We start from the raw sequence: 52,524 nt of genomic DNA on the forward strand, positions 1-52,524 counted from the left end.
GCCCACGTCCAGCACCTTCTTGCCGGCCAGGCTGACGCGCTCGTCGATCCAGTTGACGCGCAGCGGGTTGATATCGTGCAGCGGCTTGAACTCGCTCTCGCGATCCCACCAGCGGTGCGCCAAGGCTTCAAACTTGGCGATTTCGGCGTGGTCGACGTTGCTCATTGAACAGTCCTCTGAAACTTGTACGAATTGCGCCGGAGTATACCCGAGCGCCCGAGGCTGATGGTCGCTATAATCGCGGGCTTTTGATATCCGAACCACGGGGAGAGGCGATGCGCGAGCAACTTTTGGCGGCGGAGAAGGTGACCGGCATTCGCTGGCACGACGGCGCGCTGCACCTGCTCGACCAACGTCTGCTGCCGTCGGAAGAGCGCTGGCTGACCTGCGACAATGTTGCGCAGGTGGTGGCGGCTATCCGCGACATGGCTGTGCGCGGCGCGGCGGCCATCGGTATTGCCGCCGGCTATGGCCTGGTGCTGGCGCTCGAAGAGCGCCTGGCCGAGGGTGGCGATTGGGAAATGGACCTGGAGGAGGACTTCCTCAGCCTGGCCGAGGCGCGCCCCACGGCGGCCAACCTGTTCTGGGCGCTCAACCGCATGCGTGAGCGCCTGCAGCGTGTGCGCCCCGATGAGGACGTGCTGGCAGCCTTGCAGGCTGAAGCGGTCTCCATTCATGAAAGCGACCGTGAAGCCAACCTGACCATGGCCCAGTACGGCATCGAGCTGATCCGCCGCCACCAGGGCAATGCGCAAACCTTGCTGACCTACGGTAACGCCGGCGCATTGGCCAGCGGCGGCTTCGGTACTGCGCTGGGGGTGATCCGCGCGGGGTACCTGGAGGGTATGGTCGAGCGGGTCTATGCCGGCGAAACCCGCCCCTGGCTGCAGGGCTCGCGCCTGACAACCTGGGAGCTTGCCAATGAAGGCATCCCGGTGACCCTGTGCGCCGACTCGGCGCTGGCCCACCTGATGAAGAGCAAGGGCATCACCTGGGTGGTGGTAGGGGCCGACTGCATTGCTGCCAACGGCGACGTGGCCAGCAAGATCGGCACCTATCAGCTGGCGGTGAGCGCCATGCACCACGGGGTGCGCTTCATGGTGGTGGCGCCGAGCACCAGCATCGACCTGAACCTTGCGACGGGCGACGACATTCCGCTTGAAGAGCGCGATGCGGATGAATTGCTCGATTACGCCGGCACCCGTGTGGCGGCAGATGTCGAGGTGTTCAATCCGGTGTTCGATGTGACCCCGGCCGACCTGATTGACGTGATCGTGACCGAGAAGGGGGTCGTTGAACGGCCCGATACCGCCAAATTGGCGCAGTTGATGTGTCGCAAGCGGTTGCATTGATGTTTGCCTGCGCCGGCCCTTTCGCGGGGCAAGCCCGCTCCCACAGGTTATCGGATGGCCTGGAGGGCTGCGGGGTACTTGTGGGAGCGGGCTTGCCCCGCGAAAGGGCCGGCACAGGCGTCGAAAATCTTTAGCGTGATGCTGCTAAGGCAACCTGCCATATCTCCCCACCGCTACTGCCTTTGTGATAACATCCGGCAGTTTCCAAGACCGCCCATCACGGCGGCTAATTTTGCGCAGATCCATGGCACAACTCATTGATTTGTCGTAAGTCGTCGCACCCCTATGCGCTGCGGCGGCGAGCTTCGTTCGGCCCTTGATGGAGCTGCGAAGTTTCACCAGAAAAAGGAATCAGGCTTCTCATGGGCGAACTGGCCAAAGAAATCCTCCCGGTCAATATCGAAGACGAACTGAGACAGTCTTACCTCGACTACGCGATGAGCGTGATTGTCGGGCGAGCGCTGCCCGATGCGCGTGACGGCTTGAAGCCCGTGCATCGTCGCGTTCTCTATGCGATGAGCGAACTGGGCAACGACTGGAACAAACCGTACAAGAAGTCCGCCCGTGTGGTCGGTGACGTGATCGGTAAGTACCACCCGCACGGCGACACTGCGGTCTACGACACCATCGTGCGTATGGCCCAGCCGTTCTCGCTGCGCTACCTGCTGGTCGACGGCCAGGGCAACTTCGGTTCGGTGGACGGCGACAACGCCGCGGCCATGCGATACACCGAAGTGCGCATGTCCAAGCTGGCCCACGAGCTGCTGGCCGACCTGCACAAGGAGACCGTCGACTGGGTACCCAACTACGACGGTACCGAGCAGATCCCGGCGGTCATGCCAACCCGCATCCCCAACCTGCTGGTCAACGGTTCCAGCGGTATCGCCGTGGGCATGGCGACCAACATTCCGCCGCACAACCTCGGTGAAGTCATCGACGGCTGCCTGGCGCTGATCGACAACCCGGACGTCACCATCGATGAGCTGATGCAGTTCATCCCTGGCCCGGACTTCCCGACTGCCGGCATCATCAACGGCCGCCAGGGCATCATCGAGGCGTACCGCACCGGCCGTGGCCGCATCTACATGCGTGCGCGCTCCGAGATCGAAGACATCGACAAAGTCGGTGGTCGCCAGCAGATCGTGGTCACCGAGCTGCCGTACCAGCTGAACAAGGCCCGCCTGATCGAGAAGATCGCCGAGCTGGTCAAAGAGAAGAAGATCGAAGGCATCACCGAGCTGCGCGACGAGTCCGACAAGGACGGCATGCGCATCGTCATCGAGCTGCGCCGCGGCGAGGTGCCGGAGGTGGTGCTCAACAACCTCTACCAGCAAACCCAGCTGCAGAGCGTCTTCGGTATCAACGTCGTGGCGCTGATCGACGGTCGCCCGCGCCTGCTCAACCTCAAGGACCTGCTCGAAGCGTTCGTCCGTCACCGCCGTGAAGTGGTGACCCGCCGTACCGTATTCGAGCTGCGCAAGGCCCGCGAACGCGGCCACATCCTTGAAGGCCAGGCCGTTGCGCTGTCCAACATCGACCCGGTCATCGCCCTGATCAAGGCCTCGCCGACGCCGTCGGAAGCCAAGGAAGCGTTGATTTCCACTGCCTGGGAATCCAGCGCCGTGCAGGTCATGGTCGAGCGCGCCGGCGCCGACTCCTGCCGCCCGGAGGACCTCCCTGAGCAGTTCGGCCTGCGCGACGGCAAGTATTACCTGTCGCCGGAACAGGCCCAGGCGATCCTCGACCTGCGTCTGCACCGCCTGACCGGTTTGGAGCACGAGAAGCTGCTGGCCGAGTATCAGGAGATTCTCGAGCAGATCGGTGAGCTGATCCGCATCCTCAGCAGCGCCCAGCGCCTGATGGAAGTGATCCGCGAAGAACTCGAAGCGATCCGCGCCGAATACGGCGATGCCCGCCGCACCGAAATCCTCAACGCCAGCCACGACCTCAACTACGGAGACATGATCCCCGAAGAAGAGCGCGTGGTGACCATCTCCCACGGTGGCTATGCCAAGACCCAGCCGTTGTCCGCTTACCAGGCCCAGCGCCGTGGCGGCAAAGGCAAGTCGGCAACCGGCGTGAAGGACGAGGACTACATCGAACACCTGCTGGTCGCCAACAGCCACGCCACCCTGTTGCTGTTCTCCAGCAAGGGCAAGGTGTACTGGAAGAAGACCTACGAAATTCCTGAAGCCTCCCGCGCTGCGCGTGGTCGTCCGCTGGTCAACCTGCTGCCGCTGGAAGAAGGTGAACGCATCACCGCCATGCTGCAGATCGACCTCGAGGCCCTGCAGCAGAGCGCCGACCCGGATGAAGAGCTGGAGGACGGCGACGAGGGCGTGATCGAAGGCGAAGTGGTCGAAGTCGAAGAAGTTGACGAAGAAGACGGTGACACCCTTGAGTGGGTGGCTGAACCGACTGGCGCGTACATCTTCATGGCCACGGCATCCGGTACCGTCAAGAAAACCCCGCTGGTGCAGTTCGCGCGTCCGCGCTCCAACGGTCTGATCGCCCTGAAGCTGAAAGAAGGCGACACCCTGATTGCCGCGGCCATCACCGATGGTGCCAAGGAAGTCATGATGTTCTCCGACGCCGGCAAGGTGATCCGCTTCGCCGAGAGCGTGGTGCGCGAAATGGGCCGTACCGCCCGTGGCGTACGCGGCATGAAGCTGGGCAAAGGGCAGCAGATCATCTCGATGCTGATTCCGGAGTCCGGCGCGCAGATCCTCACCGCCTCCGAGCGTGGTTTCGGCAAGCGTACCCCGCTGTCCAAGTTCCCACGTCGCGGTCGCGGCGGCCAGGGCGTGATCGCCATGGGTACCAAGGGGCGCAACGGTCTGCTGATCGGCGCCATCCAGGTGCAGGAAGGCGAAGAGATCATGCTGATCTCCGACCAGGGCACCCTGGTGCGCACGCGGGTAGGTGAAGTGTCCAGCCTGAGCCGTAACACGCAGGGCGTGACGCTCATCAAGTTGGCCGCAGACGAAACCCTGGTAGGCCTGGAGCGCATACAGGAGCCGTCCGAGGAAGAGCTCGACGAATTGATCGAGACGGGCGAGGAGGGCGTCGAGGCCGATGCCCCGGAAGCGGCGGACGATGACAGTGCCGGCGCCGAAGAGGCACCTCACGAGTAAGCAATTGCAACAACCCGAACGGGGCGACGAAGGTCGCCCCGTTTGACTGATTACAGCAGGCAACGCCTGGCCCGCCTCTGTAGGTGGGGTTTAGGTGGGTGGCATTTGTGGGAGCCGCCCTGCACGGCCGCTCCCACAAAGGTGGTGCGCGGCCTGCAACAAATGATTTTGTTCTATTTGGCAGAGCGAGAGTGGATGTGAGCAAACGAGCCTTTAACTTCTGCGCAGGCCCTGCCGCGCTTCCGGAAGCTGTCCTGCAGCGTGCCCAGGCCGAAATGCTGGACTGGCGTGGCAAGGGCTTGTCGGTGATGGAAATGAGCCATCGCAGCGACGATTACGTGGCCATCGCCGAAAAGGCCGAGCAGGACCTGCGTGACCTGCTGTCCGTCCCCTCCAACTACAAAGTCCTGTTCCTGCAGGGCGGCGCCAGCCAGCAGTTCGCCGAGATCCCGCTGAACCTGCTGCCGGAAAACGGCACCGCCGACTACATCGAAACCGGCATCTGGTCGAAAAAGGCCATCGAAGAAGCGCGCCGGTTCGGCAATGTCAACGTTGCCGCCAGTGCCAAGCCCTACGATTACCTGGCCATCCCGGGCCAGAACGAGTGGAGCCTGACCAAAAACGCCGCATACGTTCACTACGCGTCCAACGAGACGATTGGTGGCCTGCAGTTCGACTGGGTGCCAGAAACCGGTGACGTTCCGTTGGTGGTCGACATGTCGTCCGACATTCTCTCCCGCCCGATCGATGTGTCGCAGTACGGCCTGATCTACGCCGGCGCGCAGAAGAACATCGGCCCGAGCGGCCTGGTGGTGGTGATCGTGCGTGAAGACCTGCTCGGCCGCGCGCGCAGCAGCTGCCCGACCATGCTCGACTACAAGGTCTCGGCCGACAACGGCTCCATGTACAACACCCCGGCGACCTATTCCTGGTACCTCTCGGGCCTGGTCTTCGAGTGGCTCAAGGAGCAAGGTGGCGTCGAGGCCATGGAGCAGCGCAACCGCGCCAAGAAAGAGCGCCTGTACGGCTTCATCGATGCCAGCGACTTCTACACCAACCCGATCAGCGTCAACGCACGTTCCTGGATGAACGTGCCGTTCCGCCTGGCGGACGAGCGCCTGGACAAGGCCTTCCTCGCCGGTGCCGATGCCCGCGGCCTGCTCAACCTCAAGGGCCACCGCTCGGTAGGCGGCATGCGCGCCTCGATCTACAACGCCCTGGGCCTGGATTCGGTTGAAGCCCTGGTTGCCTACATGGCCGAATTCGAGAAGGAGCACGGCTGATGTCCGAACACGAGCTCAAGGCGCTGCGCGTACGCATCGACAGCCTCGACGAGAAAATCCTCGAGCTGATCAGCGATCGCGCCCGTTGCGCCCAGGAAGTGGCCAGGGTCAAAACCGCCTCGCTGGCTGAAGGCGAAAAGCCGGTGTTCTACCGCCCCGAGCGGGAAGCCGCCGTGCTCAAGCGCGTCATGGAGCGCAACAAGGGGCCGCTGGGCAACGAAGAGATGGCGCGGTTGTTCCGCGAGATCATGTCGTCCTGCCTGGCCCTGGAAGAGCCGCTGAAGGTCGCCTATCTCGGGCCGGAAGGTACCTTTACCCAGGCCGCGGCGATGAAGCACTTCGGCCACGCGGTGATCAGCCGTCCGATGGCCGCCATCGACGAAGTGTTCCGCGAAGTGGCGGCCGGTGCCGTCAACTTCGGCGTGGTGCCGGTGGAAAACTCCACCGAGGGCGCCGTCAGCCACACCCTGGACAGCTTCCTCGAGCACGACATGGTGATCTGCGGCGAAGTCGAGCTGCGCATCCACCATCACCTGCTGGTGGGCGAAAGCACCAAGACCGACAGCATCACCCGCATCTACTCCCACGCACAGTCCCTGGCCCAGTGCCGCAAGTGGCTGGACGCGCACTACCCGAACGTCGAGCGCGTAGCGGTGTCGAGCAATGCCGAAGCCGCCAAACGGGTCAAGGGTGAGTGGAATTCGGCAGCGATCGCCGGCGATATGGCAGCCAACCTGTATGGCCTGACTCGCCTGGCCGAAAAGATCGAGGACCGCCCGGACAACTCCACGCGCTTCCTGATGATCGGTAGCCAGGAAGTGCCGCCAACCGGCGACGACAAGACTTCGATCATCGTTTCGATGAGCAACAAGCCGGGTGCCTTGCACGAGCTGCTGGTGCCCTTCCACGAGAACGGCATCGACCTGACCCGCATCGAGACCCGCCCGTCGCGCAGCGGCAAGTGGACCTACGTATTCTTCATCGACTTCGTTGGCCACCACCGCGACCCGCTGATCAAGGCGGTGTTGGAACAGATCAGCCAGGAGGCTGTGGGGCTCAAGGTGTTGGGCTCGTATCCCAAGGCGGTGCTTTGATCGAGTTTGCCGGGTCCCCCGCGGGCCGCGCAACGCCGATCGGTGTGGGAGCCGGCTTGCCGGCGATGGGCTGCAAAGCAGCCCCCTGCGGTCTCACAGACTGTCTTGATTTCTGAACAGGGTTCGCACCAGTGGTAAATGCCGTAACAACCAAACCCGCGCCAATCATCGGTCGCCTTGTGGTCGTAGGCCTCGGCCTGATCGGCGGTTCCTTCGCCAAAGGCCTGCGTGAAAGCGGCCTCTGTCGCGAAGTGGTGGGTGTCGATCTGGACGCGCCCTCACGCAAGCTCGCCGTAGACCTGGGCGTAGTCGACCGTTGCGAAGAAGACCTCGCTGCCGCCTGCATTGGCGCCGATGTCATCCAGCTCGCCGTGCCCATCCTGGCCATGGAAAAGGTGCTGGCCCGCCTGGCTCGGCTTGATCTCGGCGACGCGGTGATCACCGACGTCGGCAGTGCCAAGGGCAACGTCGTGCGCGAGGCGCGCGCCGTCTTCGGTCAGCGTCTGCCGCGCTTCGTGCCCGGCCACCCGATCGCCGGCTCCGAGCAGAGCGGGGTAGAGGCCTCCAATGCCACCCTGTTCCGCCGCCACAAAGTCATCCTCACGCCGCTGCCTGAAACCGATCCCGCCGCGCTGGCGCTGGTTGATCGCCTGTGGCGCGCGCTGGATGCCGATGTCGAGCACATGTCGGTGGAGCGCCACGACGAGGTCCTGGCCGCCACCAGCCATCTGCCGCACCTGCTGGCCTTCGGCCTGGTCGATTCGCTGGCCAAGCGCAATGAAAACCTCGAGATCTTCCGGTACGCTGCAGGTGGTTTCCGCGATTTCACGAGAATCGCCGGCAGTGATCCGACCATGTGGCACGACATCTTCCTCGCCAACCGCGAGGCCGTCCTGCGCACCCTGGACACATTTCGCAGCGATCTCGACGCCTTGCGCGACGCGGTCGATGCTGGGGACGGGCACCAGTTGCTGGGTGTATTCACCCGCGCACGCGTTGCCCGCGAGCATTTCAGTAAAATCCTGGCCCGCCGGGCCTATGTGGACGCTATGAACGCCAACGATCTGATTTTCCTGGCCCAACCGGGTGGCCGCCTGACCGGGCGAATCCGTGTACCGGGCGACAAGTCGATTTCCCACCGTTCGATCATGCTCGGCTCGCTGGCCGAAGGCACGACCGAAGTCGAAGGCTTCCTGGAAGGCGAGGACGCCCTGGCGACCCTGCAGGCTTTCCGCGACATGGGTGTGGTTATCGAAGGGCCGAACCATGGCCGCGTGACCATTCACGGTGTCGGCCTGCACGGCCTCAAGCCGCCGCCCGGGCCGATTTACGTGGGCAATTCGGGTACCTCGATGCGCCTGCTGTCGGGCCTGCTGGCCGGCCAGTCGTTCGATGTCACCATGACCGGCGACGCGTCGCTGTCCAAACGCCCGATGAACCGTGTGGCCAACCCGCTGCGCGAAATGGGCGCGGTGGTCGAGACCGGCCCGGAAGGCCGTCCGCCCCTGACCATTCGTGGTGGCCACAAGCTCAAGGCGCTGACCTATACGCTGCCGATGGCCAGTGCCCAGGTCAAATCCTGCCTGCTGTTGGCCGGCCTGTACGCTGAAGGCAAGACCACCGTTACCGAGCCTGCGCCAACCCGTGACCACACCGAGCGCATGCTGCGCGGCTTCGGCTATTCGGTCGAGTCGAATGGCCCAGTAGCCTCGCTGCAGTCCGGTGGCAAGCTCACCGCTACCCGCATCGAAGTGCCGGCAGACATCTCCTCGGCCGCGTTTTTCCTGGTTGCCGCGTCGATTGCCGAAGGCTCCGAGCTGGTGCTCGAGCATGTCGGCATCAACCCGACCCGCACCGGTGTCATCGATATCCTGCGCCTGATGGGCGGCGACATCACCTTGGAGAACCAGCGTGAAGTCGGCGGTGAGCCCGTGGCCGACCTGCGCGTGCGTGGCGCCAAGCTCAAGGGGATCGAGATCCCTGAGCACCTGGTGCCGCTGGCCATCGACGAGTTCCCGGTGCTGTTCGTTGCCGCCGCCTGCGCCGAAGGGCGTACGGTGCTGCGTGGCGCCGAAGAGCTGCGGGTCAAGGAGTCCGACCGCATCCAGGTCATGGCCGACGGGCTGATTGCCCTGGGCGTGAAGTGCGAGCCGACCCCTGACGGCATCATCATCGATGGCGGCCAGATCGGCGGCGGCGAAGTGCATGGCCACGGCGACCACCGTATCGCCATGGCCTTCAGTGTCGCCTCGTTGCGTGCCAGTGCGCCGATCCGCATCCATGACTGCGCCAACGTCGCTACCTCCTTCCCGAACTTCCTCAAGCTCTGCGCTGAAGTCGGTATTCGCGTTGCAGAAGAGGGCAAGCCGTGACTTCGCAACCACCCGTCATCACCATCGACGGCCCAAGCGGTTCCGGCAAGGGCACTGTTGCCGGCCTGATGGCGCGCGAGCTGGGCTGGCGGCTGCTGGATTCTGGCGCGCTGTACCGGTTGCTGGCGTTCAACGCCAGCAACCACGGCGTCGACCTCACCAACGAAGAGCTGCTCACCAAGCTTGCCGCCCATCTGGATGTGCAGTTCATTGCAGCTGAGCCCGGTAAGCTTCAACAGATCATTCTCGAGGGTGAGGATGTCAGCAATGTCATCCGTACCGAAACCGTCGGCGCCGGTGCCTCCATGGTCGCCTCGCTGCCCGCGGTACGTGACGCATTGCTGGTGCGTCAGCGCGAGTTCCGTGAGGCGCCAGGGCTGATTGCTGACGGCCGCGACATGGGTACCGTGGTGTTCCCGGATGCACCGCTGAAGGTGTTCCTCACCGCCAGTGCCGAGGAACGTGCCCGTCGCCGTTACCTGCAGTTGAAGGGCAAGGGCGAAGATGTTAGTCTGTCGAGTCTGCTGGATGAGATTCGTGCGCGCGATGAGCGTGACACCCAACGTGCAGTGGCCCCGCTGAAACCAGCGGCAGACGCCATTCAGTTGGACTCCACCGAGTTGTCCATCGAGCAGGTGTTGCAACGTATCAGGAGCGAGATCGCCCAGCGCGACCTTCTCTGATCACCAGGAGAGCAGGCAGGTTCACCAGTCAACGTCCTGCCGGCCCTCCTTTACTTAAAACAGACCCACATTGTCTGGAATGTGGCGAGGGGCGTTTGTTTCGCCCGAATCTACAGGAATTAAAATGAGCGAAAGCTTTGCAGAACTCTTTGAAGAAAGCCTGAAAACCCTCAATCTTCAGCCGGGCGCGATCATCTCCGGTATCGTTGTCGACATCGACGGCGACTGGGTTACCGTACACGCTGGCCTGAAGTCCGAGGGCGTCATCCCGCTCGAGCAGTTCTACAACGAAGCTGGCGAGCTGACCATCAAGGTCGGTGACGAAGTTCACGTTGCGCTGGACGCGGTCGAAGACGGCTTTGGCGAAACCAAACTGTCCCGTGAAAAAGCCAAGCGCGCCGAGTGCTGGATTGTTCTGGAAGCAGCTTTCGCCGCCGAAGAAGTGGTCAAGGGCGTTATCAACGGTAAGGTTAAAGGCGGCTTCACTGTCGACGTTAACGGCATCCGTGCGTTCCTGCCGGGCTCCCTGGTTGATGTCCGCCCTGTGCGCGACACCACCCACCTGGAAGGCAAAGAGCTGGAATTCAAGGTCATCAAGCTGGACCAGAAGCGCAACAACGTTGTCGTTTCCCGTCGCAGCGTGCTGGAAGCCGAGAACTCCGCCGAGCGCGAAGCCCTGCTGGAAACCCTGCAGGAAGGCCAACAAGTCAAAGGTATCGTCAAGAACCTCACCGACTACGGCGCATTCGTGGACCTGGGCGGCATCGACGGCCTGCTGCACATCACCGACATGGCCTGGAAGCGCATCAAGCATCCTTCCGAAATCGTTAACGTTGGCGACGAAGTCGACGTACGCGTTCTGAAGTTCGACCGTGAGCGCAACCGCGTTTCGCTGGGTCTGAAGCAGATGGGCGAAGATCCGTGGGTTGCTATCACTGCCCGCTACCCAGAAGGTACTCGCGTACAAGCTCGCGTTACCAACCTGACCGACTACGGCTGCTTCGCTGAGCTGGAAGAAGGCGTTGAAGGTCTGGTACACGTTTCTGAAATGGACTGGACCAACAAGAACATCCACCCGTCGAAAGTCGTTCAGGTTGGCGACGAAGTGGAAGTCATGGTTCTGGACATCGACGAAGAGCGTCGTCGTATCTCCCTGGGCATCAAGCAGTGCAAGTCCAACCCATGGGAAGACTTCTCCGGCCAGTTCAACAAGGGTGACAAGATCACCGGTACCATCAAGTCGATCACCGACTTCGGTATCTTCATCGGTCTGGACGGCGGCATCGACGGCCTGGTTCACCTGTCCGACATCTCCTGGAACGAAACCGGCGAAGAAGCCGTACGTCGTTTCAAGAAGGGCGACGAGCTGGAAACCGTCATCCTGTCGGTTGACCCAGAGCGCGAGCGCATCTCCCTGGGCATCAAACAGCTGGAAGACGATCCGTTCTCCAACTTCGTTGCTGTCAACGACAAGGGCGCTATCGTCAAGGGCATCGTGAAAGAAGTTGACGCCAAAGGCGCCATCGTCACTCTGGCCGACGACATCGAAGCGACTCTGAAAGCTTCCGAAATCAGCCGTGACCGCGTTGAAGACGCGCGTAACGTCCTGAAGGAAGGCGAAGAGATCGAAGCCAAGATCATCAGCGTTGACCGCAAATCGCGCGTCATCAGCCTGTCGATCAAGTCGAAAGACGACGCTGAAGAGCGTGAAGCCATCCAGAGCCTGAAAAACGCTCCGGAAGCGGCTGCCGACACCACCATGGCTGCGCTGCTGCGCGAAGCAATGGCCAAGCAGAACTAAGTTCTGTTTGATCGGTACAAAAAAGGGGTGGCCTTCGGGCCACCCCTTTTTTTGTGCCAAGAATTTACCCATGCCCCCGCAATCCCTGTCGGAGCCGGCTTGCCGGCGATGGGCTGCAGCACAGCTCCCGCTTGTTTCCTCTACCCACCAATCTTGAATTTTTTTATCAAGTCAAGAACCGGCCTGTTCAAAACCTTCCGAGCGTGCTACAAACTGATTAAGCAATGATCTAGCTGCTTGATAACGAAGGGAAAAATATGACGAAGTCGGAGCTGATCGAACGTATTGTCACCCATCAAGGGCTGCTCTCGTCCAAGGACGTCGAGTTGGCCATCAAGACCATGCTTGAACAGATGTCCCAATGCCTGGCCACTGGCGATCGCATCGAGATCCGTGGTTTTGGCAGCTTTTCCTTGCACTATCGGGCCCCGCGCGTAGGGCGCAACCCCAAGACAGGTCAGTCTGTGGAGCTCGAAGGCAAGTTCGTGCCGCACTTCAAACCAGGTAAAGAGCTGCGTGACCGGGTCAACGAAGACGAGCACGAGCACCCCTGAGCCATGAAGGAGCAGTCTGATGCGTAACCTCAAGCGCGCCCTGGCGGCGCTGTTCGTGCTGCTGCTGGCGGCTGTGGTGCTGTTCTTCGTGCTGGAGAATCAGCAAGCCGTGGCGCTCGTCCTGTTCGGCTGGTCTGCCCCTGAAGTCCCCGTCGCTGTGCCGGTGTTGGCGGCCCTGGTGGTTGGGCTCGCAGTGGGGCCACTGTTGGGGGCTTATGGCGTGCAGCGCAGCAAGCGGAAGATCCGCGCTTCGGTCCGCCAGTCACTCATTAACGGCAATTGAGGAAAATTCCTACGCCCTCGTAGGAAAGTCTCACCTGTGCACGCGGCTCCGAAAATGAAGTAATAGGCACTTCATTTTTTTGGCCCAGGCGAGCGCGCAGCAGTATGGAATTTCCTGCCCTTTCCCATCATGGTGGCACTCGAGGCGTAACCGGCTCCTGTCACCAGCTGCACCTCGACGCCACCATCAGCCTGTTGATCGATTGTGGGCTGGAGCAGGGTGCCGATGCGGCTCCCGGATCAGAATTTGCCCCCATCGGCTTTGATATAGCCGGTATCAAGGCGTTGATCATCACCCATGTTCACCTCGATCATGTCGGTCGCATTCCGGCATTGCTGGCTGCCGGCTACCGCGGCCCCATCCTGTGTAGTGAGCCGTCGGCCAAGCTACTGCCACTGGTGCTTGAGGATGCCTACAAGCTCGGTATCAGCGCAGATCCCATTCAGGTCGATCGTTACCTTGCGCTGGTGCAGCGGTTGATGGTGGCAATACCCTTCGAGCAATGGCACCTGGTGGCCGAGCAGGAGGGCGTGGCATGTTCCATCCGCTTGCAGCGCGCGGGCCACCTGTTGGGTTCTGCCTACGTAGAATGCGACGTGCGCTATCCCGGCGTCGAACCCAGCTCGCGCGTCGTTTTCTCCGGCGACCTCGGTGCGCCGGGCAATCCCCTGCTACGCGCCGTGAAGCCCCCTGAGCGCGCCGATATCCTCATTCTCGAAAGCACCTATGGCGATCGCCTGCACGCCGACCGCAGCGATCGCCAGCAGCGCCTGGAGGCCGTTATCGACCGTGCCTTGGTAGATGGCGGCACCATTCTCATTCCAGCCTTCAGCCTGGGCCGAACCCAGGAGTTGCTGTACGAGATCGAAGACATCCTCCACCGCAAATCGCTACAGGCCGAACAAAGGCAGGGGCCTGCCGATGATCCGCTCGCTGCGCTCGACTGGTCGCGCTTGCCGGTCATTCTTGACTCGCCGTTGGCCCAGCGCATCACCCGCGCTTACGCGGAGCTGCACGAATACTGGAACTGCGAGGCTCGGCAACGGTTGGGGGAAGGGCGTGACCCGCTCGGGTTCGGGCAGTTGGTTTGCGTGGATACACATGGCAAGCATCAGCAGGTGGTCAACTATCTGAAGAGTACCGGGCGGCCGGCTATCGTGATTGCTGGGAATGGTATGTGCTCGGGTGGGCGGATCGTTAACTACCTCAAAGCGATGCTGGGGGATCCACGGCATGAGGTGGTGTTTGTGGGGTATCAGGCGAAGGGGACGCCGGGGGCGGTGATTCAGGCTAGTGAGGGGGCTGAAGGGGTTGTGAAGGTTGAACTGGATGGACGGATGTATGAATTGAGGGCAAAAGTCGTAACTTTGCGGGGCTATTCGGGGCATGCGGACCAATTGGGGCTGGTTCAGTTTGCCATCGGGCGGAGAGATGTAGTCAGGCGGGTGATCCTGGTTCATGGCGAGTATCAGGCAAAACGCCTGTTGGAGGCTGCGTTGCGCCGTTATGCCACGACAAAGGGGGGTGATCTGCAGGTGTCCATTGCCGAGGCGGAGCGGCGCTAGCAAGCTTGGCGCATTCAGGCGTCGATGGAGGATTTTTCAGGTTGCCCCTACTTTGCTGCCAGCTTTCGCTGTAGTGTAGGCGTCGCAATGCTTGCCGCCTTTCATCAACCGATGGCGGGCGCAGAAAGGCATCAGCGGCCTCACTGCAGGGTAGACGCCGCGCGTGCTTGTTCTCGATTTCAAAAATAATGATTCAAGGAACAGTAGAGCCAATGCGCAATGTAGCCGAGCGCCAGAACGGTAATGACGATATCGATCTCTTCCAGTTGGTCCGCCTGATAGGAGGGCAGAAAGCCTTGGTGGTTATTGTGACGATTACCGTCACTTTGTGCGCGTTGGCTTATGCGATGTTATCGACGCCTATCTATGAGGCGCGGGTTGTGGTGCGGACGCCGACGCAGGACGACATTTCTCAGATCAATATCGGTCGCGGCGAAGGTACCGGACTTGGACTTCTTAGTGTCAAGGATGTATATGGTGTCTATCTGAGCAATTTGCAGTCCCAGGCATTGCGGCGTAAGTTCTTCCAGGAAGTTTATCTGCCCAGCTTGGTTGAGGGGGCCCGTCAAGGCTCGCAAGATCAGCTGTACGCAGAGTTCAATAAAATCTTGGCGGTTTCGGTTGTAGGGCCAACGGCGCCTGATCGCTACAGTGTGGTCGTTACGTTGCCGAACCCTAAAGTGGCCGCAGATTGGGTGGCGCAATATTTGCAAATGACTAGCGACTGGAGCAAACAGGAACTGGCCAAGGATCTGCGTGCGGATGCCCTGGGGAAGGCTGAAAGGCTGGGTCGCCAGATTGACGCCGGCAGGAATGCGGCTCGCAAAGTGCGCGATGATCAGATTGCTCGTTTGACAGAAGCCTTGAACATTGCCCGATCGATAGGTCTTGAAAAACCCCCATTGATTGCCAACACGCTTTCGACCGAGGTTTCTGCCGGCATGGAAGGCACCCTCACTTACATGCGCGGAACCAAAGCGCTTGAGGCTGATATCGACAACTTGCGCAAGCGGACATCTGATGATCCATTTGTGCAGGGGCTGCGAGAAAATCAGGGGACAATGCAATTTTATCGTGACCTGCATGTTAATACGGACGCTGTGCGCCTGTACCGTCAGGACGGCGCTATTGAGGTGCCGGATCGTCCAGTCAAACCGAAGAAAACGTTAATCGTTTTGTTGGGGGTTGTGGCGGGTCTTTTGCTCGGTATCTGTCTTGCGCTCTACCGGGGTGCCCGTAATCGCACCACATGAAGTATTAGGTTGGATACTCGCCGGATTTGAGTATAACGGGTTCGACGTGCTGGATCTGTGCAGGTTACATATTGCAGGGAGCAATGAATGAGGCGTCAAATTTGTCAAGAATAAAAGCGGGCTTTTACTTTGGCTCCACCGTCCTCGTCAAGACACTTGCCGGTTTACTGGTTATCAAGATGCTTGCCTCGAAGTTGGGGCCGGAGGGCTTTGGGCTGCTGGGCCAGTTAATGACAGTAGTTGCTATCGTAGGGATGCTCGCGGGTGGCGGCATCACCAACGGCCTGATCAGAGTGCTGGCCAAAGCGCCGCTGGGTACAGCCGAGGGCAGAGCCTGGTATGCTTCGGCCTATACGCTGACAACCTTTGTCTGCTGCGTCTCAGCGGTCTTGATCGCAGCGGTGTCCCCGGTACTGGCCGATTATCTAGTTCCAGGCGTTGGCCTGATGCTTTTCATCGTGCTCGCGTTCAGTCAGGCCTTGATAGGCTACGGTAACCTCCCTTTGGCAGAGGCTAGCAGCCGGGGGGGCAGCGCTACTTTCTCGCTGATTAATGTGAGTGGCACGCTGGCAGGTGCGGCACTGGTAATTGCTGCGGTCTACTACGGCTCCTTCAAAGGAGCTGCCTACTCGGTGGTATTGATGCCAGCGATGGTGGGCGTGTTTGCGTTGTTGTATGCCGCGTTTCGGAGGCGTGAACTGATCTCCTCCTGCTCCTGGTCTGTGGCGCCGGAGCGTATAAAACTTTTGCTATCGTTCTCCATGGTTACGCTGATAGGAGCCATATCCGTTCCGCTGGCCCAGCTGTTCATTCGGGATGTACTGGCGCGCGCTATGGGTTGGGAGCAGGTGGGGCAGTGGCAGGGTGTCATCAAGCTTTCAGACGTGTACATGCAATTCATGGGCGTGGTGTTGATCAATTTCGTTTTACCCCGCATTGCTGCTGCAAGTGATGTGCGTCATGTATTCAAGGAATGGTCGGTTAGCGTCTGCGCGCTTGTCGGCGTGCTGCTTGCAGGGTTTGCCGTGTTCTACTTGCTGCGCGACTTTCTCATTACGCTGGTGTTCTCCAGTGATTTTCTGCCTATGAAAGCACTACTGGCGCCGCAGATGGCGGGTGATGTCTTTCGTACCATAGCGGCATCCATATCCTATTTGTTCATGGCGCGGGGCCTTGTGCGTGTGTCCTTTGCCTTCGAGCTCGCCCAGGGAGTAGTTCTGGTCTGTGCATTCAGCCTGTTCTTCAATAGTCAGGGCGCCCTGGCTCCTGTCTACGCGCACCTGCTCACTTACTTTACGCTGTGTGCGGTGATGGCCGTTGGTTTGTTGTTCTGGATGAAAAGGAGAGTCCAGTGAACATCGTGATGCTTTGCACGAAATTTTCCTTGCGGGAGAACGATCCGTGGCTGACCAATGAAATGGCTGAAGCATTGCAGGGGCAAGGGCATACCGTCACGGTGATCAACCTCGATTGGGCCGCAGCGGCGGGAGAGCCCGACCATAAGCTGCGCACCTCAGGCGGAGTGCAGGTGGTATCGGTTGCACCTCTGCTTGTGCGTTCCCAGCTTCCGATGTTGCCGAAAATGCTGAAATGGGCGGGTTCCTCGCTCAGGGTTGTGAAATTACTGCGTGAAGTGAGTCGAAGTCGCTCCATCGATCTACTGATCGGCTTTTCGCCGGCAGTAACCATGGCGTTACCGTTGCTCTGGCAGTGTTATAGGGGACAGGCAAAGTCCTATATGGTGCTGTGGGACTTTTTCCCGCACCATCAACAGCAGATTGGCCTGATGCCTTCAGGATTGGTCTTTTCCATTGCCAAATGGTTTGAGAGTGCATTGATCCGTACCTTCGATCATATCGGCTGCATGTCTCTTGCCAATGTTGCTTATCTTAAGAAACACTACCGCTTACGCGCTGCTCAACACGTTCACGCGCTGCCGATATGGGGGCGCAACACGGCTGTCGCTCCCATTGACCGCCAGAAAACAAGGCAAGCGACGGGTCTTCCGCCGGACCGCCCCATTTTGGTTTTTGGTGGCCAGCTGGTGCACGGCCGGGGCGTTGAGGACTTGTTGCAAGTGGCACGGATCGCGGCGCGCGAAGGATCACAAAGTTACTACCTCATCATGGGTAGCGGACCCTTGGAGGGGCAGGTGAAGGCCTACCTGGAAGAAGGCCACGACAACCTTTGCTGGATCGCCAGAGTTCCACGTGAGCGCTACCTGGATATCGCACAAGCCTGCGATGTGGCATTGGTCTGTACTGTGCGGGACGTGGATGTGCCGAGCTTCCCTTCGAAAACTATCGACTATCTACGTGTGGGGTTACCCATAGTCGCTTCGGTCGAGCGAAGCACCGATTATGGCGACTTCGTGGTCGAGCAAGGGGTGGGTGTGAGGGTGGAGGCAGGGGATCCCTTGCGGCTTCATGAATGCATCGAACAATTGCTGACAGACCCGCAGCGCCTGGCCGGAATGGCGAGTCGGGGGCCGAAATGCATGGCAGAGCACTTCGATGTCGAGCAAGTTGCCCGACAGTTGATTAACCAAGTAGGACAATCGGAGTATTAGGATGCCAATGCTCTCGACCACCTTGAGGCTGACTCCGCTTTGGCTAGGTGTCTTGTACCTGAGTGCAACGATTGTTCTGTTCTTCTTTGGCCCCTTCGATTGGCCGGTGAATAATGGTGAAGTAGTCTTGGGTTTCCTCTTGATTACAATTTTGGCCTTGGTGTTGGGCTACACGTTGAGTGGCTACGCTCTCACCCCGGGGCGGCCATTGCTCAAGTGGCGTTTGTACTACCGCGCAGGCGCATTGGCCAGCATCGCCTTGCTGGCCCCTTCGACGTATGTGTATACAGGCAAATGGCCGTGGGAAGTATTGAGTGTCCTGACTGATCAGAGGGCCGCTTATCAGGAAATGCTCACAGCGCTGGAAGCCAATGAGTCTGGGATTCGCAGTTATGTTTCGCTCGCCCGAGCACTCTTGGCACCGTTCGTCTGCTGCGTTGTCCCTTTCGCGATTCTTAACTGGCGGACTTTGACGTTGGTGGATGTGGTGCTGTTGTCCGGCCACATCGGTGCTGTCCTGATATTTTCGCTAATGCGTGGTACCGATCGCGAAACCGGAGAGCTGTTGGTCTTTGTGGGCGGCACTGTCATGGTGCTGGCCGGCCATGCCATGATTCGGCGCGGGCGGTTCCCTTTCAGTGCTGGGAAAGTGGGCGTGGCTTCACTGCTGCTAGCGGTGTTGCTTAGCTCAACATTGTTCCTCTTCATTGAACGCAAGGAAGCGCGGATGGGTGGAAATGGCATATTCTGCATTGCTGAAGGCGTGGTCTGCTCACAGCGCTCGCCCAGTGATGGCCCTCTCGCAGATAAATTGAACTTTACCATGGAGATGCTATCTGCCTACATGGCCCAGGGCTATTACGGGTTATCCCTTGCGCTGCAGGAAGATTTTACCTCGACGATGGGCCTCGGGCATTCATCGTTTCTGATGAGCAATTTTTCCAAAGCGGTTGATGACTCGCTCTATCAGCGCAGCTACCTTAACAAGGTCAACCTGGCAGGCTGGAGTGATACCGCCCAGTGGTCGACAATGTTTACCTGGATTGCTAGCGATGTTGGTTTTCCGTTGGTGCCGTTGGTGATTCTGATAATGGGCTTTCTTTGGGGGGGGGCTTGGAAAAGCGCGTTGTTCAATGGTAGCGAAGCAGGCACCCTAGTGTTCCTGTTCTTGACACTTTCGGTTTTGTACGCTCCCGCTAATAATCAACTCACGCAAACGCTGGATTCCTATTTTGCATTTGTATTCTGGTTGTTTATCTGGTTGAGTCAGCAACGCAGAGAGCCGGCCTTGGTTAATGCCTAATTACAAATTTATGAGGTTGTCATGTTTAAAGGTAAAACACTGTTAATCACCGGTGGAACCGGCTCCTTTGGTAATGCCGTCCTCAAGCGTTTTCTTGACAGTGATATCGCTGAAATTCGGGTGTTCAGTCGTGATGAAAAGAAACAGGATGACATGCGCAAGCGCTACGCCAGTAGCAAGCTGAAGTTCTACATCGGTGATGTCCGTGACTACCAGAGCATCCTGAACGCCAGCCGGGGTGTAGATTTCATCTACCACGCCGCTGCGCTAAAACAAGTACCTTCCTGCGAGTTCCACCCCCTGGAGGCGGTCAAGACCAACGTTCTTGGTACCGAGAACGTGCTTGAGGCGGCCATTCAGAACGGCGTCAAGCGCGTTGTCTGCCTGAGTACCGACAAGGCAGTCTATCCGATCAATGCCATGGGTATCTCCAAGGCCATGATGGAAAAGGTCATGGTGGCCAAGTCGCGCAATGTGGATAGCGAGCGCACTGTCATTTGCGGCACCCGTTACGGCAACGTTATGGCCTCGCGTGGTTCGGTCATCCCGCTGTTCGTCGAGCAGATCCGCGCCGGCAAGGCATTGACCCTGACAGACCCCAACATGACCCGTTTCATGATGACCCTGTCCGATGCGGTTGACTTGGTACTGTTTGCCTTCGAGCATGGTGAAAACGGTGACTTGTTCGTGCAGAAGGCGCCAGCAGCTACCGTACAGACCCTGGCCGAAGCGCTGACCGGGCTGATGGGCAAACCGGAGCATCCGATTCAGGTGATTGGTACCCGCCATGGCGAAAAGCTTTATGAAGCACTGCTCAGCCGCGAAGAAATGGTCTGCGCCCAGGATATGGGCGACTACTACCGCGTGCCGCCAGACCTGCGTGATCTGAACTACGCCAAGTTCGTGGAGCAGGGTGAGGAGAAGATCTCACGCACTGAAGATTACAACTCGCACAACACCGAGCGGTTGGACGTCCAAGGCATGCAGCGCCTCCTGCTCAAGCTCGAGTTCATGCACGCCATCCAGCGTGGCGAGCACGCCGTTCCGGAGGAATGACCGCCATGAATGTCTTGATCACAGGCGCCGACGGTTTCATCGGCAAGAACTTGGTGGTGCATCTGCAGGAGCAGCAGGGTGTGGTGATTGACACCTACACCCGTAACGATGATATCGCCAGCCTGCCGGGCAAGGTGGCGCGCGCCGAGTTCGTATTCCACCTGGCTGGCATCAATCGCCCTCAGGATCCACAGGAGTTCACCACCGGCAACGTTGACCTGACCCGGGCTCTGGCCGATGCCGTGCGGGCCACCGGCAGGACGATCCCGCTGCTCTACACTTCATCGACACAGGCGGCTCTGGATAACGTATACGGGGCAAGCAAGCGGGGTGCCGAAGAAGTTCTCGCGGATCTCGCGCAAGCGACAGGTAGCCCGGTGTATCTGCTGCGCTTGCCGAATGTCTTCGGCAAGTGGGCGCGGCCGAACTACAACTCCGCCGTTGCGACCTTCTGTCACAACATTGCCCGGGATCTCCCCATCCAGATCAATGATCGCGATGCGCACATCAGTCTGGTCTACATAGACGATGTCGTCCGCTGCTTCCTCGATGTAATGCGCGGAGAGCACGCAGGCAAGGACTCGGTCGAGGTCCAGCCGAAATACAGCGTCAGCGTTGGCGAAATTGCCGACCACTTGCAGGCGTTCAAGACCACTCGCGACAGCCTGATCACCGAGCGCGTAGGGACCGGCTTTTTACGTGCGTTGTACTCCACGTACGTCAGCTATTTGCCAGAGGATCGTTTCACCTACGAGGTCCCCAAGCATGGCGATGAGCGCGGCGTTTTCGTCGAAATGCTCAAGACCCATGACAGCGGCCAGTTTTCTTACTTCACCGCGCATCCAGGTATCACCCGCGGGGGCCATTACCACCACACCAAGACCGAGAAATTCCTGGTCATCAAGGGTACTGCCAACTTCCGTTTCCGCCACATGGTAACGGGCGAGTTCTATGAACTGCAGACCTGTGGCGATAAGCCGGTAATCGTCGAGACCGTGCCTGGCTGGACCCACGACATCACCAACATCGGTGATGACGAGATGGTCGTCATGCTCTGGGCCAATGAAATCTTCGACCGAGCCCTCCCAGATACCTACGCCAAGCCACTGACCGCTTGAGCGGCTGCATCAGTAAGGAATAGAAATGAAAAAGTTGAAGGTTGTCACTGTCGTGGGGACGCGCCCGGAGATCATCCGCCTGTCCCGGGTCATTGCTGCGCTGGACCAGCACTGTGAGCATGTTCTGGTGCACACCGGGCAAAATTACGATTACGAGCTAAACGAAATTTTCTTCAATGATCTGGGCATCCGCAAGCCGGACCATTTCCTCAACGCGGCCGGTGCAACGGGCGCTGAGACCATCGGCAATGTCATCATCGCGGTGGACAAGGTGCTCGCCGAAGTCGCGCCCCAAGCGATGCTGGTGCTAGGCGATACTAATAGCTGCATGGCCGTCATCCCGGCCAAGCGCCGCAAGATTCCGACCTTCCACATGGAAGCCGGCAACCGCTGTTTCGACATGCGTGTACCGGAAGAAATTAACCGCCGCATCGTCGACCACACCGCCGACATCAATCTGACCTACAGCACCATCGCCCGTGACTACCTGCTGCGCGAAGGATTGTCTCCGGACATGGTGATCAAGACCGGCAGCCCGATGTTCGAAGTGCTGAATCATTACCGGCCAGCGATCAACGCGTCCGACGTGTTGCAGCGCCTTGGGCTGGAAGAAGGCCGTTTCTTCGTGGTTAGCGCCCACCGTGAAGAGAACATCGACACCGACAAGAATTTCCTCAAACTGGTCGATGTGCTCAACACCGTGGCAGAGCAATATGACCTGCCCGTGATCGTATCCACGCACCCCCGTACCCAGAAGCGTGTCGATGCGCTGGGGGTCAAGTTCCACGCCAACGTGCGCTTGCTCAAACCACTTGGGTTCACTGACTACAACAAGCTCCAGCTGTCGTCCAAGGCAGTTCTGTCTGATAGCGGCACGATCAATGAAGAGTCCTCGATCCTCAATTTCCCCGCGCTGAACCTGCGTGAGGCGCACGAGCGCCCTGAAGGTATGGAGGAGGCGGCAGTAATGATGGCCGGGCTGGAAGTGGAGCGCGTGCTGCAAGGCCTGGCCTTGCTGGAAAGCCAGCCGCGTGGAGAGCTGCGTGGTCTGCGCCTGGTCGAGGACTACAGCATGCCGAATGTTTCGGACAAGGTGGTACGGATCATCCACAGCTACCGTGACTATGTGATGCGTACCGTCTGGAGAAGGTACTGATCGCCCATGGCCACGCGTATCCTGCTGTTGACCCAGTGGTTCGATCCGGAGCCGACTTTCAAGGGACTGGTTTTCGCTCGTGAGCTAGTGGCCCAGGGGTTCGAGGTGGAAGTCGTCACCGGCTTCCCCAATTACCCAGGCGGTCAGTTGTACTCGGGGTACAAGGTCAAGCTTCTACAGCGAGAAGTGATCGATGGCGTTAACGTCACGCGCGTGCCGCTCTATCCCAGCCATGGGCAAAGCGGCATCGGGCGTGTACTCAACTATGTAAGTTTTGCTGCGTCCAGCTTGTTATATGGGTTGTTCGGTGCGCGCAAACCGGATGTCATCTACGCTTACCACCCGCCGTTGACGGTCGGTATGTCTGCGGCACTCATACGGCTGTTTCGTAGAGTTCCGGTGGTGTATGACATCCAGGACATGTGGCCGGATACCTTGAGGGCCACTGGCATGTTCTCCAATGAGAAGGCGCTGCGGCTGGTCAGTCGGGTATGCGACTGGGTTTACCGCCGTGTTGACCAGATCGTGGTGCTTTCGCCTGGGTTCAAGCGCTTGTTAATCGAGCGGGGTGTCCAGGCTGCAAAGATTGATGTGATTTACAACTGGTGCGCAGAAGATATGGTGTGCACAGCAGTTGCAGACAAGCCTGGGAACTTTCCGAGTAGCGACACCTTTCGAGTGTTGTTCGCTGGCAACATGGGCAAGGCGCAAGCACTCGATGCACTGATGGATGCGGCAGCGATTCTCAAGCAAAGAGCGGCTAATGTATCCCTGGTCTTTCTGGGGGGCGGTGTCGAAGTTTCGCGCTTGCAGGCTGTTGCGCAGCAAAAGCTGCTCGACAACGTGATTTTTTTGCCAGGCGTCCCCATGGCAGAGGTCGGCGCGTATCTGGCCAGTGCTGATGCGTTGATGGTACACCTGAAGAAGGACCCGCTTTTCACCATTACCATACCGTCGAAGACTCAAGCTTACATGGCTGCCGGCAAGCCGTTGATCATGGGAGTTGAGGGAGACGCGGCGCAAGTTGTGTGTGATGCGGGCTGCGGATTGATAGCTGAGCCGCAAAACCCCCAAGCGCTGGCGGATGCCTGTATAGAGCTCAGCCTACTAACTGAGCAGATGAGGGCTGAGATGGGTCAGAGAGGGAAGGAGTTTTATCGTCAGAAACTTTCGTTGGAAGTGGGGGTGCAACGCTTTGGCGAACATTTCAGGCGCTTGGGCAAGTAATTGTCCGAACCAGGGTCGGGCCGATGAATTGGTTAGGTATTGAGATGTTGAAACGATTGTTCGATGTGATTGCCGCGACGGCGGGCCTAATAGTGCTGTCGCCAGTCATCGTCATCGTGGCGATGATGATCCGGCACAAGCTTGGCTCCCCGGTATTGTTTCGTCAGGTACGCCCCGGTATGCATGGCAAGCCTTTCGAAATGGTCAAGTTCCGGACGATGCGCGATGCGCTCGATAGTAGGGGCAATCCGCTACCTGACGCCGAGCGGATGACCCGCTTCGGCAGCTTTTTGCGTTCGAGCAGTCTCGATGAGCTGCCCGAGCTGTGGAATGTCGTAAAAGGCGATATGAGCCTGGTCGGCCCCCGCCCGTTGCTGATGGAGTACCTGCCCTTGTACGACACCGAGCAGTTGCGACGTCATGATGCACGCCCAGGTGTTACCGGCTGGGCGCAGATCAACGGTCGCAACGCGTTAAGCTGGGAAGAGAAGTTCAAGCTGGATGTATGGTACGTGGATAACCGCTCGTTCTGGCTGGACCTCAGAATCATCTTCCGTACGGTAAAAAAAGTCGTCGTACGCGACGGTATCAGTGCGCAAGGCGAAGTCACCATGTCCAAATTTACCGGTTCGCGAAAATGAATCGGCTGGCGATTCTGGGTGCCAGCGGCCATGGGAAGGTAGTGGCAGATGCAGCAGCGTTGTGCGGCTGGGAGCACATCGAGTTCTTCGACGATGCCTGGCCTGAGCGTACGGTGTGCGGAGCGTGGTCTATCGTCGGGGATAGTGCACAGCTGGTTGCTGCGGTTGATACTTATGCAGGCGTGGTCGTGGCTATTGGCAACAATGCTATCCGCGCCGCCAAACAGCAGTTGCTCGTACAGGCTGGCGCTGTGATGGCAACCATCGTCCACCCTGCTGCCGTAGTAAGCAAGCACGCGCATCTTGGCGATGGCAGCGTGGTGTTTGCCACTGCCGTGATTAACCCGTTTTGCGAAATCGGTGACGGCGCCATCCTCAATACTGGCTGCAGCGTTGATCACGATTGCAGCCTTGGGGCGTTCGTGCATGTTAGCCCTGGCGCGCGCCTGGCAGGCCAAGTGCAGGTCGGCGACGAAAGCTGGGTCGGCATAGGCGCCAGTGTGCGGCAACTGACCTGCATCGGCGCGCGTGTCACCGTCGGCGCTGGGGCGGTGGTGGTGTCCGCTGTTGCAGACGACCTGACTGTTGTCGGCGTTCCAGCACGAGAATTAGGCAGATGAGCACGATCAGCGTTATTGAACCAAGCATTCATGGCTGGCGCAGCGAGTCGCCAGTATTTTCGAAAATTCTGGATAGCGAGTAGATCACTGTGTTGAATACTTCTTTTGCCCCTTGGCCATCATTCACCGATGAAGAGGCCAATGCGGTTCGCGATGTTTTGCTGTCCAACCGGGTTAATTACTGGACAGGCCAGGAATGCCGCCAGTTTGAGCAGGAGTTCGCTGCCTGGGCCGGTACAGCCCACGCGATAGCGCTTGCAAACGGTACCGTTGCGCTGGACTTGGCGTTGAACGCGTTGGGTATTGGCAAAGGCGACGAGGTGATCGTCACGCCGCGGACTTTCCTTGCTTCGGTGTCAAGTATCGTCAACGCCGGGGCAATACCGGTATTTGCAGAGGTCGACAGGGATACGCAAAACATCACTGCAGAGACCATTCGCGCTGTACTGACGCCGCGTACCCGCGCCGTGATCTGTGTACACCTCGCCGGTTGGCCATGCGACATGGATCCCATCATGGCATTGGCGGCCCAGCATGGTCTGAAAGTGATCGAAGATTGTGCGCAGGCGCACGGTGCAAGCTACAAGGGGCGTTCAGTTGGCTCCATCGGACACATCGGCGCCTGGTCGTTTTGTCAGGACAAGATCATGACTACCGGCGGTGAAGGCGGCATGGTCACGACTAATGACCGAGAGCTTTGGGCAAAGATGTGGGCGTTCAAGGACCATGGCAAAAGCTGGGAAGCGGTCTATCAGCGCGAGCACGCCCCCGGTTTCCGCTGGTTGCACGAGAGCTTCGGCACCAACTGGCGGATGATGGAGATGCAAGGGGTTATCGGCCGTATTCAGCTGCGCCGCATGCCTGATTGGAACAAGGCTCGCACAGCCAATGTCAGCGCTATTTGGGAATGTGCGAAGGGGCTTAAGGGCTTGCGCGTGCCTGTTCCAGAGCAGGGGATAGTCCATGCAGCCTACAAGTGTTACGTTTTCGTCGAACCTGGTGCACTACGTTCAGAATGGTCGCGTGACCGTATACTGGGGGAGATCACGGAGCGCGGTGTACCCTGCTTTTCCGGCTCCTGTTCGGAGGTCTATCTGGAAAAAGCTTTTGATGGCACCAACTGGCGCCCAGAGCCGCACCTGAGCATTGCTAGAGAGCTGGGAGAGACCAGCCTGATGTTCCTGGTGCACCCGACGTTGAGTGCTGCTGAAATCGAGAAAACCTGCCAGGCATTGAAAGACGTGATGGCGTTGGCAGCGGCGTAACGCTCTGCAACTGTACGGAACTTTGTGGAGAATGGCATGGAAGTGCAAGCATGATTGATAGACTGCGCGTCTGGTTGCTGGCCTTGCCCAGGCGTCACAAACGCCTTGTTCAAGTATTGGCAGACCTCCTGCTGGTCTGGGCGGCCCTATGGCTGGCTTTCCTGGTCAGGTTGGGTATCGATGAACTGGCCAACCCGGTTCTGGAGCACGCATGGCTGTTTATCGCTGCTCCTGCCGTTTCCATTCCCCTATTCGTTCGATTCGGCATGTACCGGGCCGTCATGCGGTATTTCGGCAACGAAGCCCTGATCGCAATCATCAAAGCGGTCAGCTTGTCTGCGTTGATACTGGGGCTTGTGGTGTATTGGTACAGCAATCATGAGCACCTGGTGCCGAGGTCGGTCATTTTCAACTACTGGTGGCTTAGCCTGATCATGGTGGGCGGGCTACGGCTCGCGATGCGCCAGTATTTTCTTGGGGACTGGTTCGCTGCAGCGCAACATGTGCCATTCGCCAATCGGCAGGACGGCCTGCCCCGGGTTGCAATCTACGGGGCTGGTGCCGCTGGCAACCAGTTAGTGGCGGCGCTACGGATGGGCAAGGTCATGCGCCCGGTGGCATTTATTGACGATGACGACAGTATTGCTGACCGGGTGATTTCGGGCTTGCAGGTCTACAAGCCTGAGCATATCGAGAAAATGCTTGATGTTACCGGGGCGCAAGAGATTCTGCTGGCTATTCCTTCTGCCAGTAGGGTACGGCGCAGGGAAATCCTTACTTGTCTTGAGCCGTTTCCGCTCCATGTGCGCAGTATCCCAGGGTTCATGGACTTGGCCAGTGGCCGGGTCAAAGTGGATGACATTCAAGAGGTGGATATTGCGGATTTGCTGGGCCGGGATGCAGTGCCTGCACAGGAAGATTTACTGGAACGCTGCATCACAGGGCAGACGGTGTTAGTCACCGGGGCAGGCGGCTCGATAGGGTCAGAGCTGTGCAGGCAGATCCTCAGCCTGTCGCCGACGACCCTGCTGATGTTCGAGCACAGTGAGTTCAACCTTTACAGTATTCAGTCTGAGCTGGAGCAGCGAATAGTTCGTGAAGGATTGACCACGCGGGTATTGCCAATACTCGGTTCGGTGCGCAATCCCAGATTGCTGTTGGATGTGATGCACAGCTGGAAGGTAGATACGGTGTATCACGCCGCTGCCTACAAGCATGTACCGATGGTCGAGCACAATATCGCCGAAGGTGTGCTGAACAATGCCATCGGTACCCTCAATACTGCTCAGGCCGCATTGCAGGCAGGCGTTGCCAATTTTGTGCTTATCTCGACAGATAAGGCCGTACGCCCGACAAACGTGATGGGCAGCACTAAGCGCCTGGCCGAACTCGCTTTGCAAGCCTTGAGCCATGAAGCGGCACCTGTGCTGTTCGGTGAAGAGGGGAATGTGTCTCGGGTAAATCGCACACGTTTCACCATGGTGCGGTTCGGTAACGTGTTGGGTTCGTCTGGTTCAGTGATCCCGCTGTTCCACAAGCAGATTCAGGCCGGTGGCCCGGTTACGGTCACGCACCCAAAGATAACGCGTTACTTCATGACGATTCCCGAGGCTGCGCAACTGGTGATCCAGGCAGGTTCCATGGGGCAGGGCGGCGATGTATTTGTCTTGGACATGGGCGAACCGGTCAAAATTGTCGAGCTCGCCGAGAAGATGATTCATCTGTCGGGCCTAAGTGTGCGGTCCGAACGAAACCCGCATGGCGATATCAACATCGAATTCAGTGGCCTGCGGCCTGGCGAGAAACTATTTGAGGAACTGCTGATTGGTGACAATGTGATCGCCACGCGTCATCCGATGATCATGAGCGCGCAAGAAGATTGTTTGCCTTGGGACATCATGAAGCAGCGGCTGACGGCGTTAATCGCAGCGATCGATACGGACGACTACGTGACGATTCGGCAGATCCTGCGTGAGACCGTGGCCGGCTATGCTCCTCAGGGGGAAATTGTCGACTTCATCCATCTCCAGCGTCGTCTGGAACCTTGAAAGAAAATACTACGAGGTGACCCGCTGAGCGCCTCTTGATGCTGCGCAGGCGCTTTAAGAGCGCCTGTCGGTAGTCTTCAGTTGTTCTGTGGCTTAGCTGCCTCAAACAGGCGATAGTATTCAAGTGTACGTTCACGGCCATCGCCTGGCGCGTTCGTCCACTCCTTGAAAATGTAGGATTGATACGGGACAAACGGCAGGGATGCCGGGGATCGCAGGAACATCCCGATCGCCACCAAACTGATCGTCATTACCAAAACGAAGGCCGGGATTCTGATGGGCATGCGTTGTGTGGCTAGAATATCATAGATAAGAACCGCCTGAACGAAGGCGGCTAGGTAATGTACGCGGTTCCAGATAAGTGCGAAGTCGAAAAGTAGCGCTTGTGCAAAGATCAGGCAGAGCAGAAAGGTCCCCAGCAGCACATAGCGGGGTGATTGGAGGTCGAGTGTATATCGGGAAATCACCAAGAGCGCGCAGTTAAGCAATATGAAACCGTAGCCCGCTATAGACCTGGGCGACCCACCGAAGTCTGCATAGACTGCCAGCTTCGCAGAAATAAACGGGATATCGAGGCTACTACCTAGCGCGAGGGTCGCCTGGCCAATGCCTGCTGGTGCGATGCAGTAAAAAGCGAAACATACCGCTGCAACGGCGCCTGCATGATGCAGAAGCGGACGCAGCGCTTTACGCAAATATACGACTCCGTAGATCAATGCTGAATATTGAAAGCCAACAGCGACCATGAACCAGAGCACGGACCACCTGGATTTACCATCGGCCAACAGAACCAAGCATATGAGCATGGCCGATACGGCAAGAGACTGGCGAATGGTGCCTAACTCGAGTGGCAGAAATACCCAGCAAAATACATACGCCAGTCCAAATGCCACGCGTATATCAAAACGCTGAAGAAAATACGCTGCACATATAATATTAAGGGTGCCGACAACCAGCAAAAATAGTTGGAAGTTTCCAATCTGGGCGATCACGTAGTTGAGGAGGTAATAAAGTGGCTCCATCGGTACCACATCCTGTGGCTGGGCCAGGAACGGGCTTTGCGCGATGGCATTGAAGTAACTTTCGTACACCATCCAGTCAAAGCCTGTCTCAAAACGCAAAGCGCAGATGAACCAGACCAGCGTTACACCCAACACTAAGCTTATTCCGGTACTGCGCATCGACAAAATGCCCGGCGTCGCCATCAGCCACAGCGCGAGGGCTACACAAAGGTAGAACAACATCTTGGCCTCTCAGGTCTGGCTACCAGACAGTCATAGGGAGTAGTTACCAAACAAGGCCGTCGTGGCCATACAGGCGGGTGGACGCGGTAAGTGAAGGAGGCTAGCCACCGGCCGAGTGACTGATGTGGACATTCCGGTGCGTCAGAGGGTTCCATTCACAAAGCGTCAGAAATTCAGGTTCTTGCGGCTGATCACATCCCGTAGTGGCTGAGTCGGGCCAGCACCGCCCAGATGCCTCCTGATAGCGCGATTGATGAAGGAAAGACCTGATAAAGTGGCGTTCAGATAATCGGCATAGATGCGGGTCCGCTTCGATGTAAAAGGTTCGTGCAGTGCTAGCAGGCATGTGATGTGCTTGGTCAGCCCGCATGCAAAGTTATAACAATAAAGTGGTATCTGAGGTTCGTATGGGAAACAGGATCGGCTATAGCATTCGAGAGCGTCTGCAGAGCCTGCCGCGCGGCCACAAGCGCTTGTTGCAGGTGGTGACTGACGTCGGACTGGTTTGGTGCGCTCTGTGGTTGGCCTTCGTGGTCAGGCTAGGGATAGATGATCTGGTCAACCCGTTGATCGAGCATGCGTGGTTGTTCTTGTGCGCCCCAGTGGTGGCTATCCCCTTGTTCATACGTTTTGGGCTCTATCGGGCAGTAATGAGATACTTTGGAAACGACGCCCTGATCGCGATCATCAAGGCGGTTACCCTTTCGGCGTTGATCCTTGGTGTCATCATCTATTGGGTGGGTGACCGCCAGACCATCGTGCCCCGCTCGATTACTTTCAATTACTGGTGGTTAAGCTTGATCATGGTTGGCGGGTTGCGTTTGGCCATGCGTCAATACTTCCTGGGTGACTGGTTCGCTACTGCTGTCCAGCACGTGCCATTCGCCAGCCGTGAAGACGGCCTGCCGAAAGTCGCCATCTACGGCGCTGGTGCTGCGGGTAATCAGCTGGTGGCCGCCCTGCGCATGGACAAAGCCATGCGTCCCGTCGCGTTCATTGATGATGATGCCAGTCTCACCGATCGTGTCATCGCCGGCTTGCAGGTGTATCACCCAGATCAACTGCAACGGCTGATCGAAGTGACCGGTACCCAAGAGATTCTGCTGGCGGTGCCGTCTGCCGCCCGTACGCGTCGAAGGGAGATCCTCACGTTCCTGGAAGGCTTTCCGCTGCACGTGCGCAGTGTGCCTGGCTTCATGGACCTGGCCAGTGGCAAGGTAAAGGTCGACGACATCCAGGAGGTCGACATTGCGGACTTGCTGGGCCGTGACGCCGTGCCGGCACAAAGCGACCTGCTGGAGCGTTGCATTGTCGATCGAGTGGTAGTCGTCACCGGCGCAGGTGGCTCGATAGGTTCCGAGCTCTGTCGTCAGATTATTGGGCAATCGCCTAGAACGTTGCTGCTGTTCGATCATAGCGAATTCAACCTTTACAGCATTTTCTCGGAGTTGGAGCAGCGTATCGCTCGTGAGTCGTTGTCGCTCAGCCTGATCCCGATCCTGGGATCGGTACGCAACCAGGCACAGATGCTCGACATCATGAAAACCTGGCACGTCGACACGGTCTATCACGCTGCCGCCTACAAGCACGTGCCCATGGTCGAGCACAACATCACAGAAGGGTTGTTGAACAACGTCATCGGTACCCTGCACACGGCCCAAGCCGCCCTGCAGGCCGGCGTTGCCAACTTCGTGCTGATATCTACCGACAAGGCCGTGCGGCCGACCAACGTAATGGGCAGTACCAAGCGGCTAGCAGAAATGACCTTGCAGGCCCTCAGCCAGGAACTGGCGCCAGTACTGTTCGGTGACAGTGGCAACGTATCGCAGGTCAACAAGACCCGTTTCACCATGGTGCGCTTCGGTAACGTGCTGGGCTCGTCCGGCTCGGTGATCCCGCTGTTCCACAAGCAGATCAAGGCCGGTGGGCCGCTGACGGTCACCCATCCGAAGATCACGCGGTATTTCATGACCATTCCCGAGGCCGCTCAGCTGGTCATTCAGGCGGGCTCGATGGGCAAGGGCGGGGACGTGTTCGTGCTCGACATGGGCGAACCGGTGCGCATCGTCGAACTCGCCGAGAAGATGATTCACCTGTCCGGTTTCAGTGTGCGCAACGAGCGCAATCCGATGGGTGATATCACCATTGAGTTCACCGGTTTGCGCCCCGGTGAAAAGCTGTACGAAGAGTTGTTGATCGGTGACAACGTACTTGCAACGCGCCACCCCATGATCATGAGCGCCAACGAGGACTACCTGCCATGGGATTCGCTCAAGGACTCTCTGCAGCAGTTGCTTGCGGCAGCGTCCAGCGACGACTTCGTACGGGTACGTCAACTGCTGCGTGAAACGGTGATCGGTTATGCGCCTGAAGGCGAGATCGTCGACTGGATTTACCAGCAACGTCGTCTTGAGCCCTGACTGACGGTTGATGCCTGGCCCGCTTTTCCGCGGGCGCAGGCATGAATATTGTCGATTGCCACACCTTCATAGTCCCACGCACCACCCTCAGCCTTTTCCCACCCCCCCAACCCGCGTATCATCCCGTCACAAAATCTGAACCCACCCCACGCCCCCCTCTCGACCCAGTGTCCAGCCCCCCAGCGTGCAAAGCAGCTTCAGATACCACACGATCATCAGCGACACACAACGACCAGCCAGAATCATGGCAAGGCCAGGCATGCCGGCTGTCCGCAGGATGGGACGGTGCCCGATGAGTTTTAAAGGAATGGGTTTTGATTAAGCGTAGACAGGTTGCAATCGTTGGTTGTTCGTACCGTTTCCCCGGCTCTACTGCTGCCAGCTTCTGGCAGAACCTGATGGAGGGGCGTGACCTGGTCACCCAGGTTGACGCGTCGCGTTGGGAGAAGGCCGAGTTCCTGCACCCGGACAAGGCCAACCCTGCCACCAGCTACACCTTTGCCTCCGGCACGCTGGGCGATGTCAGTGCGTTCGATGCGGGGTTCTTCAATATCTCCCCGCGTGAGGCAGGGATGATGGACCCGCAGCAGCGCATGCTGCTGGAAATGTGCTGGGAAACCTTCGAGAACGCTGGCGTCAAGCCGTCGAGCCTGCGGGGCAGCAACTGTGGTGTGTACCTGGGTATCGCCGCGGTCGAGCAAGCCTACCGACTGGTCGATGACATGGCCTCGATCGATGGCGCCACCGCCACCGGCAACACCATGAGCATCGCTGCCAACCGGCTGTCGTTCTTTTACGACCTGCGTGGGCCGAGCATGGCCATCGACACCGCCTGTTCGTCTTCGTTGGTGGCCTTCCACCAGGCCTGCCAGGCGATCATCAGCGGTGATGTGGACCAGGCGGTAACGGGCGGCATCAGCCTGCACATGCACCCATTCGGCTTCATGATCTTCTCCAAGGCCACCATGCTTTCGCGCACCGGGCGTTGCCAGTCGTTCGACGAGAACGGCGATGGCTACGCGCGCTCCGAAGGGGGTGGCCTGTTCCTGCTCAAGGACTATGACCAGGCCGTGGCCGATGGCAACACCATCCTCGCGGTGGTCGCGGCCAGTGCGGTGAATACCGATGGGCGCAAGTCCAGCCTCACCCTGCCTAACGCCGAAGCCCAGGCGGCGCTGCTCAAGCAGGCCTACGCCAAGGCCGGCATCGCCCCCGAGCAACTGGACTACCTGGAAGCCCACGGCACCGGTACCTCGGTGGGTGACCCAATCGAGACCCGCGCCATCGGCGAGGCACTGGGGCAGGCGCGTGGCGCCGGCAACCCGCTGCCGATCGGCTCGGTCAAGAGCAACCTCGGCCACCTGGAGGCCGCTTCCGGCGTCGCCGGCCTGATGAAGGCCCTGAACTGTCTGGCCGAACGCACCGTGCCGGCGACCATCGGGGTCAAGGCGCTCAACCCGAACATCCCCTTCGGCGACCTCAACCTGCAGGTGGTCACCGAACCGCTGGCGCTCAAGCGCGAAGGCCAGTTGACCGTTGGCGTCAACTCGTTTGGCTTTGGCGGCGCCAACGCCCACGTCATTCTGCAAAGCCCGCAGCCTGTGCAAGCCGCAGCCGAAAAAACCACGGCCGCACGGGTGCCGCTGCTGCTCAGCGCCAAGACCGAGCAGGGCTTGCGCGCCACCGCCGAGCGTTTTGCCGCCTACCTGGCCGAGCATGGCGACGCCGATTACTACGATGTCGCCTACCAGGCGATGTTCCGCCGCGATGCCCATGCCCACCGCCTGCTGTTGGTTTGCGACAACGCCGCTGAGGCTGCCCAGGCACTGGACGATTACGCGCAGGACCCAACCCTCAGCGAGCTCAGCGCCGTGCTCGAAGCCGGCCAGGCGCTGGAGGCGGCCAGTGGCCCGGTGTTCGTCTATTCCGGCAACGGGTCGCAATGGCAGGGCATGGGTCGGGCGATGCTCGACCAGCCAGTGTTTGCCGCTGCCATCGACGAAGTGGACGCGCTGTTCCAGCCGCTGGCCGGCTACTCGCTGCGTGCAGAGCTGCTGGGCGACAACGGCGAAGGCCGCTACGCCCGTACCGAAATCGCCCAGCCGGCGCTGTTCGCCCTGCAAGTGGCCGTTACCCGTGTGCTGGCTGCTGAAGGCATTCGCCCGCTGGCGGTGATCGGCCACAGCGTGGGCGAAGTGGCTGCGGCCTGGGCCAGCGGCGCGCTGAGCCTGGAGGACGCGACCCAGGTCATTTTCCACCGCAGCCGCCTGCAAGGCCTGACCCAGGGCACCGGCCAGATGACCGCCGTCGGCCTCTCGGGCGAAGCCACCGCAGCATTGATTGCCGAGCTGAAGCTGGAAGGCCGCGTGGTGGTCGCCGGCGAAAACAGCGCCCGTGGTGCCACCGTTGCCGGTGAGGTCGATGCGCTGGCCGTGCTGGAACACACCCTGGCCGAGCGCCAGGTGTTCGCCCGCCGCCTGGACCTGGACTACGCCTTCCACTCGCCGGCGATGAACCCCATCGAACAGGCGGTGGTCGCCGACCTGGCGCACATCCGCCCGCGTGCCACGCACACCCCGTTCTATTCCACCGTGGTCGGCGGCGAGCTGGCCGGCGAGCGCCTGAACAGCGAGTACTGGTGGCAGAACATCCGCTTCCCGGTGCTGTTCCAGGGCGCGCTGGACACCCTGGTGCGCAGCGGCCTGAACCTGTTCGTCGAAGTCGGCCCGCACCCGATCCTGCGCAGCTACGTGACCGATGTACTGGCCCAGTGCGAGCAGGCGGGCGAGGTGGTCGCCACCCTCAAGCGCAACGACCCGAGCCCGCAGCTGCTTGAGCGCTGCGTCGCGCGCCTGCTGCTTGCCGGTGTCGAGCCGCAGTGGCCCGCGCGCTTCCCGGTCACTGGTCGCCCGGTCAACCTGCCCACTTACGCCTGGCAGCGTGATCACTTCCAGTTGCCGGTCAGCGCCGAATCCTTTGGCACGCTGAGCCGTGAGCGCGTTCACCCGTTGCTCGGCTACCCGCTGGTGGACCAGGCACTGACCTGGGAAAACCGCCTGGATACCCAACTGTTCCCGACCCTGGGCGACCACAAGGTTGGCGAATCCGTGCTGTTCCCGGGCGCTGGTTTTACCGAGCTGGCGCTGGCCGTGGCGCAATTGCACCAGCCGGGCGAGTTCGTCGACATCGAAGAGCTGGAAATCCACAACCCGTTGCTGCTGAGCAGCGAGGGCAGCAAGAAGGTCCGCGTACAGGTCGAAGAGGCCGACGGCACCCTGCGCATCACCTCGCGTTCCCTGGCCCAGCGTGAAGACTGGGTGCAGCACGTGGTGGCGCGCCTGCCGGGCGAAGCCTGCGGTGTGCTGCTGGGCGGTCGCGCACCGACGCTGCCGCAGCGCCCGGCCGACTTCAGCGCCGAGCAGCACCTGGCCCTGACCTGCGCCGTCGGCCTGAACTACGGCCCGGCCTACCAGACCGTGGCGGCCGCCTGGGTCGAGGGCCAGCGGGTGCTGGCGCAACTCACCGTGCCTGCGGGCATCGAAGCCGAGCTGGCCGGCCTGCATGTACACCCGGCGTTGCTCGACGGGGCCTTCCAGCTGATTACCGAGCTGCTGGCCAGCCGCCCGGGCCGCAACAACGGCCTGGCGTTCATCCCGGTCAAACTGGGCCGTATCGCCTTCACCAAGGCCGGCGGCGTGCCGGTGCTGGCCGAAGTGCGTCAGCTCAAGCGCACCGAGCATTCCTTGCTGGTGGATGTGACCTTGTTCGACGGCAACGGCGACGCCGTGCTGGCCATCAACGAAGCCCGCCTGCGTGCCGTGCGCCTGCAGTACGACCGCAGCGGCGAAATCAAGCGCCTGGGCCATGTCGGCCTGGCGGCACCGGGGGCGGTAGTGCCGCTGGCGCGGCATGCCGTGGCCGCAACACCGTTGGCAGACGCCCTGAGCAGCCTGGCGGATGAGCCGGCGCAGGTGCGCTACCTGAATGAGGTCGAGCCGCTGCTCGACGTGCTGTGCGCAAGTTTTGTGCTCGACCTGGTCGAGCAGGCCGGTGGCCGCCTGAGCGCCGAGCAGGTGGCGCTGTGGTCGCAGGGCCAGGGCGATTTCCTCACCGCCTTGCTGCGCCATGCCGAACACGATGGCAGCCTGCAGCGCAGCGCCGATGGCAGCTGGTTGCTGGCCGACACTGGCGAGCGCCCGTCGTCCGAAGCCATCTGGCAGGAGCTGTTCCAGAGCTACCCGGAATACTTCCAGATCATCCATTCGGTGGGCCGTATCGGCCGCCACCTGGCGGCGCTGCTGGATAGCAGCCAGGCGCTGGAAAACCTGCTGCCGCGGGAAACCAGCGGTGCCAGCCTGGCCCGCCTGGTGCTCGGTGCAGCAGGCCAGCAGCGCGTGCTGGCCGGCATTGGCCAGGCCTTGGCTGCGCGCCTGGCGCAACTGCCGGCCGGGCAGCGCCTGCGGGTGCTGGAGTTCGGCTTTGGCGGCGCATCGTTTGCCGAGCTGCTGTATGCCGGGCTCGATTTCGACCGTATCGATTACCTGTATTGCGTCGCCGAACCGGACCTGGAGCAACGCCTGCGCGACGATTGCCCGGCGCTGAACGTGCTCGGCCATGAGCAACTGGCGGAGGCGGGCAGCTTCGACTGGGTGCTGGTGCCGACCGACCTCAGCGCCTTGGCCGCCGTGGGCGATGCCCTGCGCCAGGCCAGCGCGCAACTCAACCCGCATGGCCAGCTGGCGCTGCTGGGGCAGTATCCGGCACGTTGGGCCGACTTCGTCTTCGGTGCCCAGGCTGACTGGTGGCTGGCAGGCCCGGAGCAGGCGCTGTCGCGTCAGCAGGGCCCGGCATTCTGGAGCCACGAGCTGCAACGCCACGGCCTGGCCGGGTTGCAAACCCTCGACGCACTGCCGGGCAATGCCTGCGGTAGCTACCTGCTGCTGGCCAACAAGCCGGCCCATGCCGCGCAGGTTGCAGCCCCCGTGGCTGTACAGCGTTGGGCGCTGCTGGCCGAAGCCGGGCAGGGCGCTGCAGAGCGCCTGGCCGCGCAGTTGCGCGAGCAGGGCCAGCAGGTCAGCCTGCTGCAGCCGGGTGATGCCCAGGCGCTCGCCGCCCAGCTGGCTGCACTCGACCAGGCGCCCGAACACATCGCGCACCTGGCCGGTTTCGACAGCACTGCCGGCCTCGATGGCCAAGCCCAGCGTTGCCTGCAGGCTGCCGCGCTGGTGCAGGCCTGCGAATCACTGGCTATCGCCCCGCAGTGCTGGCTGTTCAGCCGTGGCGCTGCCCAGCACCTGTACGCTGCCGACAGCGCTGCCGATGTCGACGCGATCGCCGACGCCGCCTTCTGGGGCTTCGGCCGTACCCTGGCCAACGAGTCGGCCAGCTGCCGCATACGCTTGCTCGACCTGGCCCACAACGCACCCGTAGAGCTGGCGCTGCCGGCACTGCTGAACGCCGATGGCGAAACCGAGCTTGCCCTCGACGCCGAGGGCCGCCGCTTCGTGCCACGCCTGCGCGTGCTGGGCGATGCCAAGGCAGCCCGTGCATCCGACGCACAGTGGGTGTGCCTGGGCTTCGACCTGCCCGGCCAGCTGCGCAACCTGCGCTGGGAAGTGCGCGAGCCGCGCCAGCCTGCCCCCGACGAGCTGGACATCGCGGTGCGCGCCACCGGCCTCAACTTCCGCGACGTGATGTTCGCCCTCGGCTTGCTGTCCGATGAAGCCATCGAGAACGGTTTCTCCGGCCCCACCCTGGGCTTCGAGTTTGCAGGCGTGGTGCAGGGCAAAGGCGCTGAAGTGCTTGGCGACTTCGCCCCGGGCGATCGCGTGGTCGGCTTCGGCCCGTGCAGTTTCGCCAACCGCCTGGTGACCAATGCCAACGCCGTGGCGCGCATCCCTGAAGGCATGTCGTTCGAAGCAGCCGCCACTATTCCGAGTACCTTCTTCACCGTGTACTACGCGCTGCATCACCTGGCGCGTCTGGAGCCGGGCGAGAAGGTGCTGATCCACGGCGCCGCCGGCGGCGTCGGCATCGCCGCCATCCAGGTCGCCAAATGGCTGGGGGCGGAGATCCACGCCACCGCCGGCAGCGACGAGAAGCGCGACTTCCTGCGCCTGCTGGGCGTGCACCACGTCTACGACTCGCGTTCGCTGGCCTATGCCGACCAGGTGCTGGCGGCGACCGGTGGGCGGGGTGTCGACGTGGTGCTCAACTCGCTGGCTGGAGAGGCGATCAACCGCAACTTCCGTGTGCTCAAGCCGTTCGGGCGCTTCCTCGAACTGGGCAAGCGCGACTTCTACCAGAACACCCGCATCGGCCTGCGCCCGTTCCGCAACAACATCAGCTACTTCGGCATCGACGCCGACCAGCTGATGAGCGAACGCCCGCAACTGACGCGCCGGCTGTTCGGCGAAATGATGGCGCTGTTCGAGCAGGGCATCCTGCACCCGTTGCCGTTCCGCGAGTTCGACGCCAACCAGGTGGTCGAGGCCTACCGCTACATGCAGCAGGCACGGCAGATCGGCAAGGTGGTCGTTACCTACGGCAACCCCATCGAGCAGACCGTCGACACCCGTGAACAGCCGCAGCGTGCGCTGCAGCTGGCGGCAGATGCCACCTACCTGGTCACCGGCGGCCTCGGCGGTTTCGGCCTGCGTACCGCGCAGTGGCTGATCGACAAGGGCGCCCGTCACCTGGTGCTGCTGGGTCGCCGTGGCCCGGCCAGCACCGAGGCGCAGCCGCAGCTGGCGCTGTGGCATGCCCAAGGCCTCGATGTGCAGGCCGTGGCCTGTGACATCACCGATGCAGCCCAACTGCGCGGCGTGTTCGAACGCATTGCCGCCAGCCCGTGGCCGCTGCGTGGCCTGGTGCATGCCGCGACGGTGATTGACGACAGCCTGATCCGCAACCTCGACGGCGAGCAGATGCAACGTGTGCTGGAGCCCAAGGCCAAAGGTGCCCAGTACTTGCACGCGCTGACGCAAGGGCTGGCGCTGGACTTCTTCGTGATGTTCTCGTCCGCCACCACCCTGTTCGGCAACCCTGGGCAGGCCAACTACGTGGCTGCCAACCACTGGCTCGAAGCGCTGGCACGCCACCGTCATGCCCAGGGCCTGGCGGCAACGGCCGTGCTGTGGGGGGCGATCGACGACGTAGGTTTCCTTGCCCGCAACAGCCAGATCAAGGATGCCCTGCAAAGCCGTATGGGCGGCGCCGCGTTGCGTGCAGATGCTGCCCTGGCGCAGCTCGAAGCCATGCTGCTCGACGGCGACAGCGGGCAGGGTGTGCTGGAGCTCGACTTCAAGGCGCTGGCGCGCTTCCTGCCGAGCGCCAACACCCCACGCTTCGCCGAGCTGGCCCGTGCCCACGGCGGCGATCAGGACGACGACAACGACGGTGAGGACATCCAGCGCATGCTCGCCGAGCTGGACGACGCCGCGTTGCTGGAGCGTTTCGTCGAGATGCTCAAGCACGAGGTGTGCGAAATCCTGCGCCTGCCGCCTGCGCGCCTGGACACCCAGCGCCCGCTGCAGGAGCTGGGCCTGGACTCGTTGATGAGTGTGGAGCTGGTGGTCGCCCTGGAGGAGCGCTTCGGCATTCGCTTGCCGGTGATGGAGCTCAGCGAGAGCTCCAGTATTGATAAGCTCAGCGTGCGCCTGCTTGAACTGTTGCGTGGTGAAGCCGGCAATGGTGAAGAGCAGCTAGCGCAGAGCGTGCTGGCCCGACACGGCAGCGAACTTAGCGCCGAGCAGGTGGCTGAGCTGAATGCCGAGCTGGCCGATGCCAGCGTGGCGCCCAACCGTCTGATTGATTAAGAGCCAGAGATGACTGCCAAAACCCCTACCGGCCTTGCTGGCGACACCAAGCAACGCCTGATCCAGCAAGCGCTGGCGCGCCGCAACAACGGCACCGGGCAGGAAGCGCAAAGCGCTACCCTGGAGCAGGCGCAGCAGGCTGCACTGAAGGTGCCCGAAGCGTTCTACCGCTTCGACCAGCACCCCGGTTACCAGCAGCTGCGCGTGATGCAGCAAGGTGCTGCGCGGCTGGGGTTGAGCAACCCGTTCTTCCGCCTGCACCAAGGCACCGCCGGCGCGCACACCTGCATCGGCGAGCGTGAGTACCTGAACTTCGCCAGCTATAACTACCTGGGTTACTCCGGCCACCCGCGCGTGGCCGAAGCGGCCAAGGCCGCCATCGACCGCTACGGCACCTCGGTGTCGGCCAGCCGCCCGGTATCGGGTGACCGCCCGCTGCACCGCGAGCTGGAGCGTGAGCTGGCCAAGCTGTATGACGTGGATGACGCGGTGGTGATGGTCAGCGGCCATGCCACCAACGTCACCACCATCGGCTACCTGTTCGGCCCGCGCGACCTGGTGGTGCATGACGAGCTGATCCACAACAGCGTGCTGCAAGGCATCCAGCTGTCCGGCGCACGCCGGCTCAGCTTCGCCCACAACGACTGGCAGGCGCTCGACCGCCTGCTGGGGGAGCAGCGTCAGCATTTCGAGCGCGTGTTGGTGGTGGTCGAAGGCATCTACAGCATGGATGGCGACTACCCCGAACTGCCGCGTTTCGTCGAGCTCAAGCACAAGCACAAAGTGTTTTTGATGGTCGACGAAGCGCACTCGCTGGGGGTGATGGGCGCAACCGGCAAGGGTATCCGCGAGCACTTCGGGCTGGCGGGTGATGCTGTCGATATCTGGATGGGCACGTTGAGCAAAACCTTGTCCAGCTGCGGCGGTTACATCGCTGGCAGCACGGCGTTAATCGAGCACCTCAAGTTCCTCGCGCCCGGCTTCCTGTACAGCGTCGGCATGCCCCCGGCGGTCACGGCGTCAGCGCTGGCGGCGCTGCAGCTGCTGGCTGAAGACCGTGAGCGGGTTGCCCAGGTGCAGGCACGTGGCGAACTGTTCCTGCGCCTGGCGCGTGAGGCTGGGCTGGACACCGCGACCAGCACCGGGCTGGCGGTGATTCCGGTGATCACCGGCAGTTCGTTCAAGGCCGGGCGGTTGTCCAGTGCGTTGTTCGAACGGGGCATCAATGCCCAGCCGATCCTGTACCCGGCGGTGCCGGAGCAGTCGGCGCGGGTGCGGTTTTTTGTGTCTTGCGAGCATAGCGAAGAGCAGATTCGGCATACCGTGGCGGTGGTGGCCGAAGAGATGGCGCGGCTGGGGTGAGGGGGCTGCGGGTGCCTGGTTTGTGAGTTGCAGGGGGGCGTAGAGCGCGCGGTGATGTGGCCGTCTTGAATGTTGTGGTGATGCGTAAATCGAGCGCCGCCCGCGCGGCGCATCGCGGGCAAGCCCGCTCCTACATTCGTTGCAACGTGCCATGGCCTGATAGGCCATAGTTGCCAGCCTTGTTGGCATGACGCGATTCTTCGGCTGGCACTGCCGGCGCTCCACCTGCCTACAGCCATGCGCCAAGGCTAACAACCATGGCCTGTCTGGAACGGCACGTTGCAACAAATGTAGGAGCGGGCTTGCCCGCGATGCGCCGCGCGGGCGGCGCTCGATTTACGCATCACCGCACTACTCACGACGGTCACTGGCGCTCGATTACGCATCACCGCACTACTCACGACGGTCACTGGCGCTCGATTTACACATCACTGCAATACCCAAGACAGGCACCTGGCGGCCACAACGCCATCTCCACCCCGTTCCCCAGCACATACCCTGAAACCCTATTTCTCCTCACCCACCACCCGCCCAGCTACCCTGCTCGAGGACATGCAAGTTCAAGGATGACCTCATGCCCAAGCCCAAAGGCTGCCTGCTGCGCCGTGGCCGCTGCTCCGAACCTGGCAGGCTCTATCTGCTGACGACGGTGACTCACCACCGCAGGCCCTTGTTTCTCGACTTCCATCTGGCGCGGCTGGTAATCAGGTCCCTGCGACAAGCTGATGAGGATGCCAGCTGCCACTCACTGGCATGGGTAGTCATGCCTGACCATGTACATTGGTTGATCGAACTCAAGGACGTAACCTTGGGGATGCTGCTTTGTCGGTTCAAGTCCAGATCCAGCCATGCCTTGCGCAAGGCCGGCGTAAAGGATGTGCCGGTCTGGCAGGCGGGTTACCACGACCATGCCTTGCGCCGCGAAGAAGACGTCGTCAAGGCCGCGCGGTACGTGATTGCGAACCCGGTAAGAGCGGGGCTGGTGGGCAAGGTGGGGGATTATCCGCATTGGGATGCGATCTGGGTTTGAGGGGGGCTGTGGTTGCCCGTCGTCAGTATCGCGGTGGTGCGCAAAGCGAGCGCCTGTGCCCGTCGTGAGAAGTGCGGTGAAGCGTAAATCGAGCGCCGCCCGCGCGGCGCATCGCGGGCAAGCCCGCTCCTACATTTGTTGCAACGTGCCGTTCCAGTCAGGCCATGGTTGTTAGCCTTGGCGCATGGCTGTATGCAGGTGGAGCGCCGGCAGTGCCAGCCGAAGAATTGAGTCATGCCAACAAGGCTGGCAACTATGGCATTACAGGCCATGGCACGTTGCAACAAATGTAGGAGCGGGCTTGCCCGCGATGCGCCGCGCGGGCGGCGCTCGATTTACGCATCACCGCACTACTCACGCCTGGCACAGGCGCTCGATTTACGCACCACCGCCCGATCAGATCCCTCCGCCAAACCCCCATCACTCAAATATACGGCGCCTCATACGCATTCAACTGCTCCACAAACCGCCAGTGGCTCTTCTTGTCGAACCCCATCCACCGCTTCAACCGTATATCCCACCGCATGTGGTGGTTGGCAATCCAAGGCAATGCAAACAGATGCGCCCCGCGCCACGGAATGAACGGGTTACGCCGCAGGCTGGCGTAGATCTCCACCCGGTGGCTGGCCTTGTGGCTGGCGCAGCGGGCGTGGAAGCCGGAGGTGTCGGCGACCACCAGCGTATTGGCCGGCACGGCAAAGCGCCGCGGGGCTGGCAGGCCCAGGGCGGCGAGTTGCGGCGCGTCGATGCGGAACGAGCCTTCACGGTGCATCTGCTCGGGCGAGCGGGCGGCGTCCAGGCTCTGGCGGTATTCCCAGGCCAGGCGCTCCGGGGTCAGGCGGTGCGAGCCCGGCACGTAGCTGAACGGGCCCTGGTCATCTTCCACGTCATCCAGGAACAACCAGGCCTTCGCCGTCGGGTGGAACGTGTCGGCGTGCAACCGGGTTTGCGGGTCATGCTCGGCATTGGCAGCGTCGATCACGATCGACTGCAGCTGGTAGGTGATACCGCCGGTATTGGACGACGCATAGGCGATCAGGTCGCGCACCCCGCGGTCCGCCACGAACGCCGCACTGGCCGGGTTGGCCGCCAGCACGTCCTGGTCCAGGCTGACGCGCCGGGTGACCGCACGCCCTTGGCGCATTTCCCAACCCGTGCTGCGCAGGGCCCCCAGTTCGGCACGCAGGGCAGCGAACTGCTCGGCCGGCAGGGCGTTTTCACGGATGAAAAAGCCATTGTGCTCGAAGTGCTCGCGCTCGCCGGCATCCAGCCGCGCGGCCAGCGCCTGGCGGCGGTAGCCGGCCATGGCCATGGCCAGTTGCCGGCGCTGCACGTGCAGGCCCCAGGCGTTGAGGCGGGCGCTGCCGAGCACCGGGTTGTTCTCGAAGGATTTCGCGTGGGTAGCCAGTTGCAGGCAATGCCAGGGCAATGCCGCATAGCGGCCGACGCCCTTGATCGATACAGGCATGGTCTAGTCCTTTGACGGGGCCAGCGGCCGGCCGCAGCCGAGCATGGTCCGGGTGTAATTGAGCAACGGCGCCACTCGCGGGTGTTCGGCCAGCCGCACAGGGCGTGGCGCAGACAGGCAGGCGAGGGCGTGCCAGGCATCGCAGGGCAGGGCTTGCTGGGCGTCGGCATAGCGCGCATAGCGCAACAGGGCGCCGGCCACCAACTGGTCCAGGGTCAGGCGCCGGGTACGGCGCGGCAGCGGCTGGTGATCGCGGGTCAGGCCCCAGCCGGCATAGAACGGTGTGCCATAAGTCACCACCGGCAGGCCGCGCAACAGCGCTTCAAAACCAGCGGTAGAACTCAAGGTGTGCAACTCATCGACCTGGCCGTACAACCCGGCGATGTCGGCCCCGGCGAGCACCTGGTCGGCCAGCACGGCGAGCTGCTGCGCGGGCACCTGGCCCTGGCGCTTGCCGGCTTCGACGTCCGGGTGCGGCTTGTACAGCACCCAGGCATGCGGCAGCGCTGCGCGCACCTGCTGCAGCAGGCGCTGGTTGCAGCCGGCACCGCCGCCACTGCTCAGCGCCGACGCGTCATCCTCGACCTGGCCGACCACCAGCACCCGGCGCTGCCCCGGGGCGCCGAGCAGAGCGGGTGAGGGGCCATGGCGCAGGTTGAACTTGCTGGTGCCGCTGGCGACGATGCGGGCGCGCAATTGCGCCGCCTCGGCAAGGTCGGCAGGTGTGAATTCGCTGTGCTCGAGCAGCTGCTCCAGGTCGCTGGCAGACGCGGCGTCGTAATGAATGCCACTGCGGTCGAGCACCAGCGACAACGCCGGGCTGTTGTTCACGCCCAGCCCGGTGGAGCGCATGAAGCCATCCTCCACCCGCCATACCGGCACGCCGGCGGCCTGTGCGCGTTCAGCCAGGCCCGCTGGCTCTCGCGCCGCCCACACCAGCAACCGGCCCCGTTCGGCCGCCACCTGGCGCACCAGCTCGGGCCCGTCCACGGCAAAGCGCAGTTGGCCCCAACGGCTGGCAAAGAAGCGGCGGATGTTGTGCTGCTTGTGGCGCTTCACCCCCAGCACCGTGGTGGCCCCGGCAAACTCGGCATCACGGGCTTTTTTCGCCGCCAGCTGGCGGGCCACGGTCAGCGCGTCGGTCAGCGCACCGGTGAGTGGGTCGACGTAGCGGCAGTAGCGCACGTAGGCGGCCGCCACCAGTTGCACCAGGTCAGGCCGGGCCTGGCGCCGGGGGATGGCCATGCGGTCGTCGGTCAGGCCCCAGCCGGCGTAGAACGGCAACCCGAAACAGGTCACCGGTACGCCTTGGATCAACGCCTCGAGCCCGGCCTGGCTGGTGCCGATGTACACCCGCCGCGCACGCCTGGCCAGCGACGCCCAGGCGACCGGGCGTGCCTCAAGGGTTACCCCACGGGCCTTGGCCGCCGCCAGCAGGCAGCTGGGCTTTTGCCCACCCAGGCAGTCCGGGTGGATGCGCACCCGCACATCGGCGTCGGGGTTTTCCGCCAGGGCGGTGTCAAGCATGCGCACATAGTCCGCTTCACACAAACCGCCACCAGGGATCGAATAATCGCCGGCGGTCTGGTCCACCACCAGCACCAGCGGGCGCTCGCGGCCCAGCGGGTCATCGGCGGGCAGGTCCGGGGCGTTGTTGTACTTGCCGATGCCACTGCTGCGCATCAGCGCGATCAGCGCGCGGGCGCAGGCCAGTTCGTCTTCGCTCAAGGCCTCGGGCTGCTGCAGGATGTTTTCCAACAGCGAGGGCCGGTCGGCCAGGTAGTGGATGCCGATCGGATCGACCACCATCGACATCGGCGTGTCGCCTTCGATGCCGAGCGACGACGAGCGCAAGAAGCCGTCTTCTAGCGCGATGTAGGGCAGGTTCCAGCGCTGGCACAGCACACGGGCATGGGCCGACGACTGCTTGTAACCGATGCCGGCGATGGCCTTGAGCCCCTTGGGCGCTTGACGGCCTCTGCGCCACAGCCAGAAGGGCGGGCCTTCGGGGCCGAGGAACTGAGGCAAGTGCAGCACCTTCCAGGCCACCCATTGCGACATGATGCCAACCCAGCCGGGGCCCTCGACCAGCGCCTGCAGGTCTGTTTGCGGGGGATTGGTCATGGCAGCACCCGCCACATGCCGCGCACCGGCGGGAACGGCACCCAGCGCTTGCGCCGCAGGGCAAAGCCGTTGTGCAGGTAAAGCCGCCGCGCCCGCGGGTTGTCCAGCGGCACTTCCAGCTCGATGTGGGCAAAGCCAAGGCTGGCCGCGTGCGCGCAGCAGGCCTGCACCAGCGCCGAGCCGACGCCGTGGTTGCGCGCGGCCTTGTCTACCCGCAGCCCGTACAGCAGGAACGGGTAGCGCCACTCGCGCAGCTCGCTCAGGCAAAAGCCGACAAACCGCACCGCGCCGCTCAGCACCCCGAACTCACGCAAAAACGGCCGCCAGTGCAAGCCGAACGGCCCACGCCGGCCATGCTTGAACGCCGCAAACCCAACTGCCTGCTCGCCATCGAAGGCCAGCAGCACACGGTCCCAGTGAATGCCCGCGCCCAACAGGCGCAAGCGGCAGGCCGCATTGCCGAGCAGAAATGCCAGCGAGCCGCGGCCCTGGCTCAGCAGGTGGGCCAGGGCAGGGTCTGCGGCACGCTCCGGTGCCAGGTCCGATCCCAGAACGATATGCACCACGTTGTCAGGCGACCCCAGCGGCAGCCGTGCGCGGCCGGGCGTCGGCCACCGGTGCCTGGGCCTGCGCAAGCAACGCGCTGGACAACGCCTCGACGCGGATCGGGCAGGGCTGGCTGCCCGGCTGGCGGCGGTTGGACCAAACCAGGTAATCGGTGTCGCCTGCGGGCGCGCCGATGGCCTGGTACACCTCGGGCAAAATCGGCACATGGTCACCGAAGAAGCACAGCAGCGCCTCGTTGGGCTGGCCGAGCAGCGTGTCGCGCAGCATGCCGAGCATACGGTCGGCGTTGCCGATGTGGCGCAGGTAGGGTGCCAGGTCTGTCATGCCCGGTTGCAGCGGGCGGTCGAACCAGCTGGGCAGCTCGTGGTCGCTGACGCTTTCCAGGTGCAGCGGGCCGTGGTTTTCCATGGTCACTGCATGGATGAACAAGGGCTGAGTGCGTTCAGGTGCCTGCAGCAAGGCGCGAATTTTTTCCGCCACGGCGCAATCGCCAATGAACGGGCCGGCTTTTTGCGAGGCGTCGAACGCCCGCACGTCGATGAACTCATCAAAGCCCAACGCCGGCAGCACCTTGTCGCGGCCGTAGAAGCTGCCGTCGTAGGGGTGGATGCACACCGTGCGGTAGCCCAGGGCCTTGAGCCGCGAAGCGATGCTCGGCAGGCCCTGGCGGGCGAGCACGCGGTAAGGGTTGAAGCGGTGCACGCCCAGGCGCTCGGCCGGGATACCGGTGAGGTAGGCGAACTCGGTGCGTACCGTGTTGGCGCCCCAGGCGGCCACCTGCAGTTTGCCGTGGGCCAGGGATTCGCTGGCCAGCTGGTCGAACTGGGTAAGGACCTCGCGGCGTACGCCAGGCCAGAGGTCGCGCACGTCGAAGAACGATTCGCTCTGGATGGAGATCAGGTCGGGTGGCAGATTGGGTTGTGCCAGTGTCGGCCCTTTCGCGGGGCAAGCCCGCTCCCACAGGTACGATGCCCAACCGGTGGGAGCGGGGTTGCCCCGCGAAGAGGCCGGCATTGCTTCGGCCGAAAACGGCGAGCCCAGCGCAGCCTTGTCGACCGCCGCCCGGGCCGCCCAGAAGTACCGCCACAAGCTGGCCGCCAACCCCCAGGCCAGCAGGTCTTTTTCGGCATTGAACGTGGGCGTGACCCGGCGATGCCCCAAACGCAACAGCCCCAGCCCCACGGCCAATGGCAGCAGCGCCTCCAGCCGCGCCTTGGGTACTTCAAAGTTCAGCCCGGCCCACAGGTAGACGAGGAACCCGGCCGCCAGCACCGCCGCTTTGCCAAACCCGAAAAACGGCAGGTACAGGCGCGGAAACTTCACCGCATCGCTGAAGTATTCGAAATCCGCACACACGAACGGCTCACGCAGCGAGTGGTACTTGGAGTTGCTCACCAGCACCACCAGCAGCCACAGCAACAGCAGGTTCACACCGCTGAACAACGGCCGCGCCGTCAAGGCGTAAAGCAGCCCGAAACCCACGCACCACAGGCCCGTGTGCAACAGCCAGCTACTGGCCGGGCGGCGCAGGCCGGGGCGGGGTACCAGCAGGCGTTCCACCAGCACGGTCAGGCACAGGCCGGCCAAGGCAACCGGCAATAAGGCAACATCAATCACTGTACTTAAGCCCACGCAGGATCATCGAAGAAAGCCACTGCGGGATCAGCCCCAGCAGCCAGGTGCCCAGGTTGAGCGGGAAGGGGAAGCTGATGCGCGCCTGGTTTGCCGCCAGCCCACGCTTGATGCGTTTGGCGGCCTTTTCGGCGGTCCACAGGAACGGCTTGGGCCCGGGCATTTCGAAGCACATCTTCGACTCCACATAACCCGGCACGATCACATTGACCTTGACCCCTTCCGGCGCCAGCCAATCACGAATAGCCTCGCCGTACACGCGGATCGCCGCCTTGCTGGCGCTGTAGGTCGGCGTCACCGGCAAGCCGCGCCAGCCGGCCAGCGAGCTGAACATTGCAATCTGCCCATGGCCGCGGCTACGCATGGCCGGCAGCGCGGCCTCGACGGTGGCCAGCGCGGCCATCACGTTCACTTCCATCAGCGCGCGGCTGTCATCCCAGCACTCGGCTTCGCCATTGGCACCGACGGCGGTATTGAGCCCGGCCCCCACCAGCACCAGGTCGGGCTGATGCGCTTCGCTGACGCGGCGCACCATTGCCCGCAGGGCGTCCAGGTCGCGCACATCCATGGGTTCCAGCAGCACCTCGGCGCCCAGCGCCCGGCACTGCGCGGCCATTTCGTCCAGGCGGTCCTGGCGGCGGCCTTGCAGGATCAGCGTCACGCCCGGGGCGGCATAGGCGGGCGCCAGTGCGCCACCGATGCCGCCCGTGGCGCCGGTAATGAAGATGCAGCGGGGCGAAGCGGTGTGGTTCATAGGTAGTTTTCGATTCTTGAAGTTTTTGCCATCAGCACTTCCAGGCAATTGGCCACGGCCATGTCGATGCCACAGCCGGTGTAGAACCCGCCGTTGATCTGCGTGGTATGGATGACCGTGTTACGAAAGCGCTGGAACAAGGTGTTGTCCGGGGCTTCGGCCTGCATCCAGAAGCTGTCCAGCCCACCCTGGTGGGTCAGGCCGGGCATGGCGTAGATCGGCTCGGCCAGCGTGCAGGTCGGGCGGTGATGGAGGATCGCCGAGGCGCCCGCAGTGCTGTTGACGGTGATCATCCCGGCGATGTGCGACAGCAGCGTGGGCATGTGCCCGCTTTCCATGAAGTGCACGCGGTCAGCCACGCCGTACTGCTGCGCAAGCCGGTCGGTGACCTTGCGGTAGTTGACCAGCCCGGGCGTCAGCGGGTGGTTCTTGACCAGCAGGCGCGCATCGAATGGCGCGTTGAGCGAGAACGAGTCGATCACATGCTCGATCACCTGCTCCATGTTCTGGAACGGCGAGTGGTCGCGGATCTGCGCATCGCTGTCCAGCTGCAGCGGCAGCAGGAAGGTGGGGTGCCGTTCGCGGGCCACCTCGGCCACCAGTGCGTCGTCATGCACGCGGGCACGCAGCAGGCGCAGGCCCTGGCGCACGAAGCCTGCGTATTCCACCGCCGCGCTGTACGGCGCGTGGGTGCGGTAGCGCGGGTAGCACAGCGCATTCAGCGCGCCACCGGCGTGGTACAGCACATCGTGGGTAGCCCGGGCAGTGAACGACAGCTTGAAGGCATTGCCATTCTGGTAACGGGGGATGTGCTTGCCCACCTCGCGGTACCACTGCGGGTCGCGCGGCAGGCGCGAATGGTTGTTCACCCCGTCGCGCTCCAGCGTCACCCAGTAGGGCCGGAAGTAGCCTTCTTCGAACACATGCACGCGCACGCCATACAAGCGCGCAAGCGTCACTGCCGGGCGATGCACCGGGCGGCAGTCGCCGAACAGCACCAGGTCGGTGATGTCCAGCTGGCGGAACACCTGGGCGTACCAGGCGTCCATGTCCTCGGCCCGGTGCGGGCAGCGCAGGTACGGGCCATTGGCGCCGTACAAGGTGTCGCCGACGTTGAAGCGCACGCTGTGCACGCGTTGGCCGATACCGCGCAGGGCGGTGGCCAGGCGGTTGAAGAAGGGCGAACTGACGCCCTGCAGGAACAAAAAATTATGGGTGGGGATGCGAAGCAGTGGACCACGCGCCGCCCGTGCATTCAGTTTTTCGGGCGCTTCCTGCCCAACAAACTGCTCAAGCGTCGTTTCAAGTCCTGCCATCGGGAGGTAGCTCCTTGCGGCTGCGGTAGCGCATGCCAATGCTGTAATTCGTAAAGCGTCTGTTCTGCGGTGGTGAAGCGGTTGGTGATGCGGCTTACATACGTGGGGTACAGCAGCAGCGTCCCCGCCACCAGCTCATCCAGGCTTAGGCGCCTGCTTCGCCGGGCCTGCACCTCGGGCTGCAGGTCGAGGTCGCGGGTCAGGCCCCAGCCGGCGTAGAACGGCTGGCCATAAGTGGTCACCGGCACCCCGCGCAACAGCGCCTCGAAGCCCGATTGCGAGGTCAGCACATGCACCTCGTCTACCACCTCCAGCAGCTGCTGCAGTGGCGTGTCGCCGATCACTTCATCGCACCAGTGCACGGTCTGCGCTTCGTCATCGCCGCGCGCGCGGGTACCGGCCAGCACTTCGGGGTGCGGCTTGTACAGCACCCACGCCCCCGGGTTGTGCTCGCGCACCGCGCGCAGTAACTGCAGGTTGCTGCGGATCTGATGGCCACCAAAGCGGATCGACGCATCGCCCTCGACCTGGCCGGTCACCAGCAGCACCCGCGCGGCTTCGGCCGGGCGTTGCCAGCTGGCGCCGGGCAGGTTGTACTTGGTCAGCCCGGCGCGGCAGATGGCCAGGCGCAGGGCCTCGGCACGGGCCACCAGCTCGGGGCCGAAAGGTTCGCTGGCGAGGATGCGCTCCAGCCGCGAAGGGCGGGTGGCGTCGTAGTAGATGCCCAGGTCATCCACCACCCACGACAGCGGCCGCGCCTTGCCGGCACCCAGGCCGACCGAGCGCAGGAAGCCGTCTTCGACGCGGTTGATGGGGTGGGGGTGGTTGTGCAGGTCTTCGTCGTGCTTGCAGCCCCACGACACCACCGGCAAATCTCGGGTCAGCGGTTGCTCTGCCTTGACGAAACGGATGGCCGCGCCATTGAAGAACAGGTCGGCCAGCGGCTCTTTCCAGCGGCTGAAACCAAGCATCTGTACGGCACCGGGCAGCACACTGCGGTGGCGGCGTTGCAAGCCCAGCCAGTGGATCAGCACTTCGGGCGTGCACGGCGTGCCGCGTTCGGGGCAGACATAGCGCGGGTACGCCACCAGGCTTGCGTGAACAAGCTGCGCCAGCGGCACCGGCTGGCGCCGCGCAGGGGCTGGCAGGCGGTCATCGGTCAGGCCCCAGCCGGCGTAGAACGGCATGCCCCAGGTGTGCACCGGCACCCCCCACAGCAGCGCGTCGAAGCCCAGCTGCGAAGTCATCACGTACACCGCACGCATGCGCGGCAGCAGGTCGGCCGGGTGCACATTTTGCGCAAGCACCCGTACCCGCGGGTTGCTGGCCAGCGCCGCCAGGTCGTAATGCCCGGCCTTGCGCCCGGCCACCACGTCGGGGTGCACCTTGAGCACGATGGTGCTGTGCGGGTAGCGCGCCAGTGCTGCATCCAGCATGGCGTTGAAGTCATCTGCTGTGGCGCCCTGCAAGGAGGCGTCGGCGCAGGTCTGGTCGGCCACCAGCACGCAGTCTGCCGGCAGCGCTGGCTGCTCGAAACGTGCGTCGTTGTATTTGGAGATGCGCTGTTGCTGCCACTGGCTGCGCAGCGCCTGGGCGCGGGCGGTTTGTTCGGCGTCCAGTGGCGTGGCGATGAGTTGCTCGAGCCGCGAGGGCTGGCTGGCGTCGTAGTAAACGCCCACGTCGTCGACGATCAGCGACAGCGGCGGCTCATCGGCCCCCAGCCCTACCGACCGGACAAAGCCGTCTTCCAGCGTAAGCACCCGCTTGCCCGCCTTGCGTGCCTCGGCAATGGCTTTAAGCGCACTGGGCTTGCGGCCCCACGCCATCACCCAATCAGTGGTCGCGACATCGCGCACAGCACCGTTGTGCAGCACGTAGTCGGGCAACAAGGCAGGCAAGGTAGCGATGCGCTGGGCACCCTTGGACAGGACCAGCAAACGTGGGCGAGGCGACGCGTCATCCATAAACGTGGAGCGGCATTCCATTCAAAGAAGATGACAAGGGCTTACGTGCCCTTGAGGATCCAAAAATTTGGGACGCGAATATTAATACAAATTCACATTTGTAGGACGCCTCCTACAGCGAATTCGTATAAAGAAATTAGACATTATGCGGAATTGGCGATGAATGGCATCACGTTGATATCAATTCGCGTCTTGGCTGAGGGGTAGGCGGGGCCAAGGGTGGTTGGCGGTACATTCGCTATGGCTAGGCGGTAGAGTTGCAGCGCCCTCAAGATCGAGCGCCGCCCGCGCGGCGCATCGCGAAGCGCTTGCCTTTGGATCTTTAGCGCCCTTGAGATCGAGCGCCGCCCGCGCGGCGCATCGCGGGCAAGCCCGCTCCCACATTTGTTGCAACGTGCCATGGCCTGTGAGGCCATAGTTGCCAGCCTTGTTGGCATGATCCAATTTTT

Annotated in this window: 36 protein-coding genes (1 of these 36 running past the window's edge); 26 read left to right on the forward strand and 10 right to left on the reverse strand. The window is 61.8% G+C overall.

From position 1 onward, the window contains the following. Positions 1-165, reverse strand: the 5' portion of a protein-coding gene (gene ubiG, locus ACNQPL_RS18115) for a bifunctional 2-polyprenyl-6-hydroxyphenol methylase/3-demethylubiquinol 3-O-methyltransferase UbiG (RefSeq protein WP_346615684.1). 534 nt of this gene lie to the left of the window's left edge; 165 of the gene's 699 nt are visible here — the first part of the coding sequence; its start codon is at positions 163-165; its stop codon lies off the left edge, out of view. Positions 166-275: 110 nt separating this feature from the next. On the opposite strand from ubiG, the gene mtnA reads away from it, so the two are divergent. The 22 genes from mtnA to ACNQPL_RS18225 all read left to right on the forward strand — a co-directional run bounded on the left by mtnA (position 276) and on the right by ACNQPL_RS18225 (position 28,377). Further along, entirely contained in the window at positions 276-1,352 is a 1,077-nt protein-coding gene (mtnA, locus tag ACNQPL_RS18120; protein WP_346615685.1) for an S-methyl-5-thioribose-1-phosphate isomerase, read from the forward strand. 362 nt (positions 1,353-1,714) lie between these two features. Continuing rightward, positions 1,715-4,486, forward strand: coding sequence for a DNA gyrase subunit A (gene gyrA / locus ACNQPL_RS18125; protein ID WP_346615924.1), 2,772 nt, complete (start codon positions 1,715-1,717; stop codon positions 4,484-4,486). Positions 4,487-4,683: 197 nt separating this feature from the next. Next, complete coding sequence (gene serC, locus ACNQPL_RS18130; protein WP_346615925.1) at positions 4,684-5,769, forward strand: 3-phosphoserine/phosphohydroxythreonine transaminase; 1,086 nt, start codon at positions 4,684-4,686, stop codon at positions 5,767-5,769. Then, a complete protein-coding gene (pheA, locus tag ACNQPL_RS18135) occupies positions 5,769-6,863 on the forward strand; it encodes a prephenate dehydratase (protein ID WP_346615926.1) in 1,095 nt (364 codons plus the stop codon). The genes serC and pheA overlap by 1 nt, the downstream gene beginning before the upstream one ends. 164 nt (positions 6,864-7,027) lie before the next feature. Further along, positions 7,028-9,235 (forward strand): bifunctional prephenate dehydrogenase/3-phosphoshikimate 1-carboxyvinyltransferase, encoded by a 2,208-nt coding sequence (locus ACNQPL_RS18140; protein WP_416467490.1) that lies wholly within the window; start codon positions 7,028-7,030, stop codon positions 9,233-9,235. Further along, positions 9,232-9,918: a (d)CMP kinase gene (gene cmk, locus ACNQPL_RS18145; protein ID WP_346615927.1), complete on the forward strand. Its 687-nt coding sequence runs from the start codon at positions 9,232-9,234 to the stop codon at positions 9,916-9,918. The genes ACNQPL_RS18140 and cmk overlap by 4 nt, the downstream gene beginning before the upstream one ends. A gap of 124 nt (positions 9,919-10,042) precedes the next feature. Further along, positions 10,043-11,719, forward strand: a complete 1,677-nt coding sequence (rpsA, locus tag ACNQPL_RS18150; RefSeq protein WP_012313291.1) for a 30S ribosomal protein S1 — start codon at positions 10,043-10,045, stop codon at positions 11,717-11,719. Between the two features lie 257 nt (positions 11,720-11,976). Next, the gene (gene ihfB, locus ACNQPL_RS18155; protein ID WP_008095149.1) at positions 11,977-12,273 is read left to right on the forward strand and encodes an integration host factor subunit beta; all 297 of its coding nucleotides are present in this window, start codon (positions 11,977-11,979) and stop codon (positions 12,271-12,273) included. Positions 12,274-12,292: 19 nt separating this feature from the next. Then, positions 12,293-12,556 (forward strand): lipopolysaccharide assembly protein LapA domain-containing protein, encoded by a 264-nt coding sequence (locus tag ACNQPL_RS18160; RefSeq protein ID WP_346615928.1) that lies wholly within the window; start codon positions 12,293-12,295, stop codon positions 12,554-12,556. Between the two features lie 104 nt (positions 12,557-12,660). Next, a complete protein-coding gene (locus ACNQPL_RS18165) occupies positions 12,661-14,121 on the forward strand; it encodes an MBL fold metallo-hydrolase (RefSeq protein ID WP_416467463.1) in 1,461 nt (486 codons plus the stop codon). Positions 14,122-14,333: 212 nt separating this feature from the next. Next, positions 14,334-15,374, forward strand: coding sequence for a Wzz/FepE/Etk N-terminal domain-containing protein (locus ACNQPL_RS18170; protein ID WP_416467464.1), 1,041 nt, complete (start codon positions 14,334-14,336; stop codon positions 15,372-15,374). Positions 15,375-15,457: 83 nt separating this feature from the next. Next, complete coding sequence (locus ACNQPL_RS18175) at positions 15,458-16,729, forward strand: O-antigen translocase (protein ID WP_416467465.1); 1,272 nt, start codon at positions 15,458-15,460, stop codon at positions 16,727-16,729. Further along, complete coding sequence (locus tag ACNQPL_RS18180; protein ID WP_416467467.1) at positions 16,726-17,943, forward strand: glycosyltransferase family 4 protein; 1,218 nt, start codon at positions 16,726-16,728, stop codon at positions 17,941-17,943. The genes ACNQPL_RS18175 and ACNQPL_RS18180 overlap by 4 nt, the downstream gene beginning before the upstream one ends. 7 nt (positions 17,944-17,950) lie before the next feature. Next, on the forward strand, positions 17,951-19,246 hold the full coding sequence (locus tag ACNQPL_RS18185; RefSeq protein ID WP_416467468.1) for a hypothetical protein: 1,296 nt from the start codon (positions 17,951-17,953) through the stop codon (positions 19,244-19,246). Positions 19,247-19,267: 21 nt separating this feature from the next. Next, positions 19,268-20,302 (forward strand): polysaccharide biosynthesis protein, encoded by a 1,035-nt coding sequence (locus ACNQPL_RS18190; protein WP_416467470.1) that lies wholly within the window; start codon positions 19,268-19,270, stop codon positions 20,300-20,302. A 5-nt stretch (positions 20,303-20,307) separates the two neighbouring features. Beyond that, entirely contained in the window at positions 20,308-21,420 is a 1,113-nt protein-coding gene (wbjC, locus tag ACNQPL_RS18195) for a UDP-2-acetamido-2,6-beta-L-arabino-hexul-4-ose reductase (RefSeq protein WP_416467472.1), read from the forward strand. Positions 21,421-21,445: 25 nt separating this feature from the next. Further along, positions 21,446-22,576, forward strand: coding sequence for a non-hydrolyzing UDP-N-acetylglucosamine 2-epimerase (gene wecB, locus ACNQPL_RS18200; protein ID WP_416467473.1), 1,131 nt, complete (start codon positions 21,446-21,448; stop codon positions 22,574-22,576). Between the two features lie 6 nt (positions 22,577-22,582). Continuing rightward, a complete protein-coding gene (locus ACNQPL_RS18205) occupies positions 22,583-23,803 on the forward strand; it encodes a glycosyltransferase family 4 protein (protein WP_416467474.1) in 1,221 nt (406 codons plus the stop codon). A gap of 44 nt (positions 23,804-23,847) precedes the next feature. After that, positions 23,848-24,444 carry a sugar transferase gene (locus ACNQPL_RS18210; RefSeq protein WP_416467491.1) on the forward strand — a complete coding sequence of 199 codons (597 nt, stop codon included), beginning with the start codon at positions 23,848-23,850 and terminating at the stop codon, positions 24,442-24,444. After that, complete coding sequence (locus ACNQPL_RS18215; protein ID WP_416467476.1) at positions 24,441-25,064, forward strand: acetyltransferase; 624 nt, start codon at positions 24,441-24,443, stop codon at positions 25,062-25,064. The genes ACNQPL_RS18210 and ACNQPL_RS18215 overlap by 4 nt, the downstream gene beginning before the upstream one ends. A gap of 89 nt (positions 25,065-25,153) precedes the next feature. Next, positions 25,154-26,329: a DegT/DnrJ/EryC1/StrS family aminotransferase gene (locus ACNQPL_RS18220; protein ID WP_416467477.1), complete on the forward strand. Its 1,176-nt coding sequence runs from the start codon at positions 25,154-25,156 to the stop codon at positions 26,327-26,329. Positions 26,330-26,379: 50 nt separating this feature from the next. Next, positions 26,380-28,377, forward strand: a complete 1,998-nt coding sequence (locus ACNQPL_RS18225; protein ID WP_416467478.1) for a polysaccharide biosynthesis protein — start codon at positions 26,380-26,382, stop codon at positions 28,375-28,377. A 77-nt stretch (positions 28,378-28,454) separates the two neighbouring features. Here the strand turns inward: ACNQPL_RS18225 and ACNQPL_RS18230 are convergent, their stop codons facing one another. Then, positions 28,455-29,621 (reverse strand): EpsG family protein, encoded by a 1,167-nt coding sequence (locus ACNQPL_RS18230; RefSeq protein ID WP_416467479.1) that lies wholly within the window; start codon positions 29,619-29,621, stop codon positions 28,455-28,457. Between the two features lie 407 nt (positions 29,622-30,028). Between ACNQPL_RS18230 and ACNQPL_RS18235 the strand changes: the two genes are divergently transcribed. From ACNQPL_RS18235 to ACNQPL_RS18250, 4 genes are all read left to right on the forward strand, one after another. Continuing rightward, a complete protein-coding gene (locus ACNQPL_RS18235; protein WP_416467480.1) occupies positions 30,029-32,041 on the forward strand; it encodes a polysaccharide biosynthesis protein in 2,013 nt (670 codons plus the stop codon). A 314-nt stretch (positions 32,042-32,355) separates the two neighbouring features. Continuing rightward, positions 32,356-39,858 carry an SDR family NAD(P)-dependent oxidoreductase gene (locus ACNQPL_RS18240; protein WP_416467481.1) on the forward strand — a complete coding sequence of 2,501 codons (7,503 nt, stop codon included), beginning with the start codon at positions 32,356-32,358 and terminating at the stop codon, positions 39,856-39,858. A gap of 9 nt (positions 39,859-39,867) precedes the next feature. Next, a complete protein-coding gene (locus ACNQPL_RS18245) occupies positions 39,868-41,220 on the forward strand; it encodes an aminotransferase class I/II-fold pyridoxal phosphate-dependent enzyme (RefSeq protein WP_387532494.1) in 1,353 nt (450 codons plus the stop codon). Positions 41,221-41,794: 574 nt separating this feature from the next. Then, complete coding sequence (locus ACNQPL_RS18250) at positions 41,795-42,250, forward strand: REP-associated tyrosine transposase (RefSeq protein WP_416467482.1); 456 nt, start codon at positions 41,795-41,797, stop codon at positions 42,248-42,250. Between the two features lie 424 nt (positions 42,251-42,674). On the opposite strand, the gene ACNQPL_RS18255 is transcribed toward ACNQPL_RS18250, so the two are convergent. The 8 genes from ACNQPL_RS18255 to ACNQPL_RS18290 form a co-directional block, all read right to left on the reverse strand. Continuing rightward, positions 42,675-43,718 (reverse strand): phytanoyl-CoA dioxygenase family protein, encoded by a 1,044-nt coding sequence (locus ACNQPL_RS18255; RefSeq protein WP_416467483.1) that lies wholly within the window; start codon positions 43,716-43,718, stop codon positions 42,675-42,677. A 3-nt stretch (positions 43,719-43,721) separates the two neighbouring features. Next, on the reverse strand, positions 43,722-45,842 hold the full coding sequence (locus tag ACNQPL_RS18260) for a capsular polysaccharide biosynthesis protein (protein ID WP_346615945.1): 2,121 nt from the start codon (positions 45,840-45,842) through the stop codon (positions 43,722-43,724). After that, entirely contained in the window at positions 45,839-46,408 is a 570-nt protein-coding gene (locus tag ACNQPL_RS18265; protein WP_387532502.1) for a GNAT family N-acetyltransferase, read from the reverse strand. The genes ACNQPL_RS18260 and ACNQPL_RS18265 overlap by 4 nt, the downstream gene beginning before the upstream one ends. A gap of 4 nt (positions 46,409-46,412) precedes the next feature. Further along, positions 46,413-48,026, reverse strand: a complete 1,614-nt coding sequence (locus ACNQPL_RS18270) for an LTA synthase family protein (RefSeq protein ID WP_416467485.1) — start codon at positions 48,024-48,026, stop codon at positions 46,413-46,415. Next, on the reverse strand, positions 48,019-48,795 hold the full coding sequence (locus ACNQPL_RS18275) for an SDR family NAD(P)-dependent oxidoreductase (RefSeq protein ID WP_416467486.1): 777 nt from the start codon (positions 48,793-48,795) through the stop codon (positions 48,019-48,021). The genes ACNQPL_RS18270 and ACNQPL_RS18275 overlap by 8 nt, the downstream gene beginning before the upstream one ends. Further along, positions 48,792-50,111 (reverse strand): capsular biosynthesis protein, encoded by a 1,320-nt coding sequence (locus ACNQPL_RS18280; RefSeq protein ID WP_346615948.1) that lies wholly within the window; start codon positions 50,109-50,111, stop codon positions 48,792-48,794. Before ACNQPL_RS18280 ends, ACNQPL_RS18275 begins: the two co-directional genes overlap by 4 nt. After that, entirely contained in the window at positions 50,051-52,075 is a 2,025-nt protein-coding gene (locus ACNQPL_RS18285; RefSeq protein WP_416467487.1) for a capsular polysaccharide biosynthesis protein, read from the reverse strand. The genes ACNQPL_RS18280 and ACNQPL_RS18285 overlap by 61 nt, the downstream gene beginning before the upstream one ends. 143 nt (positions 52,076-52,218) lie before the next feature. After that, on the reverse strand, positions 52,219-52,524 hold a 306-nt coding region (locus ACNQPL_RS18290; protein WP_416467488.1), incomplete at its 5' end, for a hypothetical protein.

It is taken from the genome of Pseudomonas sp. LFS044 (assembly GCF_047978245.1).
Lineage (GTDB): Bacteria > Pseudomonadota > Gammaproteobacteria > Pseudomonadales > Pseudomonadaceae > Aquipseudomonas.

Coding starts and splice junctions, on each gene's coding strand:
- ACNQPL_RS18170 (WP_416467464.1), top strand. CDS start 14,334: ATGCGCAATGTAGCCGAGCGCCAGAACGGTAATGACGATATCGATCTC.
- ACNQPL_RS18165 (WP_416467463.1), top strand. CDS start 12,661: ATGGAATTTCCTGCCCTTTCCCATCATGGTGGCACTCGAGGCGTAACC.
- ACNQPL_RS18255 (WP_416467483.1), bottom strand. CDS start 43,718: ATGCCTGTATCGATCAAGGGCGTCGGCCGCTATGCGGCATTGCCCTGG.
- ACNQPL_RS18275 (WP_416467486.1), bottom strand. CDS start 48,795: ATGAACCACACCGCTTCGCCCCGCTGCATCTTCATTACCGGCGCCACG.
- ACNQPL_RS18225 (WP_416467478.1), top strand. CDS start 26,380: ATGATTGATAGACTGCGCGTCTGGTTGCTGGCCTTGCCCAGGCGTCAC.
- ACNQPL_RS18280 (WP_346615948.1), bottom strand. CDS start 50,111: ATGGCAGGACTTGAAACGACGCTTGAGCAGTTTGTTGGGCAGGAAGCG.
- ACNQPL_RS18175 (WP_416467465.1), top strand. CDS start 15,458: ATGAATGAGGCGTCAAATTTGTCAAGAATAAAAGCGGGCTTTTACTTT.
- gyrA (WP_346615924.1), top strand. CDS start 1,715: ATGGGCGAACTGGCCAAAGAAATCCTCCCGGTCAATATCGAAGACGAA.
- ACNQPL_RS18190 (WP_416467470.1), top strand. CDS start 19,268: ATGTTTAAAGGTAAAACACTGTTAATCACCGGTGGAACCGGCTCCTTT.
- mtnA (WP_346615685.1), top strand. CDS start 276: ATGCGCGAGCAACTTTTGGCGGCGGAGAAGGTGACCGGCATTCGCTGG.
- ACNQPL_RS18210 (WP_416467491.1), top strand. CDS start 23,848: ATGTTGAAACGATTGTTCGATGTGATTGCCGCGACGGCGGGCCTAATA.
- wbjC (WP_416467472.1), top strand. CDS start 20,308: ATGAATGTCTTGATCACAGGCGCCGACGGTTTCATCGGCAAGAACTTG.
- ACNQPL_RS18230 (WP_416467479.1), bottom strand. CDS start 29,621: ATGTTGTTCTACCTTTGTGTAGCCCTCGCGCTGTGGCTGATGGCGACG.
- wecB (WP_416467473.1), top strand. CDS start 21,446: ATGAAAAAGTTGAAGGTTGTCACTGTCGTGGGGACGCGCCCGGAGATC.
- ACNQPL_RS18285 (WP_416467487.1), bottom strand. CDS start 52,075: ATGGATGACGCGTCGCCTCGCCCACGTTTGCTGGTCCTGTCCAAGGGT.
- ACNQPL_RS18245 (WP_387532494.1), top strand. CDS start 39,868: ATGACTGCCAAAACCCCTACCGGCCTTGCTGGCGACACCAAGCAACGC.
- pheA (WP_346615926.1), top strand. CDS start 5,769: ATGTCCGAACACGAGCTCAAGGCGCTGCGCGTACGCATCGACAGCCTC.
- ACNQPL_RS18160 (WP_346615928.1), top strand. CDS start 12,293: ATGCGTAACCTCAAGCGCGCCCTGGCGGCGCTGTTCGTGCTGCTGCTG.
- ihfB (WP_008095149.1), top strand. CDS start 11,977: ATGACGAAGTCGGAGCTGATCGAACGTATTGTCACCCATCAAGGGCTG.
- ACNQPL_RS18185 (WP_416467468.1), top strand. CDS start 17,951: ATGCTCTCGACCACCTTGAGGCTGACTCCGCTTTGGCTAGGTGTCTTG.
- ACNQPL_RS18215 (WP_416467476.1), top strand. CDS start 24,441: ATGAATCGGCTGGCGATTCTGGGTGCCAGCGGCCATGGGAAGGTAGTG.
- rpsA (WP_012313291.1), top strand. CDS start 10,043: ATGAGCGAAAGCTTTGCAGAACTCTTTGAAGAAAGCCTGAAAACCCTC.
- ACNQPL_RS18260 (WP_346615945.1), bottom strand. CDS start 45,842: ATGACCAATCCCCCGCAAACAGACCTGCAGGCGCTGGTCGAGGGCCCC.
- ACNQPL_RS18205 (WP_416467474.1), top strand. CDS start 22,583: ATGGCCACGCGTATCCTGCTGTTGACCCAGTGGTTCGATCCGGAGCCG.
- ACNQPL_RS18250 (WP_416467482.1), top strand. CDS start 41,795: ATGCCCAAGCCCAAAGGCTGCCTGCTGCGCCGTGGCCGCTGCTCCGAA.
- ACNQPL_RS18235 (WP_416467480.1), top strand. CDS start 30,029: ATGGGAAACAGGATCGGCTATAGCATTCGAGAGCGTCTGCAGAGCCTG.